The organism is Streptomyces sp. PKU-EA00015 (genome assembly GCF_013387495.1).
Lineage (GTDB): Bacteria > Actinomycetota > Actinomycetes > Streptomycetales > Streptomycetaceae > Streptomyces.
In genome coordinates this window covers 1-44,569 of the sequence record NZ_JABZEE010000068.1, presented here as the reverse complement: position 1 = coordinate 44,569, position 44,569 = coordinate 1, and the positions used below count along the sequence as shown (strand labels likewise).

Sequence of the window (44,569 nt, the reverse complement as noted above, 5' to 3'; positions counted from 1 at the left end):
GACTTCGACGTCGAGAAGCCGTTCACGCCCGAGGATCTCAAGGCCATCGAGAAGAAGATGCAGGAGATCCAGAAGCGCGGCCAGCGCTTCTCGCGCCGCGTCGTCACCGACGACGCCGCCCGCGAGGAGCTCGCCGACGAGCCGTACAAGCTGGAGCTGATCGGCCTCAAGGGCTCGGCCTCGCACGACGACGGCGCCGACGTGGAGGTGGGCGCCGGCGAGCTCACGATCTACGACAACCTGGACGCCAAGACGGGCGACCTGTGCTGGAAGGACCTCTGCCGGGGCCCCCACCTGCCCACCACGCGCAACATCCCGGCCTTCAAGCTGATGCGCAACGCCGCCGCCTACTGGCGCGGCAGCGAGAAGAACCCGATGCTCCAGCGCATCTACGGCACCGCCTGGCCGTCCAAGGACGAGCTGAAGGCGCACCTGGACTTCCTCGCCGAGGCCGAGAAGCGCGACCACCGCAAGCTCGGCAACGAGCTGGACCTCTTCTCCATCCCGGACCAGATCGGCTCCGGCCTCGCGGTCTTCCACCCCAAGGGCGGCATCATCCGCCGGGTCATGGAGGACTACTCGCGCAAGCGGCACGAGGAGGAGGGGTACGAGTTCGTCTACACCCCGCACGCCACCAAGGGGAAGCTCTTCGAGACGTCGGGCCACCTCGACTGGTACGCCGAGGGCATGTACCCGCCCATGCAGCTCGACGAGGGCGTGGACTACTACCTCAAGCCCATGAACTGCCCGATGCACAACCTGATCTTCGACGCGCGCGGCCGGTCCTACCGCGAACTGCCGCTGCGTCTCTTCGAGTTCGGGACCGTGTACCGCTACGAGAAGTCCGGAGTCGTGCACGGTCTGACCCGTGCCCGCGGCTTCACCCAGGACGACGCGCACATCTACTGCACCAAGGAGCAGATGGCGGACGAGCTCGACTCGACGCTCACCTTCGTGCTCAACCTGCTCCGCGACTACGGTCTGACCGACTTCTACCTGGAGCTGTCCACCAAGGACCCGGAGAAGTTCGTCGGCAGCGACGAGATCTGGGAGGAGGCCACCGAGACGCTGCGGCAGGTGGCCGAGAAGCAGGGGCTGCCGCTGGTCCCGGACCCGGGCGGCGCCGCCTTCTACGGCCCGAAGATCTCCGTCCAGGCCAAGGACGCGATCGGCCGGACCTGGCAGATGTCGACCGTCCAGCTCGACTTCAACCTGCCGGAGCGCTTCGACCTCGAGTACACCGGCCCCGACGGGACCAAGCAGCGCCCGGTCATGATCCACCGGGCCCTGTTCGGCTCGATCGAGCGGTTCTTCGCGGTGCTGCTCGAGCACTACGCGGGCGCGATGCCGCCGTGGCTGGCGCCCGTCCAGGCCGTCGGCATCCCGATCGGTGACGCGCACGTCGAGTACCTGCAGCAGTTCGCGGCGGACGCGAAGAAGAAGGGGCTGCGGGTCGAGGTCGACGCGTCCTCGGACCGGATGCAGAAGAAGATCCGCAACCAGCAGAAGCAGAAGGTCCCGTTCATGATCATCGTCGGTGACGAGGACATGAACGCGGGCACCGTCTCCTTCCGCTACCGCGACGGCTCGCAGGAGAACGGCATTCCGCGCGAGGAGGCCCTGGCCAAGCTCGTCGACGTGGTGGAACGACGGGTCCAGGTCTGACCCGAGCAGGCACGCGAGGGGCGGTCCCGGAAGGGGCCGCCCCCTCGCCGCATGCCGCCCTCAGCGGCGAATATGCTGGCACGCATGACGACTGAGCCGGAGCAGCAGATCGGAGTCGGGACGCCTGACTCGTTCCAGCGCCTGTGGACGCCTCACCGCATGGCGTACATCCAGGGCGAGAACAAGCCGACCGGCCCCGGGGCCGACGACGGCTGCCCGTTCTGCTCGATCCCGTCGAAGTCCGACGAGGACGGTCTGATCCTCGCCCGCGGCGAGACGGTCTACGCCGTGCTCAACCTCTACCCCTACAACGGCGGCCACCTGATGGTCGTCCCCTACCGCCACGTCGCCGACTACACCGAGCTGGACGACGCCGAGACCGTCGAGCTCGCGCGGCTGACCAAGGAGGCCATGACCGCCCTGCGGGCAGCCTCCGGCGCCCACGGGTTCAACATCGGCCTCAACCAGGGCAGCGCCGCCGGGGCCGGGATCGCCGCCCACCTGCACCAGCACATCGTGCCCCGGTGGGGCGGCGACACCAACTTCATGCCTGTCATCGGCTCGACCAAGGTGCTGCCGCAGCTCCTCGCCGACACCCGCCGGATGCTCGCCGCCGCCTGGCCCCTGTGAGCCGCACCGGATCCGCCCGCACCGGATCCGCCCGCACCGGAGCCGTACGCACCGGAGCCGTACGGCCTCACGCCTCGTACAGGTCCGCGTTCCGCGGAGTCGGGTCCTGGACGAACCCGCTGACGACCATGGAGCGGTTGTCGAACTTCTCCGTGCTGACGCCGTTGTCGGCCAGGACCTTCATCGCGGCGGCGTGGGCCACGCGCAGCACCGGAGTGGCGGCGCGCATCGCGTCGTCCGCCATGAACCGGTGCCGCCAGGGCTTCTCGGCCCAGGCGTGGCGCAGGCCGAACGGCTCCGGCAGCACCAGCTTGCCGCCGAGGAAGTCGAGCAGCGGCGGGAACCAGGTGAAGGGCGCCCGCACCGCCAGCCGTACGACCTCGGGCGCGTCCACCAGCGGCAGCACCCGGTCGACCGTCTCCCAGAACTTGACGGTCTTGCTGACGGTGACCGTCTTGGGCTCGGGCTTGGTGGTGAACAGGGAGTGCACCGGGCCGAGCGCGTGCCCGGTGACCTCCACGCGCAGGGTCTCGTGGAGCACGGTGACCGTGATCATCATGGTGATGACCAACTGGCCGTCCCACAGCGTGAACTGCACGCCCAGGTAGTGGCGGTTGCCGCCGCCGAACTGCTGGTGGTTGCAGATGCGCTGTATCTCGTGGCCCTTGACCTGGAAGGTCTCCACGTCCTGGCCCTCGGGCCTGGCGACCGCCACGGCGTTCTCGCCGACGGGGGAGACGATCCAGTGCCGGACTGAGGGGGTCGGGAAGCCGCCGGAGTTCAGCGGGCCGCGTTCCAGCAGCTTCAGCTTGTCGTGGATGGCCCTTATGACGTCCCAGCTGCGGAACTGGTTGATCTCCTTGCCCGGTTCGCTTGAGACGAGCTCCTCGGCCATCTGCCAGCTGCCCCAGCGGGTGCCCATGCCCAGTATTCCCTTGGGGCCCGCGTAGAAGACGACGTTGGAGTGCTGCTCGGCGGTGAGCTTCTGCAGACCCTGGCGCAGCTGCTCACGGGCGGTCTCGTCGGGGTTGCCCGGCACGGCCTCGGGGACCTTCGCGCCGATGCCGCCGCCTCCGGAGAGGAGGCTGTCCCATCGCGCGCGCATGTCCTTCGCGGTGGCCTCGCAGATCCTCTTCGCGAGCATCCAGCCGACGACCGGGGCGACGATCATGCCCCGGATGTAGTAGCCCCAGAACCCGGTGAACGGCAGCCGCAGCAGCAGGACCACGGCCATGATGCCGATGCCCACGAGCAGGAGGGTGCCGACGGCTCCGGCGCGCTTGTTCGCCGCGCCGGCGAGGGTGCGGCGCAGCTGGAACACGCCCATCCACAGCAGGAGTCCGGGCAGGAAGAGCAGTCCGCACAGCGCCATGACGGCGGTGAGCCTGGCGTCCCGCTCCTTGCGGATGCGGGTGGCGGCCAGGCAGTGCTCCACGACGGTCTGGGGCTCGGTGCCGAAGGACTGGATCAGCGCCTTGCGGGCGCCGCCGAGCATCCGCACCTGGACCGCCCGGGAGAAGGCCTCACCGAGGTTCGGCTCGAAGAGGGAGAACTTGCCGGGCGTCACCTCGGACTTGTGCCACTCGCTGTTGGCCTTGAGGATCTCGGCGACCGGGCCGTCGCGGTACGCCGCCGAGGCGAGCGCATGAGTCGCCGCGGTCTGCCCGGCCGACCCCATGAGCGGGACCTGAGCCCCGGGTGTGAAATCGAATCCGTCTGTCACTACCGCCCCCATCGCCGCACGCGTCCGCACTGCGGCCTGTTCCCAACTGCCGCGCCCCGCACACCTGATGAGCTGGACACCTCAGCGTATCGGGGGCCGGGCGGTCGCGGCAGTGGACATCGGGACGGCCGTCCGCCGGCGGAGTGCGCCGGCGGACGGCCACCGGTCAGGAGGCCTTCGCCTTCGCCTCCTCGCGCATCCGGTCCGCCACCTGCTGCGGCATCGGCTCGTGCCGTGCGTAGGTCCGGCTGAACCGGCCCGTGCCGTGCGAGATGGAGCGCAGGTCGACCGCGTAGCGCCCGATCTCGATCTCCGGCACCTCCGAGCGCACCAGCGTGCGCCCGCCGCCCGCCTGTTCGGTGCCGATGACCCGGCCGCGCCGGCCGGACAGGTCACTCATGACCGGCCCCACGTACTCGTCCGGGACGAGCACCTGCACCTCGGCCACGGGTTCCAGCAGGTTGATCCGCGCCTCGGCCGCGGCCTCCCGAAGTGCGAGGGCGCCCGCGGTCTGGAAGGCCGCGTCGGAGGAGTCCACCGAGTGCGCCTTGCCGTCCCGCAGGGTGACCCGTACGTCGACGAGCGGATAGCCCGCGGCGACACCGCGCGCGGCCTGGGCGCGCACGCCCTTCTCCACGGACGGGATGAACTGGCGCGGCACCGCTCCGCCGACGACCTTGTCGACGAACTCGACGCCGGAGCCGGCCGGCAGGGGTTCGACGTCGATCTCGCAGATCGCGTACTGCCCGTGGCCGCCGGACTGCTTCACGTGGCGGCCGCGCCCCGCGGAGCCGGCGGCGAAGGTCTCGCGGAGCTGGACCTTGTGGGGCACGACGTCGACCTGGACGCCGTAGCGGTTGCGGAGCCGTTCGAGGGCGACGTCGGCGTGTGCCTCGCCCATGCACCACAGCACCACCTGGTGGGTGTCCTGGTTCTGTTCGAGCCGCATCGTCGGATCCTCGGCGGCGAGGCGGGTCAGGCCCTGCGACAGCTTGTCCTCGTCCGCCTTGCTGTGCGCCTGGATGGCGAGCGGCAGCAGCGGATCGGGCATCGTCCAGGGCGCCATCAGCAGCGGGTCGTCCTTGGCCGAGAGGGTGTCGCCGGTCTCGGCGCGGGACAGCTTCGCGACGCAGGCCAGGTCACCGGCGATGGCGTGGGGGAGCGGGCGCTGCTGTTTGCCGAAGGGCGCGGACAGGGCGCCGATGCGCTCGTCGACGTCGTGGTCCTCGTGCCCCCGGTCGGCCAGCCCGTGGCCGGAGACGTGCACCGTCTCGTCGGGCCGCAGCGTCCCGGAGAAGACGCGCACCAGGGAGACACGGCCGACGTACGGGTCCGAGGCCGTCTTGACCACCTCGGCGACGAGCGGTCCGGCCGGGTCGCAGGTGATCGCGGGCCGCGGGGACCCGTCGGGGGTCGTGACGTCGGGCGGCGTCGTCTCGAGCGGGGTCGGGAAGCCGCCGGTGATCAGCTCCAGCAGCTCGACCGTGCCGAGGCCCTGCCGGGCGCCGTCGGCCGCGGGGGCGGCGGCGAGGACCGGATGGAAGGTGCCGCGCGCCACGGCCTTCTCCAGGTCGTCGACGAGGGTCTTGAGGTCGATCTCCTCACCGCCGAGGTAGCGGTCCATGAGGGTCTCGTCCTCGCTCTCCGCGATGATGCCCTCGATGAGCCGGTTGCGGGCCTCCTCGATCAGCGGGGTCTGCGCGGGGTCGGGCGGGGACTCCTTCCGTTCGCCCGACGAGTAGTCGAAGATCTGCTGCGTCAGCAGCCCGACGAGGCCGGTGACCGGTGCGTGACCGTCCGCCTGCTGGGCGCCGTACTGCGGCAGGTAGAGCGGGAGGACCGCATCGGGGTCGTCGCCGCCGAAGATCTGCCCGCAGACGGCGGTGAGCTCCTCGAAGCCGGTGCGCGCGGTCTCCAGATGCGTCACGACGATGGCGCGCGGCATGCCCACCGCCGCGCACTCCTCCCACACCGCGCGGCAGGCGCCCGCCACGGCGTCGGCCTCCTGCGCGGCCGAGACGACGAAGAGGGCCGCGTCCGCTGCTCGCAGACCGGCCCTCAGCTCCCCGACGAAGTCCGCGTATCCGGGAGTGTCCAGAAGATTGATCTTGTACCCGCCCCATTCGACGGGCACGAGGGACAGCTGTACGGAACGTTGCTGGCGGTGCTCGATCTCGTCGTAGTCCGAGACCGTGGCGCCGTCCTCGACCCGGCCGGCCCGGTTGACCGCTCCCGCGGTCAGCGCCAGCGCCTCGACCAGCGTCGTCTTGCCCGACCCGCTGTGGCCGACCAGCACCACATTCCGTACGGATGCGGGGTGGTCGGCCGTTACTGCTCTGCCGGCGGCTCCGGGGTGTGCATGCGCCTTGTCGCCCATGATCTTGCCTCCCGATCGATTGCACGGCGAGGAGGGAAAGCCGCGGGCGCGGCAAGCCGGGACGATGTCCCGAATCGTCGTCCGGGGCAGCTCCGGCGATGCCCGCGGTGGTCTTTCGAGCTTTCCACTGTCGTCATGGTGCGTCCATACGTCGGACGCCGCAGCACCTGTCCGGGTCCGGCCCGTGGGCCGTCACCGTCCTGGCTACGATGGGCCAGCCGGTGGCCGTAGGGGCCACGCGGCCCACCGAACCCTCGGGAAGGCCATGCTGAACAAGTACGCGCGTGCATTCTTCACGCGTGTTCTCACACCGTTCGCCGCGTTTCTGCTCCGCCGCGGGGTGAGCCCCGACGCCGTCACGCTCGTCGGCACGGCCGGAGTCATGGCGGGAGCGCTGGTCTTCTTCCCCAGGGGCGAGTTCTTCTGGGGCACGATCGTCATCACGCTGTTCGTCTTCTCCGACCTCGTCGACGGCAACATGGCCCGGCAGGCGGGCGTCTCCAGCCGCTGGGGCGCGTTCCTCGACTCGACGCTCGACCGGGTCGCCGACGGCGCGATCTTCGGCGGTTTCGCGCTCTGGTACGCGGGCAAAGGCGACGACAACATGCTCTGCGCGGTGGCGATCTTCTGCCTCGCGAGCGGCCAGGTCGTGTCGTACACCAAGGCCCGGGGAGAATCGATCGGTCTGCCCGTCGCCGTCAACGGACTGGTCGAGCGGGCCGAGCGGCTCGTCATCTCGCTGGTCGCCGCCGGCCTCGCCGGCCTCCACGGGTTCGGGGTGCCGGGCATCGACGTCCTGCTGCCGATCGCGCTGTGGATCGTCGCCGTCGGCAGCCTGGTGACACTCGGGCAGCGGGTCGTCACCGTACGGCGCGAGTCCGCCGAGGCGGAGGCCGCCGAGGCCCGTCCCGGTGGGGACCGGGCCGACGGGGCCGAGCAGGAAGGGGCCGAGGCATCGTGATGCGCGACCGTTTGACCGACGCCCTGTACGGACTGGGCTGGGGCGCGGTGAAGAAGCTGCCCGAGCCGGTGGCCGCCGGACTCGGCCGCACCATCGCCGACGCCGCCTGGAGGCGGCGCGGCAGGGGCGTGCTGCGCCTTGAGGCCAACCTCGCACGTGTCGTTCCCGACGCGGGGCCCGAGCGCCTGGCCGAGCTCTCCAAGGCGGGCATGCGCTCGTACATGCGCTACTGGATGGAGTCGTTCCGGCTGCCGAGCTGGAACCAGGAGCGCGCCCGGCTCAGCTTCGACCCCAAGGACATCCACCTCCTGACCGACTGCCTCGCGTCGGGCCGGGGCGTCGTCCTCGCCCTGCCGCACCTCGCCAACTGGGACGTCGCCGGGATCTGGGTGACCCGGGCGCTCGGCATCCGCTTCACCACGGTCGCCGAACGACTCAAGCCGGAGTCGCTGTACGACCGGTTCGTCGCCTACCGCGAGAGCCTCGGCATGGAGGTCCTGCCGCACACGGGCGGGTCGGCCTTCGGCACGCTGGCCCGGCGGCTGCGCGACGGCGGCCTCGTCTGCCTGGTCGCGGACCGCGACCTGTCCGCCTCCGGCGTCGAGGTGACCTTCTTCGGCGAGGCGGCCCGCATGCCCGCAGGTCCCGCGCTGCTGGCCCAGCAGACCGGCGCCCTGCTGCTCCCGGTGACCCTCTGGTACGACGAGACGCCCGTGATGAAGGGCCGCATCCACCCGCCGGTCGAGGTCCCCCGGTCAGGCACGCGCGCCGAGAAGACGTCCTCCATGACACAGGCCCTCGCGGACGTCTTCGCCGAGGGCATCGCCGAGCACCCGGAGGACTGGCACATGCTGCAGCGGCTGTGGCTCTCGGACCTCGAACCCCGGGAGGACAGGACGTGAGGATCGGCATCGTCTGTCCGTACTCGTGGGACGTGCCCGGTGGCGTGCAGTTCCACATCAGGGACCTGGCCGAGCACCTCATCGGGCTCGGGCACGACGTCTCCGTCCTCGCCCCCGCGGACGACGACACACCCCTGCCGCCCTACGTGGTCTCCGCTGGCCGCGCCGTGCCCGTGCCGTACAACGGCTCGGTCGCCCGGCTCAACTTCGGCTTCCTGTCCGCGGCCCGGGTGCGGCGCTGGCTCCACGACGGCACCTTCGACGTCATCCACATCCACGAGCCGGCGTCGCCTTCCCTGGGCCTGCTCTCCTGCTGGGCCGCGCAGGGGCCGATCGTCGCCACGTTCCACACGTCCAACCCGCGGTCGCGGGCCATGATCGCGGCCTACCCGATCCTGCAGCCCGCGCTCGAGAAGATCAGTGCGCGGATCGCCGTCAGCGAGTACGCCCGCCGTACGCTCGTCGAGCACCTCGGCGGTGACGCGGTCGTCATCCCGAACGGCGTCGACGTCGGCTTCTTCGAGAGGGCCGAGCCGAAGGCGGAGTGGCAGAACGGCACGATCGGCTTCATCGGCCGCATCGACGAGCCGCGCAAGGGCCTGCCGGTGCTGATGAAGGCGCTTCCGGCGATCTTCGAAGCCTGCCCGGACGCGCGCCTGCTGGTCGCCGGGCGCGGTGACGAGGAGGAGGCCGTCGCGTCCCTGCCTGCCGCGATGCGCTCCCGGGTCGAGTTCCTCGGGATGGTCAGCGACGAGGACAAGGCACGGCTGCTGCGCAGCGTCGACGTGTACGTGGCGCCCAACACGGGCGGCGAGAGCTTCGGCATCATCCTGGTCGAGGCGATGTCGGCGGGCGCGCCGGTGCTGGCGTCCGACCTGGACGCATTCGCCCAGGTGCTGGACAAGGGCGCGGCGGGGGAGCTGTTCGCCAACGAGGACGCGGACGCGCTGGCCTCGGCGGCGATCCGCCTGCTGGGCGACCCGGACCGGCGGCGGGAGCTGCGCGAGCGGGGCAGGGCGCACGTGCGGCGGTTCGACTGGTCGACGGTGGGCGCGGACATCCTGGCCGTGTACGAGACGGTGACGGACGGCGCGGCGTCGGTGGCGACGGACGACCGCCCGGGGCTGCGGGCCCGCCTGGGGCTGCTGACCCGGGACTGAGGGCCCCCGGGGGCCTCCGGCGTCAGGCCGACGGACCGGGCCGGGCCCGCGCAGCCGGACTCCGCCCGAGGGACGCGGGGCTCACGGGCCGGCCGCGCCCGGGCGTAGAACGCGGTCCGCCGCCCTCCCCCACAGCCCTCCGGGCGTGGGGAGCGCCCTCATGGGCCCGGTAGCCTTGCCGCCCGTGAGCACCCTGATCTGGATCGTCGTCGCCCTCGTGGCCATCGGCATGTACCTCAGCTGGACCGCCGGGCGACTCGACCGGCTCCACGCGCGGATCGACGCCGCCCGGGCCGCGCTCGACGCGCAGCTCCTGCGGCGCGCCTCGGTCGCACAGGAGCTCGCGACCTCCGGGGTGCTCGACCCCGCCGCGTCCATCGTGCTGTACGAGGCCGCGCACGAGGCGCGGCAGGCGGAGGAGGAGCACCGCGAGGTCGCCGAGAGCGAACTCAGCGCCGCACTGCGGGCGGTGTTCGGGGAGGCCGAGCAGATGGAGGCCCTGCGCGCGGTACCGGGGGGCGAGGACGCCGCCGGCGAACTCGCGCAGGCGGTGCGCCGCGTCCCCATGGCGCGCCGGTTCCACAACGACACCGTCCGCGCCGCGCGCGCCCTGCGCCGGCACCGCACGGTGCGCTGGTTCCGGCTCGCGGGCCACGCCCCGTTCCCCATGGCGTTCGAGATGGACGACGAGCCCCCCGCGGCGCTGGCGGACCGGCCCGCCTGAACGGTCCCCGGCCGCGCCGACGGACCGGCCCCGCCCAAAACGATCCACGGGGTGACTATTGGCCCTTGATGTGGACTGGTCCCCGGATGTTCCATCGGTGACGCATCACAACGTCGTCATCGAGTGAGGTCCCTCCGTGTCCAGCACCACCACCCCGCAGACCCCCGAGACCGGTACCGCCCGCGTCAAGCGCGGCATGGCCGAGCAGCTCAAGGGCGGCGTGATCATGGACGTGGTCAACGCCGAGCAGGCGAAGATCGCCGAGGATGCCGGCGCCGTGGCCGTCATGGCCCTGGAGCGCGTGCCCGCCGACATCCGCAAGGACGGCGGCGTGGCCCGGATGTCCGACCCGAACATGATCGAGGAGATCATCGACGCGGTCTCCATCCCGGTGATGGCCAAGTCGCGTATCGGCCACTTCGTCGAGGCCCAGGTGCTCCAGTCCCTGGGCGTCGACTACATCGACGAGTCCGAGGTCCTGACCCCGGCCGACGAGGTCAACCACAGCGACAAGTGGGCCTTCACCACCCCGTTCGTCTGTGGCGCCACCAACCTGGGCGAGGCCCTGCGCCGTATCGCCGAGGGCGCGGCCATGATCCGCTCCAAGGGCGAGGCCGGCACGGGCAACGTCGTCGAGGCCGTCCGTCACCTGCGCCAGATCAAGAACGAGATCGCCAAGCTGCGCGGCTTCGACAACAACGAGCTGTACGCCGCCGCCAAGGAGCTGCGCGCCCCGTACGAGCTCGTCAAGGAGGTCTCCGAGCTCGGCAAGCTGCCGGTCGTGCTGTTCTCCGCCGGTGGCGTGGCCACTCCGGCCGACGCCGCGCTGATGCGCCAGCTCGGCGCCGAGGGCGTCTTCGTCGGCTCCGGCATCTTCAAGTCGGGCGACCCGGCCAAGCGCGCCGCCGCCATCGTGAAGGCCACCACCTTCTACGACGACCCGAAGATCATCGCGGACGCCTCCCGCAACCTGGGCGAGGCCATGGTCGGCATCAACTGCGACACCCTGCCCGAGGCCGAGCGCTACGCGAACCGGGGCTGGTAATGACGACGCCCGTGATCGGTGTCCTGGCCCTCCAGGGCGACGTACGGGAGCACCTGATCGCCCTGGCCGCGGCGGACGCCGTGGCCAGGCCGGTGCGGCGGCCCGAGGAACTGGCCGAGGTCGACGGTCTGGTGATCCCCGGCGGCGAGTCCACGACCATGTCCAAGCTTGCCGCGCTGTTCGGCATGCTGGAGCCGCTGCGCGAGCGCATCGCGGCGGGCATGCCGGTCTACGGCACCTGCGCCGGTCTGATCATGCTCGCCGAGAAGATCATCGACCCGCGCTCGGGCCAGGAGACGCTCGGCGGCATCGACATGATCGTCCGCCGCAACGCCTTCGGCCGGCAGAACGAGTCGTTCGAGGCGACCGTCGATGTGTCCGGCGTCGGCCCCGTCGAGGGCGTCTTCATCCGCGCCCCGTGGGTGGAGTCCGTGGGCGCTCAGGTCGAGGTGCTCGCCGAGCACGACGGCCACATCGTCGCGGTACGGCAGGGCAAGGTGCTCGCGACCTCGTTCCATCCCGAGCTGACCGGTGACCACCGCGTGCACGGCCTGTTCGTCGACATGGTGCGCACGGGGGCCTGACGGGATCCCGGTAGGATCTCTGGGGTTCGTCCAGGAATTGGTTACGCGAAGGAGACAGGCAGATGTCCGGCCACTCTAAATGGGCTACGACGAAGCACAAGAAGGCCGTGATCGACGCCAAGCGCGGCAAGCTCTTCGCGAAGCTGATCAAGAACATCGAGGTTGCGGCCCGTACCGGCGGCGGTGACCCCGACGGCAATCCGACGCTGTTCGACGCCATCCAGAAGGCCAAGAAGAGCTCGGTTCCGAACAAGAACATCGATTCCGCGGTCAAGCGCGGCGCCGGCCTGGAGGCCGGTGGCGCCGACTACGAGACGATCATGTACGAGGGCTACGGCCCGAACGGTGTGGCGGTGCTCATCGAGTGCCTCACCGACAACCGCAACCGCGCCGCCTCCGACGTGCGGGTCGCCATGACCCGCAACGGCGGCTCGATGGCCGACCCGGGCTCCGTCTCGTACCTGTTCAACCGCAAGGGCGTCGTCATCGTCCCCAAGGGCGAGCTGAGCGAGGACGACGTCCTCGGCGCCGTCCTGGACGCGGGCGCCGAGGAGGTCAACGACCTCGGTGAGTCCTTCGAGGTGCTGAGCGAGGCCACCGACCTGGTCGCGGTCCGCACCGCCCTCCAGGAGGCCGGCATCGACTACGACTCGGCCGACGCCAACTTCGTCCCGACCATGCAGGTCGAGCTCGACGAGGAGGGTGCGCGCAAGATCTTCAAGCTGATCGACGCGCTCGAGGACAGCGACGACGTGCAGAACGTCTTCGCCAACTTCGACGTCTCGGACGAGGTCATGGAGAAGGTCGACGCCTGATCCACGCTCGTACGACGGGCCGACGGGGCACATCCCCGTCGGCCCGTCGCGTTGTCGGCGGTTGTCGGTGGCAGCCGATAGCCTGCACAAACAGCTGAGCGAAGGAGGGGTGGGACGCGTGCGCGTTCTCGGGGTGGACCCTGGGCTGACCCGGTGCGGTGTCGGCGTCGTGGAGGGAGTGGCCGGCCGTCCGCTGACCATGCGCGGCGTCGGAGTCGTCCGGAGCCCGGCGGACGCCGATCTGGGCCACCGGCTGGTCGCGATCGAGCAGGGCATCGAGCAGTGGCTCGACGAGCACCACCCCGAATTCGTGGCTGTGGAGCGCGTGTTCAGCCAGCACAATGTCCGCACGGTGATGGGTACGGCCCAGGCCAGCGCCGTGGCCATGCTCTGCGCCTCCCGTCGCGGGATCCCCGTCGCCCTGCACACGCCCAGCGAGGTCAAGGCGGCCGTCACCGGCAGCGGACGGGCCGACAAGGCGCAGGTGGGCGCCATGGTGACCCGGTTGCTGCGGCTCGACGCACCGCCGAAGCCGGCCGACGCCGCGGACGCCCTCGCTCTCGCCATCTGCCACATCTGGCGCGCCCCCGCGCAGAACCGCCTGCAGCAGGCGGTCGCCGCGCATCACGCAACGAAAGGCCGGACCGCATGATCGCCTTTGTGAGCGGCACGGTGGCCGCCCTCGCCCCGACCACGGCCGTGATCGAGGTCGGCGGCGTCGGCATGGCCGTGCAGTGCACACCGAACACCCTCTCCGGGCTGAGACTCGGTCAGGAGGCCAGGCTGGCCACGTCGTTGGTGGTCCGGGAGGACTCGCTGACGCTCTACGGCTTCGCCGACGACGACGAGCGCCAGGTCTTCGAGCTCCTGCAGACCGCGAGCGGCGTGGGCCCGCGCCTGGCCCAGGCGATGCTCGCCGTGCACACACCGGACGCTCTGCGGGTCGCCGTCACGAGCGGTGACGAGAAGGCGCTGACGGCGGTGCCGGGGATCGGCAAGAAGGGCGCGCAGAAGCTGCTGCTGGAGCTGAAGGACCGCCTCGGCGCGCCGGTCGGCTCCACGCCCGCGGTGGGCGCGCCGGCCGGCCAGTCCTGGCGCGACCAGCTGCACGCCGCGCTGATCGGCCTCGGCTACGCGACCCGCGAGGCGGACGATGCGGTGACGGCTGTGGCGCCACAGGCGGAGTCCCTGGGCCCCGCGCCCGAGGTGGGCCCCCTGCTCCGAGCCGCACTCCAGACCCTGAACAGGGCACGCTGAGGCCCTGCGGGGTGTTCCCCTCCCCACCCCTTCCCGAACCGGGGCAAGCCCCGGACCCCGTACCGCGCTTCGCGCGGTGTCCTCAATCGCCGGACGGGCTGACAAAGTCAGCCCCGCTGGGGCCACCTCCCACGGCCGCCAGGCCGTAGGGGAGATTGAGGCGCTGGGGGTCCCCCCACGCCCGCAGGGCGTAGGGGGCGGGTCCGGGGGCGGAGCCCCCGGTGACGGGAAAGGGCGGGGAGGGGAAACGCCCCGCGCAGCGGCCCACGCCCGCACGCAACCGTACGAACCGAGAAGGCAGACACCACGTGAACTGGGACGACGAGACCACCGACGAGACGGAACCGCGGCTGGTCGGCGGCGCCGCCGACGGCGAGGACCAGGCTGTCGAGGCGGCCCTGCGACCCAAGTCGCTGGCCGAGTTCGTCGGTCAGGAGCGCGTCCGCGAGCAGCTCGACCTCGTGCTCAAGGCGGCCCTCGCCCGCGGCGCCACCGCCGACCACGTCCTGCTCTCCGGTGCACCCGGCCTCGGCAAGACCACCCTGTCGATGATCATCGCCGCGGAGATGAACGCCCCGATCCGCATCTCCTCGGGCCCCGCCATCCAGCACGCGGGCGACCTCGCGGCCATCCTCTCCTCGCTCCAGGAGGGAGAGGTCCTCTTCCTCGACGAGATCCACCGCATGTCGCGGCCCGCCGAGGAGATGCTCTACATGGCGATGGAGGACTTCCGCGTCGACGTGATCGTCGGCAAGGGCCCGGGAGCCACCGCCATCCCCCTGGAGCTGCCTCCGTTCACCCTCGTCGGCGCCACGACCAGGGCGGGTCTGCTGCCGCCACCCCTGCGCGACCGCTTCGGCTTCACCGCGCACATGGAGTTCTACGAGCCGGTCGAACTGGAGCGCGTCATCCACCGTTCGGCACAGCTTCTCGACCTCGACATCGAGGCGGAGGGCGCCGCCGAGATCGCCGGCCGCTCACGCGGCACGCCGCGTATCGCCAACCGTCTGCTGCGCCGCGTCCGGGACTACGCCCAGGTCAAGGCGGACGGCCTCATCACCCGGGAGGTGGCCGCGGCCGCCCTCGGCGTGTACGAGGTCGACAGCCGCGGCCTGGACCGGCTGGACCGGGCGGTGCTGCAAGCGCTGCTCAAGCTGTTCGGGGGCGGCCCGGTCGGTCTGTCCACGCTCGCGGTCGCGGTGGGGGAGGAGCGCGAGACGGTCGAGGAGGTGGCCGAGCCCTTCCTCGTACGCGAGGGTCTGCTGGCCCGGACGCCCCGGGGCCGGGTGGCCACGCCCGCGGCCTGGGCGCACCTCGGGCTCGTGCCGCCTCAGCAGGGCGCAAGTGGACAACAGGGGCTGTTCGGGGCGTGACGGCGAGGGGAGTCGTCCCCTGCGGAACCACGGTGGGATGCTGGGCGTTGTTCCAGTGATGCGGACTCGCTTAGACTCCGCCGATGCCGACCTTCCGGGTCGGCGTGCCCACCCCCGTAGATCAGGCCGTTCATCAGCGCGGTCGTGCGAAGGAATTCCCCGCCGTGGATATCTTGACCCTCCTCCCTTTCATCGTGCTCATCGGGGCCATGTTCCTGATGACCCGCTCCGCCAAGAAGAAGCAGCAGGCGGCCGCGCAGATGCGTGACCAGATGCAGCCCGGCACCGGCGTGCGGACCATCGGTGGCCTCTACGCGACCGTCAAGGAGGTCAACGACGACACGGTCCTCCTCGAGGCGGCCCCCGGAGTGCACCTGGTGTTCGCGAAGAACTCCATCGGCGCGGTCCTCGCCGACGAGGAGTACAACCGCATCGTCCACGGTGACGACGATGTCAAGACCGACAGCGCCACCGTCGTCCCCGACGACGCGTCCTCGCTGAGCGGCGACGCCGCAGCCGACGAGACCGCCGACTCCGACAAGATCGACCTCGGCAAGAAGGCCGACACGGACGCGGACGACGCCGAGGTGAAGGACGCCGACACCAAGGACGGCAAGACCGACGGCAAGACCGACGGCAAGACCGACGGCAAGACCGACGGCGAGGCCGACGCGAAGTAGTCACGATCGGGGACCGCGACGGCGCCCACATGGCGTCGGGCGGTCCCCCGGTTGTGCCGACTGACCTTCGGGGGCAGGTCCCCACAACACTTCGTGGCCGCCTCGGCGCACACCCGGCGCAGGCGGTTGGACAGGGAGAAACGAGAAGGTGGCAGCACCGAACAGGGGCCGAAGGCCCGCGGGGACTCAGGGCAAGCCGGGGCGTTCCCTGGTTCTGATCCTGATCGCCATGGTCGCGCTCACGGGTGGCATGTTCTGGGCGGGGCAGCTCACGCCGCGTCTGGGCATCGACCTGGCGGGCGGTACGACCATCACGCTCGAGGCGAAGAGCGAGCCCGGCAAAGAGAGCGCCGTCAACGAGACCAACATGAACACCGCGGTCGGCATCATCGAGCGCCGTGTCAATGGTCTGGGTGTCTCCGAGGCCGAGGTCCAGACCCAGGGCGACCGGAACATCATCGTCAACATCCCCAAGGGGACGAATTCCGAGCAGGCCCGTGAGCAGGTCGGCACCACCGCCCAGCTCTTCTTCCGGCCTGTGCTGACCGTCGCCGCCGGCGGCCCCGCAGCGCCCGAGCCCTCCCCGAGTGCGTCGCCCAGCGGCAAGCCCAAGGACGGCAAGGCGACGGACAAGCCGAAGGCCGGCGCCCCCTCCGGCTCCCCTTCCGCCACCCCGTCGGCCAGTGCGACCACCCAGGGCCGTGCCGTGACGGAGGGCCTCAAGGCCCCCGCGGCGAGCCCCACGCCGTCCGCTTCGGACAAGCCGAAGACGTCCGAGAGCCCGGCGCCCTCGGACAAGCCCGACCCGACGCCCTCCAGTGACCCGGCCTCCGCCGCGCTGGAGAAGCAGTTCACCGCTCTGGACTGCACGGACGCCAAGGCCCGCGGCAAGCTCGGTGACGGCGTCAAGCCGACCGAGACCGCCCTCGCCTGCGGCAAGAACAGCGTGGGCGAGTGGGAGAAGTACATCCTCGGCCCGGCCGAGGTGGACGGCAAGGACGTCGACGACGCCAAGGGCCAGCTCGACCAGCAGCGCGGCATGTGGATCGTCACGATGGACTTCACCGAGAGCGGTGCCAAGAAGTTCCAGAAGATCACCGGCCGCCTCTCCCAGCAGCAGCCCCCGATGAACCAGTTCGCCATCGTCCTCGACGGTGAAGTGGTCTCGGCCCCGCAGGTGAACCAGACGCTGAGCGCCAGCGCCGAGATCACCGGCAACTTCACCCAGGACTCCGCCCAGAACCTGGGCAACATCCTGTCCTACGGCGCCCTGCCCCTGTCCTTCGAGGAGCAGAGCGTCACCACGGTCACCGCCGCCCTCGGCGGTGAACAGCTCCAGGCGGGTCTGATCGCCGGTGCCATCGGCCTCGCGCTCGTCGTGATCTACCTGGTCGTCTACTACCGCGGCCTGGCCCTGATCGCGATCCTCAGCCTCATGGCGTCCGCGATCCTGACGTACACGATCATGGCTCTGCTCGGCCCGGGCATCGGCTTCGCGCTGAACCTGCCCGCAGTCTGCGGCGCCATCGTCGCGATCGGTATCACCGCCGACTCGTTCATCGTCTACTTCGAACGCATAAGGGACGAGATCCGCGAGGGCCGCACGCTGCGTCCGGCCGTGGAGCGTGCCTGGCCGCGTGCCCGGCGCACGATCCTGGTCTCCGACTTCGTGTCGTTCCTCGCCGCCGCCGTGCTCTTCGTCGTCACGGTCGGCAAGGTCCAGGGCTTCGCGTTCACGCTCGGTCTGACGACCGTGCTCGACGTGGTGGTCGTCTTCCTGTTCACCAAGCCGGTCATGACGATCCTCGCCCGCCACAAGTTCTTCGCGAGCGGCCACCCGTGGTCCGGACTGGACCCGAAGCGGCTCGGCGCCAAGCCGCCGCTGCGCCGCTCCCGTCGCATCTCCGCCCCCACCGACCCGAAGGAGGCGTGAGATGTCACGACTCGGAAACCTCGGTGCCAGGCTGTACCAGGGCGAGGTCGGCTACGACTTCGTCGGCAAGCGCAAGATCTGGTACGGCGTCTCGATCCTGATCACCATCACGGCCATCCTCGGCCTCGTGGTCCAGGGCCTCAACATGGGCATCGAGTTCAAGGGCGGTGCCGTCTTCACCACTCCGAAGACCAGCGTGTCGGTCACCGAGGCCCAGGAAGCCGCGGAAGAGGCCTCCGGCCACCCCGCGATCGTCCAGGAGCTCGGCACCGGCGGCATGCGCATCCAGGTCAGTGAGCTGGACACGCAGCAGGCCGACAAGGTCGCCGCCGAGCTCTCCGAGACGCTCGACGTCGACGCGGAGCGGATCAACGCCGAGCTCGTCGGGCCCAGCTGGGGCGAGCAGATCGCCAACAAGGCGTGGACCGGCCTCGGCGTCTTCATGATCCTCGTGGTGATCTACCTGGCCATCGCCTTCGAGTGGCGCATGGCGGTCGCGGCATTGGTCGCGCTGATCCACGACATCACCATCACCGTCGGCGTGTACGCCCTCGTCGGCTTCGAGGTCACGCCGGGCACCGTGATCGGTCTGCTCACGATCCTCGGTTACTCGCTGTACGACACGGTCGTCGTCTTCGACTCCCTCAAGGAGGGCTCGAAGGACATCACCAAGCAGACCCGCTGGACCTACAGCGAGATCGCCAACCGCAGCATCAACAGCACCCTGGTGCGTTCGATCAACACCACGGTCGTCGCCCTGCTGCCGGTCGCCGGCCTTCTGTTCATCGGTGGCGGTGTCCTCGGCGCAGGCATGCTGAACGACATCTCGCTGTCGCTGTTCGTCGGTCTCGCCGCCGGTGCGTACTCCTCGATCTTCATCGCCACTCCGCTGGTCGCCGACCTCAAGGAGCGCGAGCCGCAGATGAAGGCCCTGAAGAAGCGGGTGCTCGCCAAGCGCGCGGCCGCCGCGGCCAAGGGCGAGCCGGCGGAGTCCGAGCAGACCGACGGCCCCGACGACGCCGACGATGTGCAGGAGGACGCGGCGCCGGCCGGCGCCGTCGTCGGGCAGCGCGGCCGCGGGCGCGGGCGCCCCTCGGGCAGGCGCCGGTGACCGCCGCCGGCACCAGGGAGCTGCTGCTCAGCCGCATCCGCGACGTCGCCGACTACCCGAAGCCGGGAGTGGTGTTCAAGGACATCACGCCGCTGCTCGCGGACCCCGTCGCCTTCACGGCGCTGACGGACGCGCTCACCGAGCTCTGCGTCCGCCACGGCGCGACGAAGATCGTCGGCCTCGAGGCACGCGGCTTCATCCTCGCGGCGCCGGTCGCCGTCCGCGCCGGCATCGGGTTCATTCCGGTGCGCAAGGCCGGCAAGCTGCCCGGGGCGACGCTGGGACAGGCGTACGAGCTGGAGTACGGCACCGCCGAGATCGAGGTGCACGCCGAGGACCTGAGCGCGGGGGACCGCGTCATGGTCATCGACGACGTCCTCGCCACCGGCGGGACCGCCGAGGCCTCGCTGGAGCTCATCCGGCGGGCGGGCGCGGAGGTCGCGGGCATCGCGGTCCTGATGGAGCTCGGCTTCCTCGGCGGCCGTGACCGGTTGGACGGCGCCCTGGGCGGGGCGCCGCTGGAGGCGCTGATCACGCTCTGACGGCCGGCCGCGCGGCCGCCGCACGGCACACGACGGGTGCCCCGGATCCGCTCCGGGGCACCCGTCGCCGTTCCCGGTGGTCCGAGGCGGCCCCTGTGGCGCACGCCTCCCCACCGCCTCGTGCGCACCTGGACTGCCAGGTCGATACCATGGGCTTTCCGGGCCTGACCGGGGACCCGGAACCGCACGAGGAGTGCCCTTGCCAGACGAGGCCCAGTCCGCCGCCGCGCAGCCCGGCCAGAAGGCCGAAAAGGCCGCGGCAGCCCCTGTCACGCCCGAGCCGAAGCCGGACCGTCAGCCGCAGCCCGCCGCGCCCGAGCGCGTGAGCCAGGTGCCCGTCTCCGCGCCCAAGCCCGTACCGCCCGCCACGTCGCGGTCCGGCGGCTCCTCGAATCGGGTACGCGCCCGTCTCGCCCGTCTCGGCGTGCAGCGCTCGTCGCCGTACAACCCGGTGCTCGAGCCGCTGCTGCGGATCGTGCGCAGCAACGACCCCAAGATCGAGACCTCCACGCTGCGCCAGGTCGAGCGCGCCTACCAGGTCGCGGAGCGCTGGCACCGCGGCCAGAAGCGCAAGAGCGGCGACCCGTACATCACGCATCCCCTCGCCGTCACCACCATCCTCGCCGAGCTCGGCATGGACCCGGCGACGCTGATGGCCGGCCTGCTGCACGACACCGTCGAGGACACCGAGTACGGCCTCGACCAGCTGCGCCGCGACTTCGGCGACTCCGTGGCCCTGCTCGTCGACGGCGTCACCAAGCTGGACAAGGTCAAGTTCGGTGAGGCCGCGCAGGCCGAGACCGTGCGCAAGATGGTCGTCGCCATGGCCAAGGACCCGCGCGTCCTGGTCATCAAGCTCGCCGACCGCCTGCACAACATGCGCACCATGCGCTACCTCAAGCGGGAGAAGCAGGAGAAGAAGGCCCGCGAGACGCTGGAGATCTACGCCCCGCTGGCGCACCGGCTGGGCATGAACACCATCAAGTGGGAGCTGGAGGACCTCGCGTTCGCGATCCTCTACCCCAAGATGTACGACGAGATCGTGCGCCTCGTCGCCGAGCGCGCGCCCAAGCGCGACGAGTACCTCGCCATAGTGACCGACGAGGTCCAGGCGGATCTCCGCGCGGCGCGCATCAAGGCCACCGTCACCGGCCGCCCCAAGCACTACTACAGCGTCTACCAGAAGATGATCGTCCGCGGCCGTGACTTCGCGGAGATCTACGACCTGGTGGGCATCCGCGTCCTCGTCGACACGGTCCGCGACTGCTACGCGGCCCTCGGCACGGTGCACGCGCGATGGAATCCGGTCCCCGGCCGGTTCAAGGACTACATCGCGATGCCGAAGTTCAACATGTACCAGTCGCTGCACACGACGGTCATCGGCCCCAACGGCAAGCCCGTCGAGCTGCAGATCCGCACCTTCGACATGCACCGCCGCGCGGAGTACGGCATCGCGGCCCACTGGAAGTACAAGCAGGAGACCGTCGCCGGGGCCTCCAAGATCCGTACGGACGTACCCAAGGCCGGCAAGGGCACCGCGGGCCAGGACACCGTCAACGACATGGCCTGGCTGCGGCAGCTGCTGGACTGGCAGAAGGAGACCGAGGACCCCAGCGAGTTCCTGGAGTCCCTGCGTTTCGACCTGTCCCGCAACGAGGTCTTCGTCTTCACGCCCAAGGGCGACGTCATAGCGCTGCCGGCGGGCGCCACCCCCGTCGACTTCGCCTACGCCGTCCACACCGAGGTCGGTCACCGCACCATAGGCGCGCGGGTCAACGGCCGGCTCGTCCCGCTGGAGTCGACCCTCGACAACGGCGACCTGGTGGAGGTCTTCACCTCCAAGGCCGAGGGCGCGGGCCCCTCCCGCGACTGGCTCGGCTTCGTCAAATCGCCGCGGGCCCGCAACAAGATCCGCGCCTGGTTCTCCAAGGAGCGCCGCGACGAGGCCATCGAGCAGGGCAAGGACTCCATCGCGCGCGCCATGCGCAAGCAGAACCTGCCGATCCAGCGCATCCTCACCGGTGACTCCCTGGTCACCCTCGCGCACGAGATGCGCTACCCCGACATCTCCTCGCTGTACGCGGCGATCGGCGAGGGCCATGTGGCCGCGCAGGGCGTCGTGCAGAAGCTGGTGCAGGCCCTCGGCGGCGAGGAGGCCGCAAACGAGGACATCGCCGAGTCCACCCCGCCCTCCCGCAGCCGCAGCAAGCGCCGCAACAACGCGGACCCGGGCGTGGTCGTCAAGGGCGTCGAGGACGTGTGGGTCAAGCTGGCCCGCTGCTGTACGCCCGTCCCCGGCGACCCGATCATCGGCTTCGTGACACGCGGCAGCGGCGTGTCCGTGCACCGCGCGGACTGCGTCAACGTCGACTCGCTCTCGCAGCAGCCCGAACGGATCCTCGACGTCGAGTGGGCGCCCACCCAGTCGTCGGTCTTCCTCGTCGCCATCCAGGTCGAGGCGCTGGACCGCTCCCGGCTGCTGTCGGACGTGACCCGGGTCCTGTCCGACCAGCACGTCAACATCCTGTCGGCGGCCGTGCAGACCTCCCGAGACCGGGTGGCCACCTCGCGCTTCACCTTCGAGATGGGCGACCCCAAGCACCTCGGCCACGTGCTGAAGGCGGTCCGCAGCGTGGAGGGCGTCTACGACGTCTACCGCGTCACCTCCGCGCGTCGCCCCTGACGGGCCGCGAGGCGCCGGTACACCGCCGACAGCCCCGAGACGGCTCGAGCGCGCGGCTGAGCCGTCGGCCCACGGGCTCGCCGGCTGCCGCGCAGCGGCACGGCCCCCGCCGGAAGCGCCGGATGTACGGGAGGGCCCCGGTACGCATCGCGTACCGGGGCCCTCCCATGAGCCCAAGGCGGGCGCGTCAGCCGCCGAACTCCTCCAGGCCCTTCAGCGCCTGGTCCAGCAGCGCCTGACGGCCCTCGAGCTCCTTGGCGAGCTTGTCCGCCTTGGCGTTGTTGCCCGCCGCGCGCGCCGTGTCGATCTGCTCACGCAGCTTGTCCACGGCCGCCTGCAGCTGGCCCGTCAGACCCGCGGCACGCGCACGCGCCTCCGGGTTCGTCCGGCGCCACTCGTTCTCCTCGGACTCCTGCAGGGCCCGCTCCACCGCGTGCATCCGGCCCTCGACCTTCGGCCGGGCGTCGCGCGGCACGTGGCCGATGGCCTCCCAGCGCTCGTTGATGGACCGGAAGGCGGCGCGGGCGGCCTTGAGGTCCGTCACGGGCACCAGCTTCTCGGCCTCGGCCGCGAGCTCCTCCTTGAGCTTGAGGTTCTCCGCCTGCTCGGCGTCGCGCTCGGCGAACACACCGCTGCGCGCGGCGAAGAAGACGTCCTGCGCACCGCGGAAGCGGTTCCACAGGTCGTCCTCGGCCTCGCGCTGGGCACGGCCCGCCGCCTTCCACTGCGCCATCAGGTCGCGGTAGCGGGCGGCGGTGGGGCCCCAGTCCGTCGATCCGGACAGGGCCTCGGCCTCGGCCACCAGCCGTTCCTTGGTCTGACGGGCCTCCTCGCGCTGCGCGTCCAGCGACGCGAAGTGCGCCTTGCGGCGCTTGGAGAACGCCGAGCGGGCGTGCGAGAAGCGGTGCCACAGCTCGTCGTCGGACTTCCGGTCGAGCCGGGGCAGGCCCTTCCAGGTGTCCACGAGTGCCCGCAGCCGCTCACCCGCGGCCCGCCACTGGTCGCTCTGTGCCAGCTCCTCGGCCTCGGTGACCAGCGCCTCCTTGGCCTGACGCGCCTCGTCACTCTGCTTCGCGCGCTGCGCCTTGCGCTCCTCGCGGCGCTTGTCGACCGTCGCCACGAGCGCGTCGAGACGCACGCGCAGGGCGTCGAGGTCCCCCACGGCGTGGTGCTCGTCCACCTGCTGACGCAGGTGGTCGATCGCCGCCATGGCGTCCTTGGTCGACAGATCGGTGGTCTTCACCCGCCGCTCGAGGAGGCCGATCTCGACCACCAGGCCCTCGTACTTGCGCTCGAAGTAGGCCAGCGCCTCCTCGGGAGAGCCCGCCTGCCACGATCCGACGACCTTCTCGCCCTCGGCAGTACGCACGTACACGGTGCCCGTCTCGTCGACGCGGCCCCACGGGTCGCTGCTCACAGCGCCTCCTCAACCTGATGCCCGCGAGGGAGTTCGTCCCCGGGCATCGTCCACAGTTTCCTGGGACGGGCCTCGCCCGTCCTGAGCAACGCGAAGCCGGCCCGCGCTGCACAACGCCAATCTAGGCGACCGGCCGCCTGGCTGTCCGCACTCAGCGCGGCCGAAATTGCCCGGCTCACACCTTGGGGACGGTGGCTTTCTCGATGCTGACGGCCTTCTTGGGCGCGCCGTCGCTCGCGCCGCCCTCGACACCGGCCTTGCCCACGGCCTGTACGGCCTTCAGGCTCTTCTCGTCCATCGTGCCGAACGGCGTGTACGTGGGCGGAAGTTTGCTGTCCTTGTACACGAGGAAGAACTGGCTGCCGCCCGAGTTCGGCTGACCGGTGTTCGCCATCGCGACCGTGCCCGCCGGGTACGTCACGGTGCCGTCGGCGCCCGCCTTGCCGAGCGCCGTGAGGTTCTCGTCCGGGATCGTGTAGCCGGGGCCCCCGGTGCCGTCGCCCTTCGGGTCGCCGCACTGCAGGACGAAGATGCCCTGCGTAGTGAGGCGGTGACACTTGGTGCCGTTGAAGTAGCCCTTGTCCGCCAGCGACTTGAACGAGTTGACCGTGCGGGGGGTCTTCGCCGCGTCCATCGCGATCGCGATGTCGCCCTCGTTCGTCTTGAGGGCGAAGGTGTACTTCGCCTTCTTGTCGATCGACATGGCAGGCTCGGGCGAGCTGCTCTCGGACGGCGACGGGGTCGCGCTGGGCGAGGCGTCCGACGAGGCGCTGTCGTTCTTGTCGCCGTCGCTCAGGGCCGCGCCCGCGTAGACGGCGCCGCCGGCGGCGACCACGACGGCCAGGGCGGCCGCGATGATCGCGTTGCGCTGCTTCGCCTTCTTCCGTGCCTGCTCCCGACGCTGCTGCTGGCGCTCGAACTTCTCCCTGGCGAGCTGCCGCCGCCGCTGATCGCTGCTGACCACCGGGTCTTCTCCTTGTAGGTCGAGAACGTCGAAAACGTCGTGTCCGCCGAGGTGCCGTGCACGTGGCGTGGCGCCGACCGCCGGGCCTCGCCCCGTACCGTATACGGGTTGGCTGTGTGGTGAGCAGCGCCGGTAGGCTCTGAACTGCTGTGATCGACGCGGCAGCGCCGCCCGTCGATCCGCCGCATGCCTCTCGACGACCGAACTGAGGACGATCGTGCTTATTGCCGGGTTCCCGGCCGGGGCCTGGGGGACCAACTGTTACCTGGTCGCCCCCGCCGCCGGCGAGGAGTGCGTGATCATCGACCCGGGCCACCAGGCCGCCCAGGGGGTCGAGGAGACGCTCAGGAAGCATCGGCTCAAGCCCGTCGCCGTCGTGCTCACGCACGGCCACCTCGACCATGTCGCCTCCGTCGTACCCGTCTGCGGCGCCCATGACGTGCCGGCCTGGATCCACCCGGCCGACCGCTACATGATGAGCGACCCCGAGAAGGCCCTCGGCCGCTCCATCGGCATGCCGCTCATGGGCGAGCTGACCGTCGGGGAGCCCGACGACGTCAAGGAGCTGACCGACGGCGCCGCGCTCAGCCTCGCCGGCCTCGACTTCTCCGTCGCGCACGCACCGGGCCATACCAAGGGGTCGGTGACTTTCCGGATGCCCGAGTCCGCGGACGTTCCGTCCGTCTTCTTCTCGGGCGACCTGCTGTTCGCCGGCTCCATCGGACGCACGGACCTGCCCGGCGGCGACATGGACGAGATGCTCGAGTCGCTGGCCCGCGTGTGCCTGCCGCTCGACGACTCGACCGTGGTGCTGTCCGGCCACGGTCCCCAGACGACCATCGGCCGTGAGCGCGCCACCAACCCGTATCTGCGCGAGGTGGCGGCCGGCCTCGGGAGCACACAGCCCGCTCCCCGACGAGGAATGTGACGAGACTTTCCGTGAGTGTTTTCCAGGCCCCGAAGGGCACGTACGACCTGATCCCGCCGGACTCCGCGAAGTTCCTCGCGGTGCGCGACGCGATCTCCGCCCCGCTGAAGAACTCCGGCTACGGCTACATCGAGACGCCCGGCTTCGAGAACGTGGAGCTGTTCGCGCGCGGTGTCGGCGAGTCCACCGACATCGTCACCAAGGAGATGTACGCCTTCGAGACCAAGGGCGGCGACCGGCTCGCGCTGCGCCCGGAAGGCACCGCTTCCGTGCTGCGCGCGGCCCTGGAGGCGAACCTCCACAAGGCCGGCAACCTGCCCGTGAAGCTCTGGTACTCGGGCTCGTACTACCGCTACGAGAAGCCGCAGAAGGGCCGCTACAGGCACTTCTCGCAGGTTGGCGCCGAGGCGATCGGAGCGGAGGACCCGGCGCTGGACGCCGAGCTGATCATCCTGGCCGACCAGGCCTACCGCTCGCTCGGTCTGCGCGACTTCCGCATCTTGCTGAACTCCCTGGGCGACAAGGAGTGCCGCCCCGTCTACCGCGAGGCGCTCCAGGGCTTCCTGCGCGACCTCGACCTCGACGAGGACACCCGCCGCCGGGTGGAGATCAACCCGCTGCGGGTCCTCGACGACAAGCGCGCCGACGTGCAGAAGCAGCTGGTGGGCGCGCCGCTGCTGCGCGACTACCTGTGCGACGCGTGCAAGGCGTACCACGAGGAGGTGCGGGCGCTGCTGACGGCGGCCGGTGTCGCCTTCGAGGACGACGAGAAGCTGGTGCGCGGCCTCGACTACTACACGCGCACCACGTTCGAGTTCGTCCACGACGGTCTCGGCTCGCAGTCCGCGGTGGGCGGCGGCGGCCGCTACGACGGCCTGTCCGAGATGATCGGCGGCCCGGCGCTGCCGTCCGTCGGCTGGGCTCTGGGCGTCGACCGCACGGTCCTGGCATTGGAGGCCGAGGGCATCGAGCTCGACCTGCCCGAGGCCACCAGCGTCTACGCGGTCCCGCTCGGCGAGGAGGCTCGCCGGGTGCTGTTCGGCGTGGTGACCGAGCTGCGCAAGGCCGGCGTCGCCGCCGACTTCAGCTACGGCGGCAAGGGCCTCAAGGGCGCCATGAAGAACGCCAACCGTTCGGGCGCCCGGTACGCCCTCGTCGCGGGCGAGCGCGATCTGTCCGAGGGCGTGGTCCAGCTCAAGGACATGGAGTCCGGCGAGCAGCAGCCCGTCGCGCTGGACGGCGTGGTCGCCAGGCTGCGCGCCGAGCTCGGCTGACAGCACGGCGCGAAGGGGCCCGCGGCGTCAACTGCCGTGGGCCCCTTCGCCGTTGTGCCGGTCAGGGCGCATCGCCCGGGGGCATTCCTTATCCGGAGCGAACAGAGAGAACCGGGTGCGGTGCGGCAGAATGGCGGTGCCCAGCAGACCGGCGAACGATGGAACGGCGATATGACGACTGCAGCGGTTGACGGCGTGTCCTCCGGGACGGGGGACGACGCGCGCGGGCGTGTCGGTGCGGGGCGTGGGTTCGCGTGGATGCTGGTGGTCACGGGTGCGGCGGGGCTGCTGGCGGCGTGGGTGATCACGATCGACAAGTTCAAGCTGCTGGAGGACCCGGGGTTCACGCCGGGGTGCAGTCTCAATCCGGTGGTGTCGTGCGGGAACATCATGAAGAGCGAGCAGGCGGCGGTGTTCGGGTTCCCGAACCCGATGCTCGGTCTGGTCACGTACGGCATGGTGATCGCGATCGGCATGGCTCTGCTGGCGGGGGCCCGCTACCGCCGCTGGTACTGGCTGGGGCTGAACGCGGGGACGCTGTTCGGGGTCGGGTTCTGCACGTGGCTGATGCAGCAGTCGCTGTACGAGATCAACGCGCTGTGCCTGTGGTGCTGCCTGGCGTGGGTCGCCACGATCGTCATGTTCTGGTACGTGACCTCGCACAACGTCCGTCACGGTCTGCTGCCCGCGCCGGCCGGACTGCAAAGTTTCCTCGGCGAGTTCACGTGGGTGCTGCCGGTGCTGCACGTCGGGATCATCGGGATGCTGGTGCTGACCCGCTGGTGGGACTTCTGGACCGGCTGACCGGCCCACCGGCGGTGTCGGCGCTCTGACATAGGCTTCACAACGTGGAGCCCGACCTGTTTACCGCCGCAGCCGAAGAACGCCAGGAGAAGGACCCGACCAGCACCCCCCTGGCGGTCCGGATGCGCCCGCGCACCCTGGACGAGGTGGTCGGCCAGCAGCATCTGCTGAAGCCCGGATCACCGCTGCGCAGGCTCGTCGGCGAGGGCGGCTCGGGCCCGGCGGGCGCCTCCTCGGTGATCCTCTGGGGACCGCCCGGCACCGGCAAGACCACCCTCGCGTACGTCGTCTCCAAGGCGACCAACAAGCGCTTCGTCGAACTGTCCGCCATCACCGCGGGCGTCAAGGAGGTCCGGGCGGTCATCGACGGCGCCCGCCGGGCCGCGGGCGGGTTCGGCAAGGAGACCGTCCTCTTCCTCGACGAGATCCACCGCTTCTCCAAGGCCCAGCAGGACTCCCTGCTCCCCGCCGTGGAGAACCGCTGGGTGACCCTGATCGCGGCCACCACGGAGAACCCGTACTTCTCCGTGATCTCCCCGCTGCTCTCCCGCTCCCTGCTGCTCACCCTGGAGCCGCTCACCGACGACGACATCGCCGCCCTGCTGGAGCGCGCGCTCACCGAGGAGCGCGGGCTCGGCGGCGCGCTCACCCTCCAGGGGGACGCGAGGGCGCACCTGCTGCGCATCGCGGGAGGCGACGCCCGGCGGGCCCTGACCGCCCTGGAGGCGGCGGCCGGCGCGGCCATCGACAAGGGCGAGGAGGAGATCACCCTCGAGACCGTCGAGGAGACCGTCGACCGCGCCGCCGTGAAGTACGACCGCGACGGGGACCAGCACTACGACGTCGCCAGCGCGCTGATCAAGTCGATTCGCGGTTCGGACGTGGACGCCGCGCTGCACTATCTGGCCCGCATGATCGAGGCGGGGGAGGACCCCCGGTTCATCGCCCGCCGGCTGATGATCTCGGCCAGCGAGGACATCGGTCTCGCCGACCCCACAGCTCTGCCGACCGCCGTGGCGGCCGCCCAGGCCGTCGCCATGATCGGCTTTCCCGAGGCCGCGCTCACCCTCAGCCACGCCACGATCGCCCTGGCACTCGCCCCGAAGTCGAACGCCGCCACGCTCGCCATCCAGGCCGCCCGGCAGGACATCCGCGACGGCCTCGCCGGCCCCGTCCCGCCGCACCTGCGCGACGGCCACTACAAGGGAGCCCAGAAGCTCGGCCACGCCCAGGGCTATGTCTATCCGCACGACGTCGCCGGAGGCATCGCCGCCCAGCAGTACGCGCCGGACGCGGTCCACGGCCGCCGGTACTACGAGCCCACACGCTACGGCGCCGAGGCGCGGTACGCGGACGTGGTGGAGAAGGTGCGCGAGCGGCTGCGCGGGGACGCGAAGTAGCCCGCCGTGCCTGTCAGTGCGCGGTGGCCCCGAAGAGCGTGTGCATCGCGCGCCGCAGCGCGGTGATGTCCCGCACGGGCTCCGGGAAGTCGAAGCGGGCGTCGAACGGCTGCTCCCCGGTGAACCGCACACGCAGTCCGAAGCGGTCCAGGGCCAGCGGCACCGCCTGCCGTCCCCGGCCCGTGGTGTCCGTGCCGCGTTCGCCGAGCAGTCCCGCGAGCGCCTGCACCTGGTCGAAGTGCGCGGCGTGCAGATGCTGGAGCAGTTCGGTCTCGTGGGCCACGAGCGGGTCGGCGGACGCCTGCGCCAGCTCCTCCGCCTCGACGGCGGACGCGCCCCACAGGTCGTCGACGCTCGCCTCACCGACCTCCAGGCGCAGCATCATGGCGCCGGGCTCGGTCGCGAGGCCGGGCGCGCAGGTCAGCCAGCCGGAGACCCAGGCGCGGCCGCGGATACGGTTGGGCACGGCGACCGGCGCGACGTCGGTGATCTCCAGCACGGCCGAGAGCTCGTCGTCCTGCGCGTGGGTCGCGGCCCGGACGACGGGGGAGTCCGCCGGGAAGAGGAGGAACACCTCCCCGTCCGAGCCGAACGCCCTGGCCTCGGGGCTCAGCTGGTCGGGCCGGGCCCCCTCCACTCCGGGAACGAGCAGCACCGCCGAGCATGTACTCTGTACGAGAGTTCGTGTGCGCTCGGCTGCTGACGGCATCCGAGTGATTTCAAGCCCGCTGGGACGCGGCTGACCATGAGCTGATCGGACCTCCGTCACCTCGACGCTCGACGAAGCGTCGGCGTTCTTCGTGCTGTCCGTGATGCGCTTGGTGTTCCCAGGGCGAGACATGCGATCTCCTTGAGTAAGGTGAGCCTAACCTAACCTACAACGGAGGTCTGGAGAACGTGCCTAACCAGTCGCGTCCCAAGGTCAAGAAGTCCCGTGCGCTCGGTATCGCGCTGACGCCGAAGGCCGTCAAGTACTTCGAGGCCCGCCCCTACCCGCCGGGCGAGCACGGCCGTGGCCGCAAGCAGAACTCGGACTACAAGGTCCGTCTGCTCGAGAAGCAGCGTCTGCGCGCCCAGTACGACATCAGCGAGCGCCAGATGGCGCGCGCCTACGACCGCGCCAAGAAGGCCGAGGGCAAGACCGGCGACGCGCTCGTCATCGAGCTCGAGCGCCGCCTCGACGCCCTGGTCCTGCGTTCGGGCATCGCCCGCACCATCTACCAGGCCCGTCAGATGGTCGTCCACGGCCACATCGAGGTCAACGGCGGCAAGGTCGACAAGCCGTCCTTCCGTGTCCGTCCCGACGACGTCGTGATGGTCCGCGAGCGCTCCCGCGACAAGGCCCTGTTCCAGGTCGCTCGCGAGGGTGGCTTCGCCGCCGACGGTGAGACCCCGCGCTACCTGCAGGTCAACCTGAAGGCCCTGGCGTTCCGCCTGGACCGTGACCCGCAGCGCAAGGAGATCCCGGTCATCTGCGACGAGCAGCTGGTCGTCGAGTACTACGCCCGCTGATCCTGGGGTCCTCCCAGCGGCAGCCGGCGGAGTAGCTCCCCGCGCCTCAGCCCGCCGCTTCCCCGCCGTTTCCGGTGGGGGAGCCGGCGGGCTCTCGCGTGTGCGGGGCCGCGGGCCGCGCATCGCGCTGCCGCACCGGGAACGGCCGCACGTCCTTGCGAGCCGCCAGCACGCGGCGCACCACCGCGTCCGGTGACAGCGTCCTGCCCTCCGCCACGCACGCCTCGTACCGCTCCGTGCCGAGCAGTCGCCGCGTGCGCTGGTCGCACAGCGCGCGCGGCGCACCGAAATGGCCGGATCCGAACAGGGGCACACCCACCGAGTCCCATATCGGGGCGGTCGCACCCTGGAGCACCGCCGCCTCCGCCGCGTCACCCTCGCTCGCGGTCACCAGCGCGAGCAGCTCCAGCGCCAGCACCAGGCCCACGAGGTCGTGGAACCGGTGGTCGACGGCGATGCACTCCGACAGCAGTGCGCGGGCCCGCGCGTGGTCGTCGGCCGTCCACGCCGCGTAGGCCAGCACGTACAGCGCGTAGGAGCGCGTCCAGCGCTCGCCGTGCTCCTCGCAGACCTCGCGCACCTCCTCGCACACGGCGACGGCCGCCTCCAGCCGGTTCTGGAAGACCAGGGACATGGCCAGCTCGACCCGCCCCATCAGCACGTTGCTGTTCAGCTCGCCCTCGGCGTCGTACGCGGCGAGAGCCGCGCGCAGCAGCTTCTCCGCCCGGGGCATGTCGTCGCCGAGCAGCGCGAGGCACCCCTTGCGGTGCACGGCGTACGCGGCGGCCACCCGGTTCCCCGTGAGCTCGGCGCCCTCCTCGCACTCGTACAGGGCGGCCGCCGCCACGCTGTTGTCGCCCTGGAGGATCGCCACGTAGCCGAGCACCCACAGCGCCTTCAGCCGGCAGTCCACGTGCTCGGTGCCGTGTGCCAGCGACCGCTCCAGCCAGTGCCTGCCCTCGGCCAGGCGGCCGCAGCCCACCCAGGAGAACCAGAGCGTGCCGGCGAGGTACTGGCCCAGATGCGCCTCCTCCGGCCGTTCCAGGCACAGTTCGAGAGCGGTCCGCAGATTGGGCAGCGCACTGTCGGCGCAGGCCGCGACCTCGGCCTGGCGCGGGCCGAACCACTCGAGCTCGCACCAGGTCGCCAGGCCCACGTACCAGTCGCGGTGCCGTCTGCGCAGCCGCTCGTCGTCGCCGAGGGCGGCCAGCCACTCGGCGCCGTACGCGCGGACGGTGTCCAGCATCCGGTACCGGACACCCGCCGGCGTCTCCTCGCGGCCCACCACCGACTGCGCGATGAGCTCGCCCAGCACGTCGAGCACCGTCTCGGCGGGCAGATCCGGACCGCTGCAGATGTACTCCGCCGCCTCCAGGTCGAACTGCCCGGCGAACACCGACAGCCGGGCCCACAGCAGCCGCTCCTCGGGCCGGCACAGCTCATGGCTCCAGCCCACGGCCGTACGCAGGGTCCGGTGGCGCGGCAGGGCGCCGCGGGCGCCCCCGGTCAGCAGCGCGAAACGGTCGTCGAGCCGGTGCAGCAACTGGCCGACGGACAGAACGGGCAGGCGGCCCGCGGCCAGTTCGAGCGCCAGCGGGATCCCGTCGAGGCGCCGGCACAGCTCGCGCACCCGCGGCCGGTCCGCCTCGTCCGGCCGCCACTGGGGCAGCGTGCCCGCGGCCCGGTCGGTGAACAGCGCGGCGGCGTCGTCCTCCGGCATCGGGCCGAGCGGCAGGACGCTCTCGCCGTCCAGGCGCAGCGGCCTGCGGCCCGCGGCGAGCACCTGCACGCCCGGGGCTCGGCGCAGCACCTCGTGCAGGAGCGCGGCGCACTCGTCCACCAGATGCTCGAACCCGTCGACGACGAGCAGGGCCCGCCGGTGCGACAGATGGCCGAGCAGGACCTCACGCGGGGGCCGGCTGGTGTGGTCGGTCAGGGACAGCGACTCCACGAAGGCGTGGGCGACCAGTTCACGGTCACGCAGCAGGGACAGCTCGGTGAGCCAGACGCCGTCCCCGTACCGGATCTGCAGGGCGGCCGCGGCGTGCAGCGCGAGCCGCGACTTGCCGATGCCTCCGGCGCCCACCACCGTCACCAGCCGGGAGCGGTCCAGCGCGCCGCCGAGGGCGGCGAGCTCGTCCGCCCGGCCCACGAAGCGGTTCAGTTCTGCGGGAAGACCGCTCCGAGGGGGCATCCGGTCGCCGGGGGAGGAGCCGGCGCGAGAGGATCGTCGCATAGGGCACGCAGCGTACTGAGCCGTAAGCGCTCCGTACAATCGGAGCCTCGTGGCCACCGCTTGCCGACCGCTAATGCGGTATGGGGTGCCACCCGGGGCGCGATAGGGTCGGGATACGACTTTTCAGGTGCCAGACGACAGCAGAGAGCGGTGCGCAGTGACCGGTGGAGAGGTTGCCGGGATTCTGGTGGCCGTCTTCTGGGCGATCTTGGTCTCCTTCCTGGCCGTGGTGCTGGTGAGGCTGGCGCAGACGCTCAGAGCGACCACCAGACTCGTGGCGGACGTGACCGAACAGGCGGTGCCCCTGCTGGCGGACGCCTCCGCGACCGTGCGCGCCGCGCAGACCCAGCTCGACCGGGTGGACGCCATCGCGAGCGATGTCCAGGAGGTCACCTCCAACGCCTCGGCGCTCTCCACGACCGTCGCGTCGACGTTCGGCGGACCGCTCGTCAAGGTCGCCGCCTTCGGGTACGGCGTACGGCAGGCGCTCAGCCGCAGAGGCGACGACGCCCCGGCACCGGAGACGAGGCGCAGCGTGATCGTCGGCCGGTCCGTGCCCCCCGCGCGACGCAAGAAGCGGAAGGGCTGAGGCACCGTGTTCCGCCGCACGTTCTGGTTCACCGCGGGTGCCGCGGCCGGTGTCTGGGCCACCACCAAGGTCAACCGCAAGCTCAAGCAGCTCACCCCCGAGAGCCTCGCCGCCCAGGCGGCCGACAAGGCGATCGACGCGGGCCACCGTCTCAAGGACATCGCCGTCGACATCCGCGCGCAGATGCTCCGGCGCGAGGCCGAACTGGGCGAGGTCCTGGGACTGAACGCGGCACCCGGCGGTGAACTCCCCGCAGCCGGGCGCCGGGCCGCGATCGAGCCCGACCGGCCCGCACCTGTCACGTACCTGCACAGCAGGACCAAAGACTCGTACCGCACGACCAAGGACACCACCGAAGCCTCGGGCCCCGAGACTTCGTACGACCGGAATGAGGACCACTGATGGAGTCGGCTGAAATCCGCCGCCGCTGGCTGAGCTTCTTCGAGGAGCGCGGGCACACCGTCGTCCCTTCGGCGTCGCTCATCGCGGACGACCCGACTCTGCTGCTGGTGCCCGCGGGCATGGTCCCCTTCAAGCCGTACTTCCTCGGCGAGGTCAAGCCGCCCGCCCCCCGTGTCACCAGCGTGCAGAAGTGCGTGCGCACGCCGGACATCGAAGAGGTCGGCAAGACCACGCGCCACGGCACGTTCTTCCAGATGTGCGGCAACTTCTCCTTCGGCGACTACTTCAAGGAAGGCGCCATCAAGCTCGCCTGGGAGCTGCTCACCAGCCCCCAGGACAAGGGCGGTTACGGCCTGGAGCCGGAGAAGCTCTGGATCACCGTCTACCTGGACGACGACGAGGCCGAGCAGATCTGGCGCGACGTCATCGGCGTGCCCGCCGAGCGCATCCAGCGCCTCGGCAAGAAGGACAACTTCTGGTCCATGGGCGTCCCCGGCCCCTGCGGACCGTGCTCCGAGATCAACTACGACCGCGGTCCGGAGTTCGGCGAGGAGGGCGGCCCGGCCGTCAACGACGAGCGCTACGTGGAGATCTGGAACCTGGTCTTCATGCAGTACGAGCGCGGCGCCGGCGACGGCAAGGAGGACTTCCCGATCCTCGGCGACCTGCCGTCGAAGAACATCGACACCGGCCTCGGCCTCGAACGCCTCGCGATGATCCTGCAGGGCGTGCAGAACATGTACGAGACCGACACCCTGCGCGTCGTCATGGACAGGGCCACCGAGCTGACCGGCGTCCGCTACGGCGCCCACCACGCCTCGGACGTCTCCCTGCGCGTGGTCGCCGACCACATCCGTACGTCCACGATGCTCATCGGCGACGGTGTCACCCCGGGCAACGAGGGCCGCGGCTACGTGCTGCGCCGCATCATGCGCCGCGCCATCCGCAACATGCGGCTGATGGGCGCCACCGGCCCGGTCGTCAAGGACCTGGTCGACGTCGTCATCGAGACGATGGGGCAGCAGTACCCGGAGCTGGGCACCGACCGCAAGCGCATCGAGACCGTCGCCGCCGCCGAGGAGGCCGCCTTCCTCAAGGCCCTCAAGGGCGGCACCAACATCCTCGACACCGCCGTCACCGAGACCAAGGCCGCCGGCGGCACCGTCCTTTCCGGCGACAAGGCGTTCCTGCTCCACGACACCTGGGGCTTCCCGATCGACCTCACTCTCGAGATGGCCGCCGAGCAGGGCCTGAGCGTGGACGAGGACGGCTTCCGCCGTCTGATGAAGGAGCAGCGGGACCGGGCCAAGGCCGACGCCAAGGCCAAGAAGTCCGGCCACGCCGACCTGTCCGCCTACCGCCAGGTCGCCGACCACTCCGGCATCACCGAGTTCACCGGCTACACCTCCACCGAGGGGGAGTCCACCGTCGTCGGCCTGCTCGTCGACGGCGTCTCCTCCCCGGCCGCCTCCGAGGGCGACGAGGTCGAGGTCGTCCTCGACCGCACCCCCTTCTACGCCGAGGGCGGTGGCCAGCTCGCCGACCAGGGCCGGATCAGGATCGACACGGGCGCCGTCATCGAGGTCCGCGACGTCCAGCAGCCCGTCCCGGGCGTCAGCGTCCACAAGGGCGTCGTCCAGGTCGGCGAGGTCACCGTCGGCGCCTCGGCCCACGCCGCCATCGACGTACGCCGCCGCCGCGCCATCGCCCGCGCCCACAGCGCCACGCACCTGACCCACCAGGCGCTGCGCGACGCCCTGGGCCCCACGGCCGCCCAGGCCGGCTCGGAGAACTCCCCGGGCCGCTTCCGCTTCGACTTCGGCTCGCCGAACGCCGTCCCCGGCACGGTCCTCACCGATGTCGAGCAGAAGATCAACGAAGTCCTCGCCCGTGAGCTCGACGTCCACGCCGAGGTCATGAGCATCGACGAGGCCAAGAAGCAGGGAGCCATCGCCGAGTTCGGCGAGAAGTACGGTGAGCGCGTGCGGGTCGTGACCATCGGCGACTTCTCCAAGGAGCTGTGCGGCGGCACGCACGTCCACAACACCGCCCAGCTGGGGCTGGTGAAGCTGCTGGGCGAGTCCTCGATCGGCTCCGGCGTGCGCCGCGTCGAGGCCCTCGTCGGCGTGGACGCGTACAGCTTCCTCGCCAAGGAGCACACGGTCGTCGCCCAGCTCCAGGAGCTCGTCAAGGGCCGCTCCGAGGAGCTGCCGGAGAAGATCGCCGCCATGCTCGGCAAGCTGAAGGACGCCGAGAAGGAGATCGAGAAGTTCCGTGCGGAGAAGGTGCTGGGCGCCGCCGCCGGTCTCGCCGAGGGCGCCAAGGACGTCCGCGGCGTCGCCCTGGTGACCGGCACCGTGCCGGACGGCACCTCCGCCGACGACCTGCGCAAGCTGGTCCTCGACGTCCGCGGCCGCATCCCCGGTGACCGCCCGGCCGTCGTCGCCGTGTTCACCACCTCGGGCGGGCGTCCGCTCACCGTGATCGCCACCAACGAGGCCGCCCGTGAGCGCGGCCTCAAGGCCGGCGACCTGGTCCGCACGGCGGCCAAGACGCTGGGCGGCGGCGGTGGCGGCAAGCCGGACGTCGCCCAGGGCGGCGGCCAGAACCCGGACGCCATCGGCGACGCCGTCGCCGCCGTCGAGCGTCTCGTCGCCGAGACGGCCTGATGACCATGCGCAGAGGACGTCGTCTCGCGATCGACGTCGGGGACGCCCGGATCGGGGTCGCCTCGTGCGACCCCGACGGGCTCCTCGCCACGCCGGTGGAGACCGTGCCGGGACGCGACATCCCGGCCGCCCACCGGCGGCTGCGCCAACTCGTCGAGGAGTACGAGCCGATCGAGGTCGTCGTCGGCCTGCCCCGCTCGCTCAGCGGCGGTGAGGGACCGGCGGCGAAGAAGGTCCGCGGCTTCGCCCAGACACTCGCCCAGGGCATCAAGCCCGTCCCGGTACGACTGGTGGACGAGAGGATGACCACAGTGACGGCCACCCAGGGTCTGCGCGCTTCGGGTGTGAAGTCCAAAAAGGGCAGGTCCGTCATCGATCAGGCTGCCGCTGTGGTGATCCTCCAGAACGCTCTGGAGTCCGAACGGGCGTCCGGTATTGCTCCGGGAGAGGGCATCGAAGTGGTTGTCTGATCGCGATACGGTAACGTTCCGCGCGATGCGGCGTGTTCGAACAGCCGCCGCACACAAGAGAGGCGGATCGTTTCGCGCCGTCTCGCGGCCCTAGGGGATCGATGACTGAGTATGGCCGGGGCCCCGGCTCCGAACCGTGGCATCCCGAGGACCCCTTGTACGGGGACCAGGGATGGGGAGGCCAGGCGGCCGCGGCCGGCCACGCTCCGTACGGCGGCCAGCCGCAGCAGCAGTACCCCCAGCCGCAGCAGCAGTACCCCCAGCCGCAGCAGCAGTACCCCGAGGCGCAGCAGGACGCGTACCAGCAGCAGTACGGCACGCAGCCCGACGCGTACCAGCATCAGTACGGCACGCAGGACCCCTATCGGCAGGCGCATGACCCCTACCAGCAGCCGTACGACGGCGGCTGGGACACCGGGCAGCAGACGGCCATGCCCTACGGCGCCGATCAGGCGGGCGGCCATGGGGGCCATCCCGCCGGCTACGGCAGTGCCCACGAGGCCGACTACTACGGCACGTCCGAGGCGTATCCCCCGCCGCAGCCCCCCGGCCGCCGGCAGCCGGGGCCCGAACCGGCCACCGACTGGGACAACGAGGTGGCGCAGGAGGAGACCCACCCGTTCTTCACCGGCGACGACGGGCGCGGTGACGACGGATACGACGAGGAGCCGCGCGGCGGGGGCCGCGACCGGCGTGGCAAGGGCAAGAAGAAGAGCCGCAACGGTCTGGCCTGCCTGGTGGTCGCGGCGGTCCTCGTCGGCGGCCTCGGCGGCGTCGGCTACGTCGGATACCAGTTGTGGCAGGACCAGTTCGGCGCCCCCGAGGACTACGCGGGCGACGGCAGCGGATCGGTCCAGGTGGAGATCCCGAGGGGCGCCGCCGGTTACGAGATCGGCAACATCCTCAAGGAGGCCGGCGTCGTCAAGAGCGTCGACGCCTTCGTCTCCGCCCAGGAGAAGAACCCGAAGGGCAACACGATCCAGGACGGCGTGTACGTCCTGAAGAAGGAGATGTCGGCGGCGAGCGCCGTGGAGCTCATGCTGAGCCCCGCCAGCCGCAACAACCTGATCATTGCCGAGGGCAGGCGCAACGTCCAGGTCTACGCGGACATAGACAAGCGCCTCGAACTGAAGCCGGGCACCACGCAGGACATCGCCGAGAAGGAGGCCGGGAACCTGGGCCTCCCGGACTGGGCCAGGAACCACCCGGACGTCAAGGACCCGCTCGAAGGCTTCCTCTTCCCGGCCAGCTATCCGGTCGCCAAGGGCGCCAAGCCGGAGGCGGTCCTCAAGAAGATGGTCGCCCGTGCCAACCAGGAGTACGAGAAGGCCGGCCTGGAGGCGAAGGCCAAGGGCCTGGGTCTCAAGAACCCCTGGGAGCTGCTCACGCTCGCCAGCCTGGTCCAGGTCGAGGGCAAGACGCACGACGACTTCCGCAAGATGTCCGAGGTCGTCTACAACCGCCTCAAGCCCACCAACACCGAGACGAACCAACTGCTCCAGTTCGACTCCGCGTTCAATTACCTCAAGGGTCAGAGCAAGATCGACATCTCTGAGGACGAGATCAACAGCAATCAGGACCCTTACAACACGTACACCCAGAAGGGTCTGACGCCCGGGCCGATCAGCAACCCGGGCAACGAGGCGATCGCGGCCGCCCTCAACCCGACGAGTGACGGCTGGATGTACTTCGTCGCCACGGACGGCATGAGCAAGACGGAGTTCGCCAAGACGCACGACGACTTCCTGAAGCTGAAGGACAAGTTCAATGACAGCTAGGCCCGGGGCTCGCCGGGCGGCCGTCCTCGGGTCGCCCATCGCGCACTCCCTGTCCCCGGTGCTGCACCGCGCCGCCTACGCCGAACTCGGCCTCGACGACTGGTCCTACGACCGGTTCGAGGTCGACGAGGCGGCGCTGCCGGCGTTCGTGGAGGGGCTGGACGCGTCCTGGGCGGGCCTGTCGCTGACCATGCCGCTGAAGCGGGCGATCATCCCGCTGCTCGACGGCGTCAGCGACACCGCCGCCTCGGTGGAGGCCGTCAACACGGTCGTGTTCACCGACGACGGCCGTCGCCTCGGCGACAACACCGACATCCCCGGCATGGTCGCCGCACTGCGGGAACGCGGCGTGGAGAAGGTCGAGTCCGCCGCCGTCCTCGGCGCCGGCGCCACCGCCTCCTCCGCGCTCGCCGCGCTCGCGCAGATCTGTGCCGGGCCGGTCACGGCGTACGTGCGCAGCGCGGCCCGTGCCGACGAGATGCGCGGCTGGGGGGAGCGGCTCGGCGTCGGCGTCCGCGTCGCCGACTGGTCCGCCGCCGCCGAGGCGCTGAGCGCTCCGCTGGTCATCGCCACGACCCCTGCCGGCACGACCGACGCCCTCGCGGCCGAGGTGCCGGAGCGGCCGGGCACGCTGTTCGACGTGCTGTACGAGCCGTGGCCCACGGCGCTCGCGGCCGCGTGGTCCGGCAGGGGAGGCGCGGTGGTCGGCGGCCTCGACCTCCTGGTGCACCAGGCGGTGCTCCAGGTCGAGCAGATGACCGGCCGCTCGCCTGCGCCGCTGCGGGCCATGCGTATCGCTGGTGAACGCGCGCTCGGAGCCCGCTAGGATCTGCGCGTTCGATCAGGAGCACGTCAACAGCACAGGGGGAATCCGGCCATGGAAACCGGTCAGCCGCAGGCGTCGATCGCCAAGAACATCTTCGAGGGCATCGTCCAGTTCCTGCCCGACTGGCTGCAGATCCCGATTCTGTGCCTGATCATCCTGCTGGTCGTCCTCGGCTGGGTGTCCTCGATCCGCAAGAAGATCGCGCGGCGCCGTGCGGCGCGCAACCCGCAGCCCGTGCCCACGGCCCCCGGCAGCCAGGGCAGCGGCGCGGACCACCTCGGTCAGTACGCCCCGGCACAGCAGGCCCCGCAGGCCCCGGCGCAGCAGCCCAGCGGCGCCGACTACCTCGGTCAGTACGCCCCGGCACAGCAGGCCCCGCAGGCCCCGGCGCAGCAGCCCAGCGGCGCCGACTACCTCGGTCAGTACGCCCCGGCACAGCAGGCCCCGCAGGCCCCGGCGCAGCAGCCCAGCGGCGCCGACTACCTCGGGTCGTACGCGCCGCAGCAGCGCCGCGACGGCGACTGACGACCCGCTGCCGGCTGTCCACGGGCGTCCGCCAGGTGGACCGGTGGCCGGGAGCCGGGCGCGGACGTGGGAGGATCGAGGGAGGCGGGCCAGGGCCGCGCCTCCCCGGCCCCTGCCGGGAGGTTTCCCCAGGCCGCGCCGTCGCAGTTCCACGCGCGAGCATGAGGAGCACCGTTGAGCAGGTTGCGTTGGCTGACCGCGGGCGAGTCGCACGGACCCGCACTGGTGGCGACGCTGGAGGGTCTTCCCGCCGGTGTGCCGATCACCACCGAGATGGTGGCGGACCACCTCGCCAGGCGGCGCCTCGGCTATGGGCGCGGTGCCCGGATGAAGTTCGAGCGCGACGAGGTGACCTTCCTCGGCGGCGTCCGGCACGGTCTCACCATGGGCTCCCCGGTGGCTGTCATGGTCGGCAACACCGAGTGGCCGAAGTGGGAGAAGGTCATGGCGGCCGATCCCGTCGACCCCGACGAACTCGCCCAGCTGGCGCGCAACGCGCCGCTGACCCGTCCCCGCCCCGGCCACGCCGACCTCGCCGGCATGCAGAAGTACGCGCTCGAGGAGGCCCGGCCGATCCTGGAGCGGGCGAGCGCCCGTGAGACCGCGGCGCGCGTCGCGCTCGGCGCGGTGGCCCGTTCGTACCTCAAGGAGACGACGGGCATCGAGATCGTCTCCCACGTCGTCGAGCTCGCCTCGGCCAAGGCGCCGTACGGCGTCGTCCCGGTCCCCGCCGACGAGGAGCGCCTGGACGCCGACCCCGTCCGCTGCCTGGACGCCGACGCGAGCAAGGCGATGGTCGCGGAGATCGACCAGGCCCACAAGGACGGCGACACCCTCGGCGGCGTCGTCGAGGTCCTCGCGTACGGCGTGCCCGTCGGGCTCGGCTCGCACGTCCACTGGGACCGCCGCCTCGACGCCCGGCTCGCCGCCGCGCTCATGGGCATCCAGGCCATCAAGGGCGTCGAGGTCGGCGACGGCTTCGAGCTCGCCCGGGTGCCCGGCTCCCAGGCGCACGACGAGATCCTGCCCGGCGACGACGGCATCCGCCGCAGCTCCGGCCGTGCCGGCGGTACGGAGGGCGGCATGTCGACCGGCGAGCTGCTGCGCGTCCGGGCCGCGATGAAGCCGATCGCGACCGTACCGCGCGCCCTCAGAACGGTGGACGTCACCACCGGCGAGCCGGCCGCCGCGCACCACCAGCGGTCCGACGTGTGCGCCGTGCCCGCCGCCGGCATCGTCGCCGAGGCCATGGTCTCGCTGGTCCTCGCGGACGCCGTCGCCGAGAAGTTCGGCGGCGACAGCGTCGGCGAGACCCGCCGCAACGTGCAGTCGTACCTCGACAACCTGCACATCCGGTGAGCGCCCCGCTGATCGTCCTCGTCGGGCCGATGGGCTCGGGCAAGTCCACGGTCGGAGAGCTGCTGGCCGGGCTCCTCGGCGTCGGGTTCCGGGACACGGACGCCGACATCGTGGCCGCGCAGGGCCGGGAGATCGCCGACATCTTCGTCGACGAGGGAGAGCCGTACTTCCGCGAGCTGGAGCGCGCGGCCGTCCGCGCCGCGCTCGCCGAGCACACCGGCGTCCTCGCCCTCGGCGGCGGGGCCATCCTCGACGAGGGCACCCGGGAGCTGCTGGCCGGACTTCCCGTCGCCTATCTGTCGATGGACGTCGACGAAGCGGTGCGGCGCGTCGGACTCAACACCGCCCGTCCGCTGCTCGCCGTCAACCCGCGGCGGCGCTGGCGCGAACTCATGGACGAACGCCGCCACTTGTACACCGAGGTGGCCCGTGTCGTCGTCGCGACGGACGACCGCACACCTGACGAGGTCGCCCGCGCGGTCCTCGACGCACTGGAGCCGAACACGGTAATTCCGGGTGACGACACCCCGGACCCCCGGCAGGAGACTGCATCTTCCGGGGGACCATCCCCGGACCCCCGGCAGGAGAAGAAGTGACTGACCAGGCAGTGACGCGTATCCAGGTCGGCGGCACGGCCGGCACCGACCCGTACGAGGTGCTGGTCGGCCGGCAGCTCCTCGGCGAGCTGGGCGGGCTGATCGGGCCCAAGGCGCAGCGCGTGGCCGTCATCCACCCCGAGGCGCTCGCCGAGACCGGTGAGGCACTGCGCGCGGACCTCGCCGACCAGGGCTACGAGGCCGTCGCCATCCAGGTGCCCAACGCGGAGGAGGCCAAGACCGCCGAGGTCGCCGCCTACTGCTGGAAGGCGCTCGGACAGACCGGCTTCACCCGCACCGACGTGATCGTCGGCGTCGGCGGCGGAGCCACGACCGACCTCGCCGGGTTCGTCGCGGCCAGCTGGCTGCGCGGCGTGCGCTGGATCGCCGTGCCCACGACCGTGCTCGCCATGGTGGACGCGGCCGTCGGCGGCAAAACCGGCATCAACACCGCCGAGGGCAAGAACCTCGTCGGCGCCTTCCACCCGCCGGCGGGCGTGCTCTGCGACCTGGCCGCGCTCGACTCACTGCCGGTCAACGACTACGTCAGCGGCATGGCCGAGATCATCAAGGCCGGTTTCATCGCCGACCCGGTGATCCTCGACCTCATCGAGGCCGACCCCGAGGGTGCGCGGACGCCGGAGGGCCCGCACACGCACGAGCTGATCGTCCGCTCCATCCGGGTCAAGGCGGACGTCGTCTCGTCCGACCTCAAGGAATCCGGCCTGCGCGAGATCCTCAACTACGGTCACACGCTCGCCCACGCGATCGAGAAGAACGAGCGCTACAAGTGGCGCCACGGCGCGGCCGTGTCGGTCGGCATGGTCTTCGCCGCCGAACTGGGCCGCCTCGCCGGGCGGCTGGACGACGCCACCGCCGACCGGCACCGCGCCGTCCTCGAGTCCGTCGGGCTCCCGCTGACCTACCGCGGCGACCAGTGGCCCAAGCTGCTGGAGACCATGAAGGTCGACAAGAAGTCCCGTGGCAACCTGCTGCGTTTCATCGTCCTCGACGGCCTCGCCAAGCCGACCGTCCTCGAGGGCCCCGACCCGGCGGTGCTGATGGCCGCGTATGGGGAGGTCTCCGCATGAGCCGCCGGACGCTGGTGCTCAACGGCCCCAACCTCGGCCGCCTGGGCTCCCGCGAGCCGGACGTGTACGGCGCGACGTCGTACGCCGGGCTCGTGGAGACCTGTCAGGCGCTCGGCAAGGAACTCGGTCTCGACGTCGAGGTCCGGGAGACCAACGACGAGGGCGAGATGATCCGCTGGCTCCACGAGGCGGCCGACGGATCGATTCCGGTCGTTCTCAACCCCGGTGCGTTCACGCACTATTCGTACGGGATGCGCGACGCGGCGGCCCAGCGGACCGCGCCGCTGATCGAGGTGCACATCTCCAACCCGTACACCCGCGAGGCCTTCCGGCACACGTCCGTGGTCGCGTCGGTCGCCAGCGGGACCATCGCGGGCTTCGGCATCGGCTCCTACCGGCTCGCGCTGCGCGCGCTGGCCGACGAACTGGACGGCTGACGCCGGGACCGGGCACTTCTCGCCGCCCCCGGCCGTTGTGGCGACAGCGGCCGGGGGCGGTCGCACATCCGAACGGCTCCGGGAGGGTACCGTTCGGTAGATCAGCGTCAGTCGCACGAGACGGAGTGGCACCGGATGCAGCACGCAGTGGGGGCTCCGCTGCCGCCTCACCACCGCCCGGGGCAGGGACCGGCCGCGTGGACACCCAGCGCCCACCACCCGGGTCCGGTCCCCGGCCCTCCCACCGGGCCGCCGCCCCCACCGCCCCCGCCTCCTCCGATGTCCGGCCCCGCGCAGCCGGGGTGGCCCGCCGCGCCGCAGCACCGGTCCGCGCCGCAACACCCGTCCCCGCCGCCGCCCCGTGAGACGACGGGCCACATCCAACTGCCGCCCGGACAGCCCGTCCCGATACCCGACCCGCCTCCGGCGGACATCGGCACGGGGACGGCCATGCTCGCCGTGCTGCTGATCGGCCCCGCCGGCGCGGGCAAGACGACGGTGGCCCGCCACTGGGCGAAGCACCGCCGCGTGCCCACGGCGCACATCAGCCTCGACGACGTCCGCGAGTGGGTCTGCTCCGGCTTCGCCGACCCCCAGGACGGCTGGAACGACAACTCCGAGGCCCAGTACCGCCTCGCCCGCCGCACCTGCGGCTTCGCCGCGCGCAACTTCCTGGCCAACGGGATCTCCTGCATCCTCGACGACGCGGTCTTCCCCGACCGCCCGGTCGTGGGCCTCGGCGGCTGGAAGCGCCATGTGGGCCCCGGCCTGCTGCCGGTGGTGCTGCTGCCGGGCCTGGAGATCGTCCTCGAACGGAACGCTGAGCGCACGGGCAACCGCCGTCTCTCGGACGAGGAGGTCGCGGGCATCCACGGCCGGATGGCGGGCTGGTACGGCTCGGGCCTGCCTATCATCGACAACTCGAAGTACGACGTGGAAACGACGTCCCGCGTCCTGGACGACGTCCTGGCCCGCGCGATCGCCAGCCCCCCGACCTGGTAGCCCCCTCGGGGCTCCGCCCCCGCCCGCCCCGTGCGCGCGCCCCCCTCGGGGCTCGGATCCGAGCCCCGCGCCTGAATCGCCGGCGGGGCCTGGGTTCCGCGTGCTCGCGGGCTTGGGGCTCGGCG

40 protein-coding genes are annotated in these 44,569 nt (G+C 71.2%); 34 read left to right on the top strand and 6 right to left on the bottom strand.

The features are described 5' to 3' along the window. Together thrS and HW130_RS31745 are read left to right on the top strand one after the other, a co-directional pair. On the top strand, nucleotides 1–1,665 hold a 1,665-nt coding region (gene thrS, locus HW130_RS31750), incomplete at its 5' end, for a threonine--tRNA ligase (protein ID WP_177153229.1). Nucleotides 1,666–1,737: 72 nt separating this feature from the next. Continuing rightward, nucleotides 1,738–2,295, top strand: coding sequence for an HIT domain-containing protein (locus HW130_RS31745; RefSeq protein WP_177153228.1), 558 nt, complete (start codon nucleotides 1,738–1,740; stop codon nucleotides 2,293–2,295). 67 nt (nucleotides 2,296–2,362) lie between these two features. On the opposite strand, the gene HW130_RS31740 is transcribed toward HW130_RS31745, so the two are convergent. Beyond that, on the bottom strand, nucleotides 2,363–4,030 hold the full coding sequence (locus HW130_RS31740) for a hypothetical protein (protein ID WP_177153227.1): 1,668 nt from the start codon (nucleotides 4,028–4,030) through the stop codon (nucleotides 2,363–2,365). 154 nt (nucleotides 4,031–4,184) lie between these two features. Then, nucleotides 4,185–6,395, bottom strand: coding sequence for an elongation factor G-like protein EF-G2 (locus HW130_RS31735; RefSeq protein ID WP_177153226.1), 2,211 nt, complete (start codon nucleotides 6,393–6,395; stop codon nucleotides 4,185–4,187). 265 nt (nucleotides 6,396–6,660) lie between these two features. On the opposite strand from HW130_RS31735, the gene pgsA reads away from it, so the two are divergent. The 15 genes from pgsA to HW130_RS31660 all read left to right on the top strand — a co-directional run bounded on the left by pgsA (nucleotide 6,661) and on the right by HW130_RS31660 (nucleotide 22,165). Continuing rightward, entirely contained in the window at nucleotides 6,661–7,356 is a 696-nt protein-coding gene (gene pgsA, locus HW130_RS31730) for a phosphatidylinositol phosphate synthase (RefSeq protein WP_177153225.1), read from the top strand. Then, nucleotides 7,356–8,258 (top strand): phosphatidylinositol mannoside acyltransferase, encoded by a 903-nt coding sequence (locus tag HW130_RS31725; protein WP_177153224.1) that lies wholly within the window; start codon nucleotides 7,356–7,358, stop codon nucleotides 8,256–8,258. Before pgsA ends, HW130_RS31725 begins: the two co-directional genes overlap by 1 nt. After that, entirely contained in the window at nucleotides 8,255–9,418 is a 1,164-nt protein-coding gene (locus HW130_RS31720) for a glycosyltransferase family 4 protein (RefSeq protein ID WP_177153223.1), read from the top strand. The genes HW130_RS31725 and HW130_RS31720 overlap by 4 nt, the downstream gene beginning before the upstream one ends. Nucleotides 9,419–9,578: 160 nt before the next feature. Further along, nucleotides 9,579–10,142 carry a hypothetical protein gene (locus HW130_RS31715; RefSeq protein WP_177153222.1) on the top strand — a complete coding sequence of 188 codons (564 nt, stop codon included), beginning with the start codon at nucleotides 9,579–9,581 and terminating at the stop codon, nucleotides 10,140–10,142. 136 nt (nucleotides 10,143–10,278) lie between these two features. Then, nucleotides 10,279–11,187 carry a pyridoxal 5'-phosphate synthase lyase subunit PdxS gene (pdxS, locus tag HW130_RS31710; RefSeq protein WP_177153221.1) on the top strand — a complete coding sequence of 303 codons (909 nt, stop codon included), beginning with the start codon at nucleotides 10,279–10,281 and terminating at the stop codon, nucleotides 11,185–11,187. After that, nucleotides 11,187–11,771, top strand: coding sequence for a pyridoxal 5'-phosphate synthase glutaminase subunit PdxT (pdxT, locus tag HW130_RS31705; RefSeq protein ID WP_177153220.1), 585 nt, complete (start codon nucleotides 11,187–11,189; stop codon nucleotides 11,769–11,771). The genes pdxS and pdxT overlap by 1 nt, the downstream gene beginning before the upstream one ends. 62 nt (nucleotides 11,772–11,833) lie before the next feature. After that, nucleotides 11,834–12,586: a YebC/PmpR family DNA-binding transcriptional regulator gene (locus HW130_RS31700; protein WP_177153219.1), complete on the top strand. Its 753-nt coding sequence runs from the start codon at nucleotides 11,834–11,836 to the stop codon at nucleotides 12,584–12,586. Between the two features lie 118 nt (nucleotides 12,587–12,704). Next, nucleotides 12,705–13,238, top strand: coding sequence for a crossover junction endodeoxyribonuclease RuvC (ruvC, locus tag HW130_RS31695; RefSeq protein WP_177153218.1), 534 nt, complete (start codon nucleotides 12,705–12,707; stop codon nucleotides 13,236–13,238). Next, the gene (ruvA, locus tag HW130_RS31690; RefSeq protein ID WP_177153217.1) at nucleotides 13,235–13,843 is read left to right on the top strand and encodes a Holliday junction branch migration protein RuvA; all 609 of its coding nucleotides are present in this window, start codon (nucleotides 13,235–13,237) and stop codon (nucleotides 13,841–13,843) included. The genes ruvC and ruvA overlap by 4 nt, the downstream gene beginning before the upstream one ends. A 308-nt stretch (nucleotides 13,844–14,151) precedes the next feature. Next, nucleotides 14,152–15,216, top strand: coding sequence for a Holliday junction branch migration DNA helicase RuvB (ruvB, locus tag HW130_RS31685; protein WP_177153216.1), 1,065 nt, complete (start codon nucleotides 14,152–14,154; stop codon nucleotides 15,214–15,216). Between the two features lie 164 nt (nucleotides 15,217–15,380). Further along, a complete protein-coding gene (gene yajC, locus HW130_RS31680; protein WP_177153215.1) occupies nucleotides 15,381–15,896 on the top strand; it encodes a preprotein translocase subunit YajC in 516 nt (171 codons plus the stop codon). A 148-nt stretch (nucleotides 15,897–16,044) separates the two neighbouring features. After that, nucleotides 16,045–17,829: a protein translocase subunit SecD gene (gene secD / locus HW130_RS31675; RefSeq protein ID WP_177153214.1), complete on the top strand. Its 1,785-nt coding sequence runs from the start codon at nucleotides 16,045–16,047 to the stop codon at nucleotides 17,827–17,829. Between the two features lies 1 nt (nucleotide 17,830). After that, complete coding sequence (gene secF / locus HW130_RS31670; protein WP_177153213.1) at nucleotides 17,831–18,940, top strand: protein translocase subunit SecF; 1,110 nt, start codon at nucleotides 17,831–17,833, stop codon at nucleotides 18,938–18,940. Next, nucleotides 18,937–19,482, top strand: coding sequence for an adenine phosphoribosyltransferase (locus HW130_RS31665; protein WP_177153212.1), 546 nt, complete (start codon nucleotides 18,937–18,939; stop codon nucleotides 19,480–19,482). The genes secF and HW130_RS31665 overlap by 4 nt, the downstream gene beginning before the upstream one ends. A 199-nt stretch (nucleotides 19,483–19,681) precedes the next feature. Beyond that, on the top strand, nucleotides 19,682–22,165 hold the full coding sequence (locus tag HW130_RS31660; protein WP_177153211.1) for a bifunctional (p)ppGpp synthetase/guanosine-3',5'-bis(diphosphate) 3'-pyrophosphohydrolase: 2,484 nt from the start codon (nucleotides 19,682–19,684) through the stop codon (nucleotides 22,163–22,165). Nucleotides 22,166–22,352: 187 nt separating this feature from the next. Here HW130_RS31660 and HW130_RS31655 read toward each other — a convergent pair whose 3' ends face one another. Both HW130_RS31655 and HW130_RS31650 read right to left on the bottom strand, forming a co-directional pair. Further along, the gene (locus HW130_RS31655; protein ID WP_177153210.1) at nucleotides 22,353–23,582 is read right to left on the bottom strand and encodes a DUF349 domain-containing protein; all 1,230 of its coding nucleotides are present in this window, start codon (nucleotides 23,580–23,582) and stop codon (nucleotides 22,353–22,355) included. Nucleotides 23,583–23,757: 175 nt separating this feature from the next. Continuing rightward, nucleotides 23,758–24,546 carry a peptidylprolyl isomerase gene (locus HW130_RS31650; RefSeq protein WP_177153209.1) on the bottom strand — a complete coding sequence of 263 codons (789 nt, stop codon included), beginning with the start codon at nucleotides 24,544–24,546 and terminating at the stop codon, nucleotides 23,758–23,760. Between the two features lie 217 nt (nucleotides 24,547–24,763). On the opposite strand from HW130_RS31650, the gene HW130_RS31645 reads away from it, so the two are divergent. From HW130_RS31645 to HW130_RS31630, 4 genes are all read left to right on the top strand, one after another. Continuing rightward, a complete protein-coding gene (locus HW130_RS31645) occupies nucleotides 24,764–25,474 on the top strand; it encodes an MBL fold metallo-hydrolase (RefSeq protein ID WP_177153208.1) in 711 nt (236 codons plus the stop codon). 11 nt (nucleotides 25,475–25,485) lie between these two features. Beyond that, on the top strand, nucleotides 25,486–26,748 hold the full coding sequence (gene hisS, locus HW130_RS31640) for a histidine--tRNA ligase (protein WP_177153207.1): 1,263 nt from the start codon (nucleotides 25,486–25,488) through the stop codon (nucleotides 26,746–26,748). A 171-nt stretch (nucleotides 26,749–26,919) separates the two neighbouring features. Then, complete coding sequence (locus tag HW130_RS31635) at nucleotides 26,920–27,552, top strand: vitamin K epoxide reductase family protein (RefSeq protein WP_177153206.1); 633 nt, start codon at nucleotides 26,920–26,922, stop codon at nucleotides 27,550–27,552. A gap of 44 nt (nucleotides 27,553–27,596) precedes the next feature. Next, entirely contained in the window at nucleotides 27,597–28,952 is a 1,356-nt protein-coding gene (locus HW130_RS31630; RefSeq protein WP_177153205.1) for a replication-associated recombination protein A, read from the top strand. A 13-nt stretch (nucleotides 28,953–28,965) separates the two neighbouring features. Here HW130_RS31630 and HW130_RS31625 read toward each other — a convergent pair whose 3' ends face one another. Continuing rightward, nucleotides 28,966–29,661 (bottom strand): DUF2470 domain-containing protein, encoded by a 696-nt coding sequence (locus HW130_RS31625; protein WP_177153204.1) that lies wholly within the window; start codon nucleotides 29,659–29,661, stop codon nucleotides 28,966–28,968. Between the two features lie 188 nt (nucleotides 29,662–29,849). Here HW130_RS31625 and rpsD point away from each other — a divergent pair, with 188 nt between their 5' ends. After that, nucleotides 29,850–30,464, top strand: a complete 615-nt coding sequence (rpsD, locus tag HW130_RS31620) for a 30S ribosomal protein S4 (RefSeq protein WP_177153203.1) — start codon at nucleotides 29,850–29,852, stop codon at nucleotides 30,462–30,464. A 46-nt stretch (nucleotides 30,465–30,510) separates the two neighbouring features. Here the strand turns inward: rpsD and HW130_RS31615 are convergent, their stop codons facing one another. Next, entirely contained in the window at nucleotides 30,511–32,700 is a 2,190-nt protein-coding gene (locus HW130_RS31615; RefSeq protein WP_177153202.1) for an AAA family ATPase, read from the bottom strand. A 157-nt stretch (nucleotides 32,701–32,857) separates the two neighbouring features. Here HW130_RS31615 and HW130_RS31610 point away from each other — a divergent pair, with 157 nt between their 5' ends. The 12 genes from HW130_RS31610 (at nucleotide 32,858) to HW130_RS31555 (ending at nucleotide 44,444) form a co-directional block, all read left to right on the top strand. Beyond that, entirely contained in the window at nucleotides 32,858–33,289 is a 432-nt protein-coding gene (locus tag HW130_RS31610) for a DUF948 domain-containing protein (RefSeq protein WP_177153201.1), read from the top strand. 6 nt (nucleotides 33,290–33,295) lie between these two features. After that, the gene (locus tag HW130_RS31605; RefSeq protein WP_177153200.1) at nucleotides 33,296–33,691 is read left to right on the top strand and encodes a hypothetical protein; all 396 of its coding nucleotides are present in this window, start codon (nucleotides 33,296–33,298) and stop codon (nucleotides 33,689–33,691) included. After that, entirely contained in the window at nucleotides 33,691–36,360 is a 2,670-nt protein-coding gene (gene alaS, locus HW130_RS31600; RefSeq protein ID WP_177153199.1) for an alanine--tRNA ligase, read from the top strand. Before HW130_RS31605 ends, alaS begins: the two co-directional genes overlap by 1 nt. Beyond that, nucleotides 36,360–36,830: a Holliday junction resolvase RuvX gene (gene ruvX, locus HW130_RS31595; protein ID WP_177153198.1), complete on the top strand. Its 471-nt coding sequence runs from the start codon at nucleotides 36,360–36,362 to the stop codon at nucleotides 36,828–36,830. Before alaS ends, ruvX begins: the two co-directional genes overlap by 1 nt. Before the next feature lie 101 nt (nucleotides 36,831–36,931). Further along, nucleotides 36,932–38,608, top strand: a complete 1,677-nt coding sequence (gene mltG / locus HW130_RS31590; protein WP_177153197.1) for an endolytic transglycosylase MltG — start codon at nucleotides 36,932–36,934, stop codon at nucleotides 38,606–38,608. After that, a complete protein-coding gene (locus HW130_RS31585) occupies nucleotides 38,598–39,434 on the top strand; it encodes a shikimate dehydrogenase (protein ID WP_177153196.1) in 837 nt (278 codons plus the stop codon). The genes mltG and HW130_RS31585 overlap by 11 nt, the downstream gene beginning before the upstream one ends. Before the next feature lie 51 nt (nucleotides 39,435–39,485). Continuing rightward, nucleotides 39,486–39,959 carry a hypothetical protein gene (locus HW130_RS31580; RefSeq protein ID WP_256356468.1) on the top strand — a complete coding sequence of 158 codons (474 nt, stop codon included), beginning with the start codon at nucleotides 39,486–39,488 and terminating at the stop codon, nucleotides 39,957–39,959. Nucleotides 39,960–40,133: 174 nt separating this feature from the next. After that, nucleotides 40,134–41,318 carry a chorismate synthase gene (gene aroC / locus HW130_RS31575; protein WP_177153195.1) on the top strand — a complete coding sequence of 395 codons (1,185 nt, stop codon included), beginning with the start codon at nucleotides 40,134–40,136 and terminating at the stop codon, nucleotides 41,316–41,318. Between the two features lie 29 nt (nucleotides 41,319–41,347). After that, nucleotides 41,348–41,914 (top strand): shikimate kinase, encoded by a 567-nt coding sequence (locus tag HW130_RS36415; RefSeq protein WP_177153230.1) that lies wholly within the window; start codon nucleotides 41,348–41,350, stop codon nucleotides 41,912–41,914. After that, nucleotides 41,911–43,005: a 3-dehydroquinate synthase gene (gene aroB / locus HW130_RS31565; RefSeq protein WP_177153194.1), complete on the top strand. Its 1,095-nt coding sequence runs from the start codon at nucleotides 41,911–41,913 to the stop codon at nucleotides 43,003–43,005. The genes HW130_RS36415 and aroB overlap by 4 nt, the downstream gene beginning before the upstream one ends. Then, complete coding sequence (gene aroQ / locus HW130_RS31560) at nucleotides 43,002–43,442, top strand: type II 3-dehydroquinate dehydratase (protein ID WP_177153193.1); 441 nt, start codon at nucleotides 43,002–43,004, stop codon at nucleotides 43,440–43,442. Before aroB ends, aroQ begins: the two co-directional genes overlap by 4 nt. A 135-nt stretch (nucleotides 43,443–43,577) precedes the next feature. Continuing rightward, nucleotides 43,578–44,444 (top strand): Pro-rich N-terminal domain-containing protein, encoded by an 867-nt coding sequence (locus HW130_RS31555; RefSeq protein ID WP_177153192.1) that lies wholly within the window; start codon nucleotides 43,578–43,580, stop codon nucleotides 44,442–44,444. Nucleotides 44,445–44,569: the final 125 nt, after the last annotated feature.

What these genes read in the sequence shown, in the direction of transcription:
- HW130_RS31745 (WP_177153228.1), top strand. Translation starts at nt 1,738, where the DNA reads ATGCTGGCACGCATGACGACTGAGCCGGAGCAGCAGATCGGAGTCGGG.
- HW130_RS31740 (WP_177153227.1), bottom strand. Translation starts at nt 4,030, where the DNA reads ATGGGGGCGGTAGTGACAGACGGATTCGATTTCACACCCGGGGCTCAG.
- HW130_RS31735 (WP_177153226.1), bottom strand. Translation starts at nt 6,395, where the DNA reads ATGGGCGACAAGGCGCATGCACACCCCGGAGCCGCCGGCAGAGCAGTA.
- pgsA (WP_177153225.1), top strand. Translation starts at nt 6,661, where the DNA reads ATGCTGAACAAGTACGCGCGTGCATTCTTCACGCGTGTTCTCACACCG.
- HW130_RS31725 (WP_177153224.1), top strand. Translation starts at nt 7,356, where the DNA reads ATGCGCGACCGTTTGACCGACGCCCTGTACGGACTGGGCTGGGGCGCG.
- HW130_RS31715 (WP_177153222.1), top strand. Translation starts at nt 9,579, where the DNA reads ATGGGCCCGGTAGCCTTGCCGCCCGTGAGCACCCTGATCTGGATCGTC.
- pdxT (WP_177153220.1), top strand. Translation starts at nt 11,187, where the DNA reads ATGACGACGCCCGTGATCGGTGTCCTGGCCCTCCAGGGCGACGTACGG.
- HW130_RS31700 (WP_177153219.1), top strand. Translation starts at nt 11,834, where the DNA reads ATGTCCGGCCACTCTAAATGGGCTACGACGAAGCACAAGAAGGCCGTG.
- ruvA (WP_177153217.1), top strand. Translation starts at nt 13,235, where the DNA reads ATGATCGCCTTTGTGAGCGGCACGGTGGCCGCCCTCGCCCCGACCACG.
- secF (WP_177153213.1), top strand. Translation starts at nt 17,831, where the DNA reads ATGTCACGACTCGGAAACCTCGGTGCCAGGCTGTACCAGGGCGAGGTC.
- HW130_RS31635 (WP_177153206.1), top strand. Translation starts at nt 26,920, where the DNA reads ATGACGACTGCAGCGGTTGACGGCGTGTCCTCCGGGACGGGGGACGAC.
- HW130_RS31625 (WP_177153204.1), bottom strand. Translation starts at nt 29,661, where the DNA reads ATGCCGTCAGCAGCCGAGCGCACACGAACTCTCGTACAGAGTACATGC.
- HW130_RS31615 (WP_177153202.1), bottom strand. Translation starts at nt 32,700, where the DNA reads ATGCGACGATCCTCTCGCGCCGGCTCCTCCCCCGGCGACCGGATGCCC.
- alaS (WP_177153199.1), top strand. Translation starts at nt 33,691, where the DNA reads ATGGAGTCGGCTGAAATCCGCCGCCGCTGGCTGAGCTTCTTCGAGGAG.
- ruvX (WP_177153198.1), top strand. Translation starts at nt 36,360, where the DNA reads ATGACCATGCGCAGAGGACGTCGTCTCGCGATCGACGTCGGGGACGCC.
- mltG (WP_177153197.1), top strand. Translation starts at nt 36,932, where the DNA reads ATGACTGAGTATGGCCGGGGCCCCGGCTCCGAACCGTGGCATCCCGAG.
- HW130_RS31585 (WP_177153196.1), top strand. Translation starts at nt 38,598, where the DNA reads ATGACAGCTAGGCCCGGGGCTCGCCGGGCGGCCGTCCTCGGGTCGCCC.
- HW130_RS31580 (WP_256356468.1), top strand. Translation starts at nt 39,486, where the DNA reads ATGGAAACCGGTCAGCCGCAGGCGTCGATCGCCAAGAACATCTTCGAG.
- HW130_RS36415 (WP_177153230.1), top strand. Translation starts at nt 41,348, where the DNA reads ATGGGCTCGGGCAAGTCCACGGTCGGAGAGCTGCTGGCCGGGCTCCTC.
- aroQ (WP_177153193.1), top strand. Translation starts at nt 43,002, where the DNA reads ATGAGCCGCCGGACGCTGGTGCTCAACGGCCCCAACCTCGGCCGCCTG.
- HW130_RS31555 (WP_177153192.1), top strand. Translation starts at nt 43,578, where the DNA reads ATGCAGCACGCAGTGGGGGCTCCGCTGCCGCCTCACCACCGCCCGGGG.